General features: G+C 68.3%; 39 protein-coding genes. 21 read left to right on the forward strand and 18 right to left on the reverse strand.

All coding sequences use genetic code 11. From position 1 onward, the window contains the following. Positions 1–192: 192 nt before the first annotated feature. Entirely contained in the window at positions 193–963 is a 771-nt protein-coding gene (locus tag ACO6VK_RS06995) for an NAD kinase (protein ID WP_422506183.1), read from the forward strand. Between the two features lie 49 nt (positions 964–1,012). Beyond that, positions 1,013–1,957, forward strand: a complete 945-nt coding sequence (locus ACO6VK_RS07000) for a 5'-nucleotidase (protein ID WP_422506184.1) — start codon at positions 1,013–1,015, stop codon at positions 1,955–1,957. Positions 1,958–1,961: 4 nt separating this feature from the next. Here ACO6VK_RS07000 and ACO6VK_RS07005 read toward each other — a convergent pair whose 3' ends face one another. The 12 genes from ACO6VK_RS07005 to asnS form a co-directional block, all read right to left on the reverse strand. Continuing rightward, complete coding sequence (locus tag ACO6VK_RS07005) at positions 1,962–2,501, reverse strand: DUF2939 domain-containing protein (protein WP_422506185.1); 540 nt, start codon at positions 2,499–2,501, stop codon at positions 1,962–1,964. A gap of 64 nt (positions 2,502–2,565) precedes the next feature. Next, positions 2,566–3,558 (reverse strand): aldo/keto reductase, encoded by a 993-nt coding sequence (locus tag ACO6VK_RS07010; protein WP_422506186.1) that lies wholly within the window; start codon positions 3,556–3,558, stop codon positions 2,566–2,568. A gap of 5 nt (positions 3,559–3,563) precedes the next feature. Next, a complete protein-coding gene (locus tag ACO6VK_RS07015; protein ID WP_422506187.1) occupies positions 3,564–4,250 on the reverse strand; it encodes a DUF2461 domain-containing protein in 687 nt (228 codons plus the stop codon). Then, positions 4,247–5,689, reverse strand: coding sequence for an exodeoxyribonuclease I (sbcB, locus tag ACO6VK_RS07020; protein WP_422506188.1), 1,443 nt, complete (start codon positions 5,687–5,689; stop codon positions 4,247–4,249). Before sbcB ends, ACO6VK_RS07015 begins: the two co-directional genes overlap by 4 nt. Continuing rightward, a complete protein-coding gene (locus ACO6VK_RS07025; RefSeq protein ID WP_422506219.1) occupies positions 5,689–7,053 on the reverse strand; it encodes an FAD-dependent oxidoreductase in 1,365 nt (454 codons plus the stop codon). The genes sbcB and ACO6VK_RS07025 overlap by 1 nt, the downstream gene beginning before the upstream one ends. Before the next feature lie 13 nt (positions 7,054–7,066). After that, positions 7,067–8,344 (reverse strand): kynureninase, encoded by a 1,278-nt coding sequence (gene kynU, locus ACO6VK_RS07030; protein WP_422506189.1) that lies wholly within the window; start codon positions 8,342–8,344, stop codon positions 7,067–7,069. A gap of 676 nt (positions 8,345–9,020) precedes the next feature. Continuing rightward, positions 9,021–9,548 (reverse strand): 3-hydroxyanthranilate 3,4-dioxygenase, encoded by a 528-nt coding sequence (locus tag ACO6VK_RS07035; protein WP_422506190.1) that lies wholly within the window; start codon positions 9,546–9,548, stop codon positions 9,021–9,023. Positions 9,549–9,573: 25 nt separating this feature from the next. Beyond that, the gene (gene can, locus ACO6VK_RS07040; protein ID WP_422506191.1) at positions 9,574–10,236 is read right to left on the reverse strand and encodes a carbonate dehydratase; all 663 of its coding nucleotides are present in this window, start codon (positions 10,234–10,236) and stop codon (positions 9,574–9,576) included. A 74-nt stretch (positions 10,237–10,310) separates the two neighbouring features. Beyond that, a complete protein-coding gene (locus ACO6VK_RS07045) occupies positions 10,311–10,949 on the reverse strand; it encodes an FMN-binding negative transcriptional regulator (protein ID WP_422506192.1) in 639 nt (212 codons plus the stop codon). A gap of 6 nt (positions 10,950–10,955) precedes the next feature. Further along, positions 10,956–11,270 carry a hypothetical protein gene (locus tag ACO6VK_RS07050; protein ID WP_422506193.1) on the reverse strand — a complete coding sequence of 105 codons (315 nt, stop codon included), beginning with the start codon at positions 11,268–11,270 and terminating at the stop codon, positions 10,956–10,958. Next, positions 11,267–11,572, reverse strand: a complete 306-nt coding sequence (locus tag ACO6VK_RS07055; RefSeq protein ID WP_422506194.1) for a hypothetical protein — start codon at positions 11,570–11,572, stop codon at positions 11,267–11,269. Before ACO6VK_RS07055 ends, ACO6VK_RS07050 begins: the two co-directional genes overlap by 4 nt. Positions 11,573–11,596: 24 nt before the next feature. After that, positions 11,597–12,991, reverse strand: a complete 1,395-nt coding sequence (asnS, locus tag ACO6VK_RS07060; RefSeq protein WP_422506195.1) for an asparagine--tRNA ligase — start codon at positions 12,989–12,991, stop codon at positions 11,597–11,599. A 184-nt stretch (positions 12,992–13,175) separates the two neighbouring features. Here asnS and ACO6VK_RS07065 point away from each other — a divergent pair, with 184 nt between their 5' ends. The 6 genes from ACO6VK_RS07065 to zipA all read left to right on the forward strand — a co-directional run bounded on the left by ACO6VK_RS07065 (position 13,176) and on the right by zipA (position 19,504). After that, positions 13,176–13,514, forward strand: coding sequence for a HesB/IscA family protein (locus tag ACO6VK_RS07065; RefSeq protein ID WP_422506196.1), 339 nt, complete (start codon positions 13,176–13,178; stop codon positions 13,512–13,514). A gap of 167 nt (positions 13,515–13,681) precedes the next feature. Further along, positions 13,682–14,119 carry a 30S ribosomal protein S6 gene (gene rpsF / locus ACO6VK_RS07070; protein ID WP_017355346.1) on the forward strand — a complete coding sequence of 146 codons (438 nt, stop codon included), beginning with the start codon at positions 13,682–13,684 and terminating at the stop codon, positions 14,117–14,119. Between the two features lie 11 nt (positions 14,120–14,130). Then, complete coding sequence (rpsR, locus tag ACO6VK_RS07075) at positions 14,131–14,361, forward strand: 30S ribosomal protein S18 (protein WP_002804494.1); 231 nt, start codon at positions 14,131–14,133, stop codon at positions 14,359–14,361. Between the two features lie 151 nt (positions 14,362–14,512). Then, positions 14,513–14,965, forward strand: a complete 453-nt coding sequence (gene rplI / locus ACO6VK_RS07080) for a 50S ribosomal protein L9 (protein ID WP_422506197.1) — start codon at positions 14,513–14,515, stop codon at positions 14,963–14,965. Between the two features lie 253 nt (positions 14,966–15,218). Beyond that, a complete protein-coding gene (smc, locus tag ACO6VK_RS07085) occupies positions 15,219–18,722 on the forward strand; it encodes a chromosome segregation protein SMC (RefSeq protein ID WP_422506198.1) in 3,504 nt (1,167 codons plus the stop codon). A 47-nt stretch (positions 18,723–18,769) separates the two neighbouring features. Next, positions 18,770–19,504, forward strand: coding sequence for a cell division protein ZipA (gene zipA, locus ACO6VK_RS07090; RefSeq protein WP_422506199.1), 735 nt, complete (start codon positions 18,770–18,772; stop codon positions 19,502–19,504). A 42-nt stretch (positions 19,505–19,546) separates the two neighbouring features. On the opposite strand, the gene ACO6VK_RS07095 is transcribed toward zipA, so the two are convergent. After that, a complete protein-coding gene (locus ACO6VK_RS07095) occupies positions 19,547–20,674 on the reverse strand; it encodes a pyridoxal phosphate-dependent aminotransferase (protein WP_422506200.1) in 1,128 nt (375 codons plus the stop codon). Positions 20,675–20,783: 109 nt separating this feature from the next. On the opposite strand from ACO6VK_RS07095, the gene ligA reads away from it, so the two are divergent. The 8 genes from ligA (at position 20,784) to ACO6VK_RS07135 (ending at position 32,748) form a co-directional block, all read left to right on the forward strand. Next, positions 20,784–23,246, forward strand: coding sequence for an NAD-dependent DNA ligase LigA (gene ligA / locus ACO6VK_RS07100; RefSeq protein ID WP_422506201.1), 2,463 nt, complete (start codon positions 20,784–20,786; stop codon positions 23,244–23,246). 17 nt (positions 23,247–23,263) lie between these two features. After that, on the forward strand, positions 23,264–23,749 hold the full coding sequence (locus tag ACO6VK_RS07105; protein WP_422506202.1) for a GNAT family N-acetyltransferase: 486 nt from the start codon (positions 23,264–23,266) through the stop codon (positions 23,747–23,749). Next, complete coding sequence (epmA, locus tag ACO6VK_RS07110; protein ID WP_422506203.1) at positions 23,746–24,690, forward strand: EF-P lysine aminoacylase EpmA; 945 nt, start codon at positions 23,746–23,748, stop codon at positions 24,688–24,690. Before ACO6VK_RS07105 ends, epmA begins: the two co-directional genes overlap by 4 nt. Before the next feature lie 110 nt (positions 24,691–24,800). Further along, a complete protein-coding gene (locus ACO6VK_RS07115; protein ID WP_422506204.1) occupies positions 24,801–25,517 on the forward strand; it encodes a DUF3011 domain-containing protein in 717 nt (238 codons plus the stop codon). Positions 25,518–25,571: 54 nt separating this feature from the next. Continuing rightward, the gene (gene mtnA, locus ACO6VK_RS07120) at positions 25,572–26,654 is read left to right on the forward strand and encodes an S-methyl-5-thioribose-1-phosphate isomerase (protein ID WP_422506205.1); all 1,083 of its coding nucleotides are present in this window, start codon (positions 25,572–25,574) and stop codon (positions 26,652–26,654) included. Between the two features lie 149 nt (positions 26,655–26,803). Next, positions 26,804–29,512 (forward strand): DNA gyrase subunit A, encoded by a 2,709-nt coding sequence (gene gyrA, locus ACO6VK_RS07125; protein ID WP_422506206.1) that lies wholly within the window; start codon positions 26,804–26,806, stop codon positions 29,510–29,512. Positions 29,513–29,646: 134 nt separating this feature from the next. After that, positions 29,647–32,145 carry a membrane-bound PQQ-dependent dehydrogenase, glucose/quinate/shikimate family gene (locus tag ACO6VK_RS07130; protein WP_422506207.1) on the forward strand — a complete coding sequence of 833 codons (2,499 nt, stop codon included), beginning with the start codon at positions 29,647–29,649 and terminating at the stop codon, positions 32,143–32,145. A 150-nt stretch (positions 32,146–32,295) separates the two neighbouring features. Next, positions 32,296–32,748, forward strand: coding sequence for an REP-associated tyrosine transposase (locus ACO6VK_RS07135; RefSeq protein WP_422506208.1), 453 nt, complete (start codon positions 32,296–32,298; stop codon positions 32,746–32,748). 324 nt (positions 32,749–33,072) lie between these two features. Here the strand turns inward: ACO6VK_RS07135 and ACO6VK_RS07140 are convergent, their stop codons facing one another. Further along, a complete protein-coding gene (locus ACO6VK_RS07140) occupies positions 33,073–33,465 on the reverse strand; it encodes a DUF3037 domain-containing protein (protein WP_422506209.1) in 393 nt (130 codons plus the stop codon). After that, complete coding sequence (locus tag ACO6VK_RS07145; protein WP_422506210.1) at positions 33,443–34,219, reverse strand: HipA family kinase; 777 nt, start codon at positions 34,217–34,219, stop codon at positions 33,443–33,445. Before ACO6VK_RS07145 ends, ACO6VK_RS07140 begins: the two co-directional genes overlap by 23 nt. A gap of 225 nt (positions 34,220–34,444) precedes the next feature. On the opposite strand from ACO6VK_RS07145, the gene ACO6VK_RS07150 reads away from it, so the two are divergent. The 3 genes from ACO6VK_RS07150 to ACO6VK_RS07160 all read left to right on the forward strand — a co-directional run bounded on the left by ACO6VK_RS07150 (position 34,445) and on the right by ACO6VK_RS07160 (position 38,394). Next, positions 34,445–34,867 carry a DUF4279 domain-containing protein gene (locus tag ACO6VK_RS07150; protein WP_422506211.1) on the forward strand — a complete coding sequence of 141 codons (423 nt, stop codon included), beginning with the start codon at positions 34,445–34,447 and terminating at the stop codon, positions 34,865–34,867. A gap of 137 nt (positions 34,868–35,004) precedes the next feature. Further along, positions 35,005–37,473 (forward strand): S9 family peptidase, encoded by a 2,469-nt coding sequence (locus tag ACO6VK_RS07155; protein WP_422506212.1) that lies wholly within the window; start codon positions 35,005–35,007, stop codon positions 37,471–37,473. Between the two features lie 117 nt (positions 37,474–37,590). Continuing rightward, the gene (locus ACO6VK_RS07160; RefSeq protein ID WP_422506213.1) at positions 37,591–38,394 is read left to right on the forward strand and encodes an SGNH/GDSL hydrolase family protein; all 804 of its coding nucleotides are present in this window, start codon (positions 37,591–37,593) and stop codon (positions 38,392–38,394) included. Positions 38,395–38,404: 10 nt separating this feature from the next. On the opposite strand, the gene ACO6VK_RS07165 is transcribed toward ACO6VK_RS07160, so the two are convergent. Next, on the reverse strand, positions 38,405–39,271 hold the full coding sequence (locus ACO6VK_RS07165) for a LysR substrate-binding domain-containing protein (RefSeq protein ID WP_422506214.1): 867 nt from the start codon (positions 39,269–39,271) through the stop codon (positions 38,405–38,407). A gap of 135 nt (positions 39,272–39,406) precedes the next feature. On the opposite strand from ACO6VK_RS07165, the gene ACO6VK_RS07170 reads away from it, so the two are divergent. Then, positions 39,407–40,537, forward strand: coding sequence for an agmatine deiminase family protein (locus ACO6VK_RS07170; RefSeq protein WP_422506215.1), 1,131 nt, complete (start codon positions 39,407–39,409; stop codon positions 40,535–40,537). A gap of 9 nt (positions 40,538–40,546) precedes the next feature. On the opposite strand, the gene ACO6VK_RS07175 is transcribed toward ACO6VK_RS07170, so the two are convergent. Then, positions 40,547–41,548: a hypothetical protein gene (locus ACO6VK_RS07175; protein WP_422506216.1), complete on the reverse strand. Its 1,002-nt coding sequence runs from the start codon at positions 41,546–41,548 to the stop codon at positions 40,547–40,549. Positions 41,549–41,665: 117 nt separating this feature from the next. On the opposite strand from ACO6VK_RS07175, the gene ACO6VK_RS07180 reads away from it, so the two are divergent. Continuing rightward, entirely contained in the window at positions 41,666–42,049 is a 384-nt protein-coding gene (locus tag ACO6VK_RS07180; RefSeq protein WP_422506217.1) for a hypothetical protein, read from the forward strand. Between the two features lie 30 nt (positions 42,050–42,079). On the opposite strand, the gene ACO6VK_RS07185 is transcribed toward ACO6VK_RS07180, so the two are convergent. Continuing rightward, a complete protein-coding gene (locus tag ACO6VK_RS07185; protein WP_422506218.1) occupies positions 42,080–44,188 on the reverse strand; it encodes a TonB-dependent receptor family protein in 2,109 nt (702 codons plus the stop codon). Positions 44,189–44,535: the final 347 nt, after the last annotated feature.

Below are 44,535 nucleotides of genomic sequence, written 5' to 3' on the forward strand. Positions count from 1 at the left end.
GGGTACGGGACCGTAGAAAACATGGATGTTTTCTACGAGCCCCCAAGGATGGGTTTACGGCGTGTCCCGTACCCCCGCACCCGGCGGCCCTCAGACGGTGGGGCGGTGGCCTTGGGAGCAGCCTGCGACACGCCATACGTGTCTGTGCGTCGACCGGGTATGCTTCGGTCGTATGCCTTACCCGGACTTTCCATGAGCGACACCCCCCGCATCGCTTTTCTGGCCAGCAGCACCGAGCCCGCGCAGCAGGCCCTGGCGCTGATGCTGGCCCGCCACGGCGCATGCCCGCCCGAGGAGGCCGATGTCCTGTGCCCGCTGGGCGGTGACGGCTTCCTGCTGCAGACCCTGCATCGCCACGGCGCGCTGGGCAAGCCGGTGTTCGGCATGAAGCTGGGCACCGTGGGATTTCTGATGAACCAGTTCCGTGACGACGACCTGCCGGCGCGGCTGGCGGCCGCCGAGCCGGCCAACCTGCGGCCGCTGGAGATGCTGGCGTTGACCGAATCGGGAACGACCACCGGCTCGCTGGCCTATAACGACGTCTCCCTGCTGCGCCAGACCCGCCAGGCCGCGCATATCGGCATCGATCTCAATGGCCAGGAGCGGGTTGCCGAGCTGATCGGCGACGGGGTTCTGGTGGCCACGCCCGCTGGCAGCACCGCCTACAACTATTCCGCGCATGGCCCGATCCTGCCGCTGGGCTCGCATACCATCGCGCTGACGCCATTGGCGCCGTACCGCCCGCGCCGCTGGCGCGGGGCGATCCTCAAAGCCGATACCGAAGTCCGTTTCCGGGTGCTGGACCCCTACAAGCGCCCGGTCAGCGTCACCGCCGATTCGCATGAGACCCGCGACGTGGTCGAGGTGACCATCCGTGAGTCGCGCGAGCGCCGGGTGACGATGCTGTTTGACCCGGAACACAATCTGGAAGACCGGATCCTCAGCGAACAGTTCATGTTTTGACGGACAATAGCTGGCCGGCCGACCTGGCCGCATTGGATGGCTGACCGACATGGGCGACAACACCCCCCGCTTGCTGACCGTGGCCGTGACCTCGCGCGCCCTGTTCGACCTGGAAGAGGGTCACGCGCTGTTCGAGGCGGAAGGCGTGGATGCCTACGCCGAATACCAGCGCAAGCATGAGGACGATGTGCTGCGCCCCGGCGTGGCCTTCCCGGTGGTACGCAAGCTGCTGGCGCTCAATCAGGGCCAGTCGCCGGAGTCGCCGCGGGTGGAAGTGATCCTGCTGTCGCGCAACTCGGCCGATACCGGGCTGCGCATTTTCAATTCGATCCAGCACTACGGGCTGGGCATCATCCGGGCCACGTTCACCGCCGGCGAGCCGACATGGCCGTACGTGAAGCCGTTCGGCACCGACCTGTTCCTGTCGGCCAACCCCGAGTCGGTGCGGCGGGCGCTGCTGCACGGCATCGCCGCCGCCACGATCCTGCCCAAGCCACCGGGCGAGACCATCGCCGCCGCCGAGCAGCTCGATCTGGGCCGTCCTGCCGGGCAGCTGCGCATCGCCTTCGATGGCGATGCGGTGATCTTCGGCGATGAAAGCGAGCGCATTTCGCGCGAGCAGGGGGTGGAAGCCTTCGGCCGGCATGAGCGCGAGAATGCGCGCGAGCCGCTGAGCGGTGGCCCGTTCCGCAACTTCCTGTCGGCGCTGCACACCCTTCAGGCGGTGTTCCCGGCCGGCGAAGACGCGCCGATCCGCACCGCGCTGGTCACCGCGCGATCCGCGCCGGCGCATGAGCGGGTGATCCGCACCCTGCGCGAGTGGGGCGTGCGCCTGGACGAAGCGCTGTTCCTGGGCGGGCGGCACAAGGGCCCGTTCCTGGAAGCGTTCGGCGCGGATATCTTCTTCGATGATTCGCAGCACAACATCGACAGCGCCCGCCAGCACCAGAGCGTGGCCGCCGGCCATGTGCCGCATGGCGTCGCCAACGACTGAGCAGTCACTGCAGCGGCAGCACGATGTTGACCAGCTTCCAGCGCAGTCCCTGACGCTGCAGCACGAACACCACCGGCGCGCCGTCCGGCGTGCGCGTGGTGGCGGTGAAGCGCGACAGCGATTCAAAGTGGTGTTCGGCGTGCTGCAGCGGGCGCGCGGCGCGCGGCGCGGCGTAGGCGTCGTCGCGTTCCAGATCGTTGCTGGCGCGTTTCCACAGCGTGTGGCCCTCCAGCAGGGCGCCGATCCCGGTCGGGGTCACCATCGCATCCACGGCCGTGCCGGTGAGCGTCTGGCTGGCTGACAGCAGCAGCGCGCCGACCATGTTCGACTGTACGTCCGGCCCGGCGCGCCGCACGACATAGTCGTTGAGCTGTGCGCGCAGATTCGCGCGCAGCAGCGGGAAGTCCACGTAGCGGTCGAGCCGTGCGGTGTCGCGGGTTTCGATGGCCTGCGCCAGGCCACGCACGGCCAGGTAGGGACCACTGAACCAGGCGCCAGCCAGCAGCACCACGATGGCGAGCAGCAGCCAGGGAAGTTTCTTCATGCGGCGGGGTACCTCCAGGAAAACGGGAAAAGCTTGCCGCAGTCCGTGTCGGTTGACGTGAAGGCTACTGGCTCGGCGACGCGCCGGTCCGCTGGAAGGTGGTCACCAGCCGCTCGCGCTCCGGCGGCGTCAGTCCGTCCACGCGCGTGTCGAGCACCTGGTCCAGACTGGCGATCCGGGTGGTGCCGAGCACGCCGCTGGCGACGGCGGGGTTCTGCAGGACGTAGGCGAACGCGGTCTGCGCCGGTGCCTGCGAGTCAACGCCGGCGATCGTGCGCTGCATCGCCTTGGCGCTGCGCATCAACGCGCGACTGGAGGGCTTCAGCCAGGCCCGCGCCAGGTACCACGCATCGGCCAGCCGCGGCACGCGCGGCCGGGCCGGAAGCAGGTGACCCTGGGCCAGGACGGTGCCGGCGAGCACGCCGATGCCGGCGGCGTGCATGGCGGCGATGAGCGGTTCGCGGTCCTGCTGCAGGGCGTTGTAGTCGATCAGGGCAACGTCGAACGGACCGCGGCGCTCGGCCAGGTGCCGCATCACCGCGCCGGTGTGGGTATTGATGCCAAGCAGGCGGAACATGCCGCTGCGCCGCATGCGCTCCAGCGCGGTCAGCAGTTCATCGCTTATCTGCTCCAGGCCGATGCCGTGCAGCTGGAATATGTCGAGGTGGTCGCAGTGCAGGTTGCGCAGCGAGGCCGCGCAGCTGCGTTCGATGGCCGCGGGGGAGAAATCGCGCTGCTCGGCACCGCTGATGCCGGCCTGGCCGGTCAGGGTGCCGGCCTTGCTGGATATCACCAGGCCATCGCGCGGATGCGTGGCAAAGGCGCGCTGCAGGATCCGGCCCAGCCGCGGTTCGGCGTTGAAGGCCGCGTAGTTGTGGCCGGTGTCGAACAGGGTGACCCCGCGCTCCAGGGCGCGGCGCACGATGCGTTCGGCCTCGGCTTCGGGGAAGCGCCGGTTGCCCCAGAACCCCGAGCAGCCCAGGCCGATCTGCGAGACCTGCAGCCCGCTGCTGCCCAGCGCGCGGTAGGTCATCGGCGGTGCGGCCGGGTGGCCCATCGTGCTCAGAACTCCAGATCCAGTGCGGCGCAGAGGTAGTCCACGAACGGCCCCAGCGTGGCCAGGTCGGCGGCGATGGTCTGGCGCAGGCGCGGGCCGGTCATGGTGGCGTCGTCCAGCGCGCGCCAGAACACCCAGTTGCGGTGCTTGAGATCGTCGATGAACTCGAAGTCGGCGTCGAAGCCGCGCGGTGCGCGCACCAGCTTCTCGCTTTCCTCGAAATCGAATTTCTTCCGCAGCGCCGGCGCGTGCGCGGCGGCCTTCCAGCTGCCGGGGTTGTCGACGATGAAGTGCCGCACCTTGCGCTGCGTGGCCGGTTCGGGGTGCCACAGGCCCGCGCCGACGAAGCTCTCGCCGGGCTGCAGGTGGATGTAGAACGACGGTGCCGGCACCTGCTTGCGGCGCTCATGGAACAGGCGGGCACCCTGCCAGGTCTTGTACGGCGACTTGTCGTTGGAGAAGCGCGCGTCGCGGTAGATGCGGAACAGCGACCCGCCCACGCCGCGCGGATCGGCGCGGAAATGGTCGCTGACCGTGGCCAGGTCGGGCTGCAGGTCGGCAATCAGGCGCAGGAACGGCTGCCGCACATGCTCTTCGTACTGCGGCTTGTGTTCGTTGAACCAGCCCTTGTCGTTGTTGCGCGCCAGACCCCGCAGGAAGGTCATGCTTTTGGGACTGAAATAGCTGCTCACAGGCTCTGCTCCAGTTGGGTGCCCCAATCACCGAGCTGCGCCAGCAGGGCGAGCTTGGCAGGATCGGCGGCATGTTCGATGGCCAGGGCGTCCAGCTGCGCACGGAACTCGGGCAGGGTCTGTTCGCCCAGCGCGGCGTCGCCCAGCAGGCGCTGCCGCCGGTAGTCGTTCCAGCGCCCGCGCTCGGTGGCATCGAGCGTCTGCGGGTGGTTGCGCGCACGGTAGCGGAACAGCAGCTCGGGCATGCGCGGGTCTTTCAGCCGCTCGGCGAAACCGGCCAGCTCGGACGGTGGGCTGGTGCGCAGGCGGGTCATGAGGGCCTTGTCGCCGTCGGCGAGGAAACCGTCGTACAGCGAGGCATCCACATCGCTGACCGTGGCCGTGCGCTCGCCGCCGTACACCTGCCTGACCTTCTCGACCAGCGCCGGACCGGCCTCGCGGACCCGCGCGGCGTTGGCGTCCACCGCGGCCGCATCGATGCCCAGGCGGGCATGGTCGGCCGGGCGCAGGTGGTTCCATGCGACCAGGGCCGGCACCTTGTTCAGGTGCACTTCCTTGAGCGGCACGCGCTGCTCGCCCTCGGCCAGGTCCGCCGCCCGCGTATACAGGCGGGCGGCCAGGGTGTCGGCCGGCAGCGCGAGCAGGCCGTCGATGTCGCCTTCCAGATCCAGCGCGATGATCCGGTTGTTGATGTACGGATGCCGCGCGATGGGCAGCACCGGCGCGGCGCACATGCGCTGGGCGGGGTAGCGCATGGACACGTGCAGCACCGGCTGCAGCGCGTCCACGTCGAGGAGGCCGGCGACGAAGCGCTTGTCGCGCAGCTTCAGCGCGTACTCCCACAGCCGCGGCTGCGACTGCTTGAACAGCCGCGCCATGCCGATGGTGGCGTGCACGTCCGACAGCGCCTCGTGCGCATCGCCTTGGCGGACGTCATTGGCCAGCGCCAGGTGTTCGAGTTTGAACGAGGTGGCGCCGTCTTCGCGTTGCGGCCACACAATGCCGTCGGGGCGCAGCGCGTGCACCAGCCGCAGCATGTCCAGCAGGTCCCAGCGCGAGTTGCCGTTGCGCCACTCGCGCTCGTAAGGATCGTAGAAGTTGCGGAACAGGCCGTGGCGGACGAACTCGTCGTCGAAGCGCAGCGTGTTGTAGCCCAGCGTGCAGGTGCCGGGGCGCGCCATCAGGTCGTTGATCCGGGAGAACGCCTCGGCCTCGCTGACGCCTTCGGTCAGTGCGTGCTGCGGGGTGATGCCGGTGATCAGGGTGGCGACGGGCGAGGGCAGCAGGTCGTCGGCCGGCTTGACGTAGAAGCTCACCGGTTCGTCGATGATGCGCAGGTCGGGATCGGTGCGGATCGCGGCGAACTGTGCGATGCGCGTGCGACGCGGGTCCTGGCCAAAGGTTTCCAGGTCGTAGAACAGGAAGCTGTCGGCAGCCATCAGTGCGCGCCCTCCAGCACCGGCAGCTGCGCATGCACGACGCGCTCCAGTGCGTTCCAGTCGACGTGGGCCAGGCTGTCGTGGCCGGCGGTGGCATCCTCGAGGATGCGCCGTTGCAGGTCGGTGCGCGCCAGGGCGACCGCATAGGGCGTGTGCAGGAAGGTCACCATCGTGTAATGCGGCACGAAGCGCGTCGGCCAGCGGGCCTGCAGGGCCTGTTCGAGCTCGCGCTGCAGCAGGAACGCCGGGTCGGCGACGCGGTCACGCATTTCCAGGTAGTTCTCCAGCGCCATCTGCTGGATCGCCTCGGCGTTGGGCTTGCGGTCGCGCTCGAAGGCGGCGAACGCCTCGGCGAGGGTGTCCTGCTCGAGCAGGTGTCCGGCAAGGGCAACGCAGTCTTCGAAGGCGCAGTTCATGCCCTGGCCGTGGAAGGGCACCATCGCATGGGCGGCATCGCCGAGCAGCACGGCGCGGCCCTGCAGGTGCCAGTGCGTGAGGTGCAGCGTGCCGAGCAGGCCGGGAGGATGCTCTTCCCAGTCGCGGCGCAGGTTCGGAATCAGCGCCAGCGCGTCGGGGAAGTCGCGTGCGAACAGTGCTTCAGCCTGGGCACCGGTGGTGGTGGTGGCGAAACTGGGGTCGCCGGTGTTGGGCAGGAACAGGGTGACGGTGAAGGTGCCTTCGTCGTTGGGCAGGGCGATGCACATGTAGTGGCCGCGCGGCCAGATGTGCAGGGCGTTGGCCTCGATGCGGAAGCTGCCGTCCGGGCCCGGCGGAATCTCCAGTTCCTTGTAGGAGTGGTCGAGGAACTCGATGCGCTCGTCCAGCGGCTGCTTGCGGTTCATCGCCGCGCGCAGGGCCGAGCCGGCGCCGTCGGCACCGATCAGGGTGTCGAAGCGGATATCGTGCGGCTGGTCATCGCGATCGTCGATGAAGCGCGCGTAGCCGGCGTCGAAGTCCACGGTATGCAGGCGGCGGTGGAAGTGCACGCACGCACCGGCGTCTTCGGCCAGCTGCAGCAGGGTGGTGTTGAGGTCCTTGCGATGGATGGACCAGATCACTTCGCTGTCGTCGCGCCCGTAGCGCTGCAACTGCGGTGCGCCGTCGCGCGGATGGATCATGCGCCCGCGCATCATCACGGCCTTGGCCATCACCGCGTCCTCGACGCCGGCCTGGCGCAGGGCGTTGCGGCCGCGTTCGGCGAGGGCGAGGTTGATCGAGCGGCCGGACTCGTAGTCGCTGATGCGCGGGTCGCCGCGGCGCTCGTACAGGGTGATCCGCCAGCCTTGGCGCGACAGCAGGATGGCCAGCAGGGAACCAGCCAGGCCAGCGCCGATGATGCTCAGCGAGCGGGAGGGGGGTGCGATCAAGACGGTGTCCTTAGAGGCCGGCCCAGGCTTCCACTTCTTCGACGAAGTGGTGCAGGTCGAGGTAGCGGTTGTACAGCGGGGTGGGCGAGATGCGGATGACGTCGGGCTCGCGCCAGTCGCCGAGGACGCCGACGGTCTGCAGGTACTCGAACAGGCTGCGGCCACGCTCGCGGCCGCCGGCCACGCGCAGGGAAAGCTGGCAGCCGCGACGCTCGGGGTCGGCGGGTGTCAGTACCTGCAGCACGCTGGGCAAGCGCGCACGGACGAGGGCGTCGAGCATGCCGGTCAGGCGCAGCGATTTGGTGCGCATGGCGTCGATGCCGCCGGCCTTGTCGACGATGTCGAGGGAGGCGCGCAGGGGGGCGAGGCCGAGCACAGGGGGATTGCTGAGCTGCCAGCCCTCGGCGCCGACGGCCGGCACGAACTGGGGGGCCATTTTGAAGCGGGTGGCCTCTTCATGGCCCCACCAGCCGGCGAAGCGCGGCAGGGTGGTGTCGCGGTGGTGGCGTTCGTGGACGAAGCAGCCGGCCACGGCGCCCGGACCGGCGTTGAGGTACTTGTAGTGGCACCACACGGCAAAGTCGGGAGCGATGTCGTGCAGCTGCAGCGGGACGTTGCCGACCGAGTGGGCCAGGTCGAAGCCAACGCGCGCACCCTGCAGGCGTGCCATGCGGGTGATGGCATCGAGGTCGAAGACCTGGCCGCTGCGGTACTGCACGCCGGGCCAGAGGACGAGGGCGAGGCGGGGGCCGTGTTCGACGATGGCGCGCTCGATGGCCTGCATCGACAGGGTGCCGTTGGGTTCGTCGGGCTGCACTTCGACCAGGTCGGTGGCCGGATCGAAGCCGTGGAAGCGGATCTGCGATTCGACGGCGTGGCGGTCGGTGGGGAACGCGCCGGCTTCGATGAGGATGACGGGGCGCTCGGCAGTCGGCCGGTAGAAGCTGACCATCATCAGGTGCAGGTTCACGCTCAGGGTGTTCATGGCGACCACTTCGCTGGGCAGGGCGCCGACGACGCGGGCAAGCTGCTCGCTGACCAGACGGTGATAGCGCAGCCACTGGGTGTCGCCGGTGAAGTGGCCTTCGACGGCCAGGCTGGCCCACTTGTCCATGACCTCCTGGACGGCCGCACGGGCGCCACGCGGCTGCAGGCCGAGGGAGTTGCCCACGAAGTAGGTCTGGTCGCGATGGTTGTGCTGGGGAAAGACGAATTCACCGCGCAGCGCGCGCAGCGGATCGGCGGCGTCCAGGGCAACGGCGTGGGTGCGGCTGAGGATCTCGGACATGGTGCAACCGGCGGTGACAGTGACCGACAGTTTACCGGCTGCCGAGGCGCACAGGCTCAGCCACCCACCCTTCCACGGCCGCACCCCCGTAGAGCCGAGCTCTGCTCGGCTGCTCTCCGTTCCGCGCCCGCACCCCCGTAGAGCCGAGCTCTGCTCGGCTGCCCTCCGTTCCGCGCCCGCAGCGCATCGGTGCGCAACAGCAACAGCAACGTCGCCGTGAGCGCCGCCGGGTGGCGGGATGCGGCTGGGGTGCCGGGACACGCTGCAAGTACGTCCCTGTAAGCTCCATCGCCGCATCCATGCGGCGAAAGGTCCCATTCACCCAAACGCCCCACAACCAGGGCGTGCCTCTCCTCGCCGCCCCCTCCCCCCCCCCTCCTCCCCCCCCCTCCCCCCCCCCCCCCCCCCACCCCGCCCGGACACCGTGTCGGCGCGCACGGGGAAAGCGGAAGGCGCAGGCAACAGCAACAGCAACATCGCCGCCTGCGCCGCAGGGTGGCGGGATACGGCTGGGGTGCCGGGACACCGTCTCGACGCGCACGGGAAAAGCGGAAGGCGCAGGCAACCTGGCGGGGGAGGCTTCACCCCGTAGCGCCGAGCTCTGCTCGGCTGCTCTCCGTTCCGCGCCCGCAGTGCGTCCGCCGAAGAGCGCCCCTCACAGGCCGCAGACGCTGCGTCAGCCCTCGACCGCGACCTTGGCCGGCAGCGGGTCGATTTGCCCGCAGGCATCGCAGGTGCGAAGCTCGAGGGAGGCGTGGTAGCGGGCGAACACCTTCGGCAGATCCGTCTCGATGTTCTCGAGCGCGAAATACTCTTCGTACAGCTTGTGGTTGCACTGTTCGCAGAACCACATCAGGCCATCCTGCTCATGCGCCAGGCGCTTGCGCTCGACCACCAGGCCAACGCCGCCCGGCGGGCGACGCGGCGAATGCGGCACCTTGCCGGGCAGGAGGAAGATCTCGCCGGCGCGGATCGGGATGTCGCGTACCGCGCCGTCTTCCTGCACTTTCAGCACCATCTCGCCCTCGAGCTGGTAGAACCACTCCGGGCCTTCGTCGTAGTGGTAGTCGGTGCGGCTGTTCGGCCCACCGACGACCATCACGATGAAGTCGCCGTTCTCGATCATCTTGTTCCCCACCGGCGGTTTGAGCAGGTGGCGGTGTTCCTCGATCCAGGCCAGCAGATTGATGGGGGAGGCGAGCATGGGGGCGGTTCCGTAAGAGCGGCGGTCAGTCGCGGCGGCCGTGGCGCGGGACGTAGGACAAGGCCTTTTCGTAGGCCGGCTGCAGGTCTTCGGGCGCGCCGACATCGATGCCCATTTCACGCACGCGGCCGTCCTTGAGGCTGTAGACCCAGCCGTGCACCATCAGCTTCTGGCCACGCGCCCAGGCATCCTGCACGATCGTCGAGCGGCAGGCGTTGACCACCTGCTCGATCACGTTCAGCTCGCACAGTCGCGCGTGCTTCAGGTCCGGCTCTTCGATGGCATCCATGATCGCGGCGTGCTTCTGCGCCACATCACCGACGTGCCGCAGCCAGTTGTCGGCCAGGCCGACGCGGGTGTTGTTGAGGCTGGCATGCACGCCGCCGCAGCCGTAGTGGCCGACGATCAGGATGTGCTTGACCTTGAGCTGGTCCACGGCGTACTGGATCACGCTCAGGCAGTTGAGGTCGGTGTGCACCACCACGTTGGCGACGTTGCGGTGCACGAACACTTCACCCGGCGCCATGCCGATGATCTGGTTGGCCGGCACGCGCGAATCGGAGCAGCCGATCCACAGGTACTCGGGGTGCTGCTGCTTGGCGAGCTGGTGGAAGAACTCGGGATCTTCCTTCTCGATCCGGTCGGCCCATTCGCGGTTGTTCTGCAGCAGCTTGTGGATGTCTTTCATGGTGCGGTGTCCCTGACGTCGGGTGGGGGCAAGGCGCGGCCGGGATGGTCGCGTCGTCGCGGGAATCGGGAAGGTCAGTCGTCGGCAGTGCCGTCGTCGCGGCGCCAGCGCATCCACTGCGCCAGTTCGCGCGAGGCGGGCGCCTGCAGCGCCGACAGCGCGTCGATCACGCTGCGCTGGTTGGCCTCGGGATGATTCTGGCTGAGCTTGAGTTTGATCTGCACCTGGTCGGGCCGGAAACGGAACCCGACGATGCCCGACAGCATGCGACGCTGGCGCGGGTCGATCGGCTGCAGATCCCAGTCGCCGCCAACGCCGGCTTCGTAGTGCGCGCTCAGGCCGTCGAGCATGGCGATCAGCGCATCCGGATCGTTCACCGGCTCGAGCACGCCGCGCAGTTCGGCGGCCGCATAGTTCCAGGTGGGCACGCGGGCCTGGGCGTCCTTGTCCGGATACCACCCCGGCGAGACGTAGGCGTGCGGGCCGTGCACCAGCAGCAGCGCCGGTCCGGCATGGCCGGCCTGCGGGTTGGGACGCGCCCAGTGGCCCTCGATCAGCATGCCGTCGCCGTCGCGCCGGTACAGCACCGGCAGCCGCGTGGCCTGGGGCAGGCCATCGGCACCGGTGGTGAGCAGGGTCACGAAAGCATCGCGCGCCAGCAGCCGGTCCAGCCAGATCAGGTCGGTCTCAGCGAAGGCGGACGGGATGAACATGGTGGGTCAGGCGCGGGCGCCGAGACTCTGCACCATGCGGCAGTGCAGGTCGGCATCGCTGGCGGCCTGCGGCGGTGCCACCTCGTGCAGCGAGAAGCCGCGGATCAGTGCGTCTTCTTCGTCCAGGCCGTCGTAGGCAACGAAGTCGGCGTCGAACAGCTGCGAACGTGCGGTGTCCTCGCTGTCATAGCTCAGGGTATTGCCGTCGCTGTCCAGCACTTCGGCGGTGCCGGCCGGCCGGATGCGCAGGCGGGCCCAGATCAGGGTGTTGCCGAGGCTGGCAAGGAACCACTCGTCGCGGTGGGAAGTGTCGTCGTTCATGTCGTTACCATCGAAAGCAGCCAGAGCAGGGCGGCCATGCCCAGCCCGGCCAACAGGGTCAGCAGGGAAACCCACGCCGGGGCGGCCAACCCGGACAGCGAGCGGTCCGGGCTGAGCCGGTAGTCGCGGCCCAGCAGCCAGCGCAGCGCATCCGGGCGCAGGAAGGCACCGCTGCCGAAGCGTTCGGCGAGCGCCGGGTGGCGGTCGCGGATGTGCACCAGGGTCAGCGGCCAGAAGATCACGAAGGCACTGAACCCGGCGATCGCCACGCCGACGAAACACAGCGCGAAGAACAGGGTCATGGGCTCGGTGCCTCCGTGGTGGGATCAGAACTCGGCCGTACCCGGTGCGCGCGGGTAGGGGATGGCGTCGCGGATGTTGCCCAGCCCGCACACGTAGACCACCAGGCGCTCGAAGCCGAGGCCGAAACCGGCGTGCGGCACCGAACCATAGCGGCGGAAGTCGCGGTACCAGCCGTAGTGCGCCGGGTCCAGGCCGAACTGCGCCATGCGCGCGTCGAGCACGTCCAGGCGCTCTTCACGCTGGCTGCCGCCGATGATCTCGCCGATGCCCGGCGCCAGCACGTCCATCGCCGCGACGGTCTTGCCGTCGTCGTTGAGGCGCATGTAGAACGCCTTGATGTGCTCGGGGTAGTTGGTGACCACCACCGGGCGACCGATGTGTTCCTCGGTCAGCCAGCGCTCGTGTTCGGTCTGCAGGTCCAGGCCCCATTCGACCGGGAAGTCGAAATTTTTGCCCGAGTTCTGCAGCAGCTTCACCGCCTCGGTGTAGTCGATCTGTTCGAACGGGGCGTTGATGAACGCCTCCAGCTTGGTGATCGCGTTCTTGTCCACGCGCTCGGCCAGGAACGCCAGGTCATCGCCGCGTTCGTCCAGCACCGCACGGAACAGGTACTTCAGGAACTGCTCGGCCAGGCGCGCGTCTTCGGCCAGGTCGGCGAAGGCGATTTCCGGCTCGATCATCCAGAACTCCGCCAGGTGGCGGGTGGTGTTGGAGTTCTCGGCGCGGAAGGTCGGGCCGAACGTGTACACCTTGCTCAGTGCCAGGCAGTAGGCCTCGACGTTGAGCTGGCCGGACACGGTCAGGAAGGTTTCCTTGCCGAAGAAATCGCGGCTGAAATCCACCTCGCCCTTTTCGTTGCGGGGCAGGTTGGCCATGTCCAGGGTCGAGACCCGGAACATCTGGCCGGCGCCCTCGGCGTCGGAGGTGGTGATGATCGGGGTGCTGATCCAGTTGAACCCGTTCTGGTGGAAGAACCGGTGCACGGCCTGGGACAGGCAGTTGCGGATGCGCGTGACGGCGCCGAACAGGTTGGTGCGCGGGCGCAGATGCGCCACTTCGCGCAGGAACTCCGCGCTCATCGGCTTGGGCTGGATCGGGTAGGTCAGCGGGTCCTCGACCAGGCCGACGATCTCGATGTCGCTGGCCTGGATCTCGAAGGACTGGCCCTTGCCCTGGGATTTGACCAGGGTGCCGCGGGCGATCACCGAACAGCCCGGGGTCAGGCTCTTGATGTCGTCGAAATTGGCCAGCGTGTCATTGGCCACCACCTGGATGGGGGCGAAGCAGGAGCCATCGGTGACATTGACGAAGGCAAGCGCCGCAGAGCCGCGCACCGTCCGTACCCAACCGCGTACGGTTGCCTCGCCGCCTTCCGGGATCTTCCCGGCAAGCGCATGTTCAACGCTGACCACCGTCATGACTTGAATCCTCTGTTGATCGACTCGATCTGTGAACATGCAGTTTAACGGGAGCGGTGTTCGGCGTGCGAGGCATTTTTCGCGGTGCCGGAGGGCCGCTCGCCGCATGAACCGCAGGGATCGCATGGCATGTCCCCTGCGGGAACACGCTCTATAATGACCCCCTCCGTCGGAGTTGCTCCTCATGGCCGTCAGCCTTACCCCCATTGCATTTGCCCGTGTGCAGAAGTTCGTCGCCCAGACCCCCGGCGCGCTGGGTCTGCGTTTCGGCGTGACCCGCACCGGCTGTTCGGGCTGGGGCCACGTCACCGATCTGGCCCGCGACCAGCGCGACGGCGATACGGTGTTCGAGCAGGACGGCGTGCGCATCTACGTGGATGCCGACAGCCTGGCGCTGGTCGACGGCACCGAGATCGACTACGGCAAGCAGGGCCTGAGCGAGACGTTCTCGTTCAGGAACCCGAACGCCACCGCTGAATGCGGGTGCGGCGAGAGCTTTACCACCGAGGCCGACAAGGCCTGAGTCCAGGCGCCGGCTGCCGTCAGGCCCCGCCCGGCTTGCCCGGAACCCCTTTTGCCGCCATAATGCGCGGCTCCCTGCCTGTTTCCGGGCGGGGTCCTTGCCCCACCGCATTCATCCGCGGGGGGCTGTCCGGCCCCTCGGGGGCCACATCCGAAAGGTAGAAAAACATGAGTCGTCATTACGAAATCGTGTTCCTGGTCCATCCGGACCAGAGCGAACAGGTCCCGGCCATGATCGAGCGCTACAAGTCGCTGGTCGAGAACGGCAACGGCACCATCCACCGTCTGGAAGACTGGGGCCGTCGTCAGCTGGCCTACCCGATCCAGAACCTGGTGAAGGCCCACTACGTCATGCTCAACATCGAAGCCGACCAGGCCGTGCTGAGCGAGCTGGTGGAGAGCTTCCGCTTCAACGACGCCGTGCTGCGCAACCTCGTCATCAAGCGTGACGAAGCCGACACCGAGCAGTCGCTGATCATGAAGAGCAAGGACGAGAAGGGCGACAAGCCCGAGCGTGGCGAGCGTCGTCGTCGTGACGACGAAGAAGGTGAAACCACCCCCGCCGCTGACAACGAAGCCGGCGAAGACGCCGCTTCGGCCGCTTAAGGAGCACTGACATGTCCAAGTTCTTCCGTCGCCGCAAGTTCTGCAAGTTCACGGCCGAAGGTGTCAAGGAGATCGACTACAAGGATCTCAACACCCTGCGCCAGTACCTGACCGAGAACGGCAAGATCGTGCCGAGCCGCGTCACCGGTACCAAGTCGAAGTACCAGCGCCAGCTGGCAACGGCCGTCAAGCGCGCCCGTTTCCTGGCCCTGATCCCGTACACCGACAACCACGACGTCTGATGAAGGCGGGCGGCCCCCGGGTCGCCGCTTTCGTGGACCTGCCGCCCGCGCCGCAAGGCCGCGGGCGGTGTCCGGTCCACCGTTCGGATATTCGGACAGCCATCGCTGCGGGGCCACGCCTCGCTAACGAATACATATTTGGAGCTACACCATGAAGCTGATTCTTCTCCAGAAGGTCACCAACCTCGGCGGTCTGGGCGATCTGGTCGACGTGAAGCCGGGCTACGGCCGCAACTTCCTCGTCCCGACCGGCAAGGCCGTTCCGGCCACCCCGACCAACGTCGCCGAGTTCGAAGCCAAGCGCGCTGACTACGAAGCCAAGGCCCAGTCGATCCACGCCGACGCCGAAGCCCGCAAGGCCAAGCTGGAAGGCGCGAGCGTCACCATCGCCGCCAACGCATCGACCGAAGGCAAGCTGTACGGCTCGGTCGGCCCGCGCGACATCGCCGAAGCCTTCACCAAGAACGGCCTGGCGCTGGAAAAGAGCGAAGTCATCCTGGGCGAAGGCGCCTTCCGCAACGTGGGCGAGTACGAGGTGACCGTTCACCTGCACGCCGACGTCGAAACCACCGTCAAGGTGGTGGTGGAAGCCGAAAAGGCCTGATCCCTGCCGCAAGGCTGGAATCGCTGAAACGGGTGCCCGCGAGGGCGCCCGTTTTTGTTTGGGGGGTCTGGACGTCAACGGGGTGAGGGGAGCCCCACCGCCCGTGGAACACCCGCCCCGTTATACTCAGGCTATCGCGTCGCCCTCGGGGCCATTGAATCCCTGAAACATCAATGGCTTGAGGGTGGATTCTGCTCCGACATCCACCACGGCGGGGGTTGCATCCGACCTCTGCCCGGAAACCAACCACGCCATGCGTCTGTCCACGATCAAGCTCTCCGGCTTCAAGTCCTTCGTCGATCCGACCACGCTGCACCTGCCGACCAACATGACCGGCGTGGTGGGGCCCAATGGCTGTGGCAAGTCCAACATCATCGATGCGGTGCGCTGGGTCATGGGCGAAAGCTCGGCCAGCCGACTGCGTGGCGACTCGCTGACCGACGTGATCTTCTCCGGGTCGTCGGCGCGCAAGCCCGTCTCGCAGGCCACCGTCGAGCTGATCTTCGACAACACCGACCACACCATTTCCGGTGAGTACGCGTCGTTCAACGAGATCTCGGTCAAACGCACCGTCAGCCGCGACGGCAGCAGCAACTACTACCTCAACGGCACCAAGTGCCGTCGTCGTGACATCACCGACCTGTTCCTCGGCACCGGCCTGGGCCCGCGCAGCTACTCGATCATCGAGCAGGGCATGATCAGCCAGATCATCGAAGCCCGGCCTGAAGACCTGCGCGTGTACCTGGAAGAAGCCGCCGGCATCTCCAAGTACAAAGAGCGCCGCAAGGAAACCGAAACCCGCATCCGCCACACCCGCGAGAATCTCGACCGCCTCAGCGATCTGCGCGAGGAAATCGGCAAGCAGCTCGAACACCTCAAGCGCCAGGCCCGCCAGGCCGAGCAGTACCAGGCGCTGCAGGAAGAGCGCAAGGTCAAGGATGCCGAGTGGAAGGCACTGGAGTACCGCGGCCTGGAGAGTCGCCTTGGCAGCCTGCGCGATGCGCTGTCCAAGGAAGAAACGCGGCTGCAGCAGTTCATTGCCGAGCAGCGCGATGCCGAAGCCCGCATCGAAACCAGCCGCGTGCGCCGGGAAGAGGCGGCTGACGCCCTCAGCACCGCGCAGGCAGAGGTCTACCAGGTGGGCAGCACGCTGGCCCGCCTGGAGCAGCAGATCCAGCACCAGCGCGAAATGTCGCAGCGACTGAACAAGGCGCGCGACGAAGCGCAGCAGGCACTGGCCGAACTGGGCCAGCACATCAGCGGCGACGAAGCCAAGCTGTTCGTGCTGCGCGAGGCCGTGGACGAGGCCGAGCCGCGCCTGGACCACCTGCGCGAAGAAAACGAGATCAAGCAGGAAGCCCTGCGCGAGGCCGAGGCCCGCCTGGCGGACTGGCAGCAGCGGTGGGAAGCGCACACCCGCAGTACGTCCGAGGCGTCCCGTGCCGGTGAGGTTGAACGCACCCGTGTGGACTACCTGGACCGCCAGGTGCTCGAAACGGACCGCCGCCGCGAAGCGCTTACCAGCGAGCGCGGCACCCTTGATCTGGACGCGCTGGCCGAGGTCTTCGACGACCTGCAGCTCAGGCATGAAACCCAGAAGGCCGCGCTCGACGGCCTGACCGAGCAGGTCGAGGAACGCAAACAGGCCGTTGCCGGGCTGCAGGACCGCCAGCGCAGCGGGCAGACCGAACTGGCCGAGATCCGCAAGCAGGCGCAGGCCGCACGTGGCCGCCTGTCATCGCTGGAAACCCTGCAGCAGGCCGCGCTAGGCCAGGAGCAGGGCGCCGCCGTTGCCTGGCTCACCGCGCAGCGGCTGGATTCGGCCGCGCGCGTGGGCGAACGCCTCACCGTGGAAAGCGGCTGGGAAAACGCGGTGGAGAGCGCGCTCGGCCAACTGATCGAGGGTGTGCTGGTCGACAACCCCGAAGCGCTGGTCGATGCCCTGGGCGAACTCGGCGATGGCCGTCTTGCGCTGGTGTCGGCGTCGCAGGAGGCGCTGCAGGTTGCGCCGACCTCGCTGGCGGCCAAGGTCCAGGGACCCACCGCGATCCGCCGCCTGCTCGCCCGCCTGCACGCGGCCGAGGATCTGTCCGAGGCACGTGCCCTGCAGGCAGGGCTGGGCGAGGGCGATTCGGTGATCACCCGCGGTGGCGAACGGCTCGGCGAAGGCTGGGTGCGCGTTTCGCGCTCCGGTGCCGCCAAGCAGGGCGCGCTGCTGCGCGAACGCGAGATCGTGACCCTGCGCGAGCAGATCGACACCCTGCAGGCGCGCGAAGCCGAGCTTGAGCAGCGCCTGGCCGGCTTCCGCGACCAGTTGCTGGCTGGCGAGCAGCACCGCGAGGAGGCGCAGCGCCAGTTGTACCAGGCGCACCGCAGCGTGTCCGAGCTGGGCGGCCAGCTGCAGAGCCAGCAGGGCAAAGTGGAGGCGGCACGTACCCGTATCGACCGCATCGAAGGTGAACTGTCGCAGCTGCTTGAGACCCTGGATGCGAGCCGCGAACAGGTGCGCGACGCGCGCGCCCGGCTCGACGATGCGGTCACCAGCATGGGCGATCTGGAATCCGTACGCGCGGCGCTGGAAGGCGAGCGCCGCCAGCTGACCGACGCCCGCGACCATGCCCGCGATGCCGCGCGCAACGTCCGCGAGAGTTCGCATTCGCTGGCCCTGACACTGGAATCCCAGCGCGCCCAGATCACCTCGCTGAGCCAGGCGCTGGAGCGCATGAGCAGCCAGCGCGGCCAGCTGGACACGCGCCTGGGTGAACTGCATTCGCAGCTCGATGACGGCGACTCCCCGGTGCAGGCGCTGGAGGCCGAGCACCAGAATGCGCTGGGCGAGCGCGTGCGCGCCGATCGCGTGTTGGGCGAGGCACGCACGATGCTGGAAGGCATCGATGCGGAGCTGCGCAATTTCGAGCAGACCCGTCACCAGCGCGATGAGCAGGCGCTGGCGCAGCGCGAACGCATCTCCCAGCGCAAGCTCGACCAGCAGGCGCTGGTGCTGAGCGCCGAGCAGTTGTCGGCCTCGGTCGAAAAGGCCGGCTTCGTGCTGCAGGACGTCATCAACAGCCTGCCCGAGGAAGCGCGCACCAGCGACTGGGAGCAGTCCGTGCACCAGATCGATGGCCGGATGCGCCGGTTGGAGCCGGTCAATCTCGCCGCGATCCAGGAGTACGGCGAGGCCTCGCAGCGCTCGGAGTATCTGGATGCGCAGAACACCGATCTGACCACCGCGCTGGAAACCCTGGAAGAGGCGATCCGCAAGATCGACCGCGAAACCCGCGGCCGCTTCAAGGACACCTTCGACCGGGTCAATGCCGGCGTGCAGCAGCTGTACCCGCGCCTGTTCGGCGGCGGGCATGCCTACCTCGAGCTGACCGGTGAAGACCTTCTCGACACGGGCGTGACGATCATGGCCCGTCCGCCGGGCAAGCGCGTGTCCAGCATCTCGCTGCTGTCCGGCGGCGAGAAGGCCATGACCGCGGTGGCGCTGGTGTTTGCGATCTTCCAGCTCAATCCGGCCCCGTTCTGCCTGCTGGACGAGGTCGATGCGCCGCTGGATGAAGCCAACGTCGGTCGCCTGGCCAACATGGTCAAGGAGATGAGCGAAAAGGTGCAGTTCCTGTTCGTCAGCCACAACAAGGCCACGATGGAGGCGGCGCACCAGTTGTCCGGCGTCACCATGCGCGAGCCGGGCGTCAGCCGCCTGGTCAGCGTGGACCTCGAGGAAGCGGCCCGATTGGCGGGCGCGGCCTGACGTGCCATCCTTGCCTACCTGAACGATTTAGCCGGAGACCCCCTCGAATGTCCGACATGGCAATGCTCCGCATCGGCATCCTGGCCGCCGGCCTGCTGTTGATCGCCGCGATCTTCCTGTTTGGCCGTCCGAAGAAGAAAGTCCAGGGCCGCCGCATCGAAGGCGCCGACACTGCCGCTGGCGCGCGGCGTGAGCCGGTGCTGGGCGAAGGCGACCCCGCAGGCGCTGACGCCGGTGTGCCCGGCGATGACGGCGTGACCCAGCCGGAACTGGGCCTGCCCGAGGTCGATGCCCCGGCCGCCAGCGACGTGGGCAAGCGCGCCACCCAGGACTTCGACAAGATCGTGTCGCTGTTCGTGGCCGCGCGTGCCGGTGAGCAGCTGCGTGGCGAGGACATCGTCGTTGCGGCGGAGAAGACCGGCCTGGTGTTCGGCCACATGAACGTGTTCCATCGCCTGGTCGAAGGCCACCCCGAGCGCGGCCCGATCTTCTCGATGGCCAGCATCATGAAGCCGGGCAGCTTCGACATGGCCAACATCCGGGACATGGAAACCCCGGCCATCGCCTTCTTCCTGACCCTGCCGGCGCCGCTGACCGCGCTGGATGCCTGGGAAAAGATGCTGCCGACCGTGCAGCGCATGGGCGAGCTGCTGGACGGCGTGGTGCTCGACGACAGCCGTGCCACGCTCGGCCGCCAGCGTGTCGCCCACATCCGTGACGAACTGCGCGCCTACGACCGCCAGCACCAGGCCCCGCCGCTGACCAAGCCGCCGCGCTGGTAACGGCTGGCCTGACGCTGTTGAACAGCCGGGCAGAGCCCGGCTCTACGGGGTTGGATGGGTTGCTGCGGCGAAGGCCGCCTGGAACCGTGCCATCTCCGCGGCCGTGCCCACGGTGACCCGCACCCGCTGCGGCCAGATCGACCAGCTGCGGCCGATCACGACGCCGCGGTCGGCCATCGCCGTCGCGAATGCGGCGCCATCACGCTGCACATCGACCACGAAACAGTTCGCTTCGGACGGCACGCAGGAAAAGCCACGCTTGCCCAGCCAGGCGATCGTGGCCTGGCGTACCTGGGCGTTCTCCGCCTTGCGCCGCGCGATCAGGTCCGGGTCGCGCAGGCTGGCCAGGCCGGCCGCCAGTGCGGTCACCGGCAACGGGTTGTCGCCGAGGCTGGCCAGCTCGCGCAGGCGGTCCGGATGCGCCGCCGCCACGCCCAGGCGCAGCCCGGCCATGCCATACAGCTTGGAGAACGTGCGCAGCACGATCAGGTCGTCGCGCTGCATCACCTGGCCGATCACCGACCGCTGGTCGCTGTACTGCAGATAGGCTTCATCGACCAGCACGCGGGTACGCGCCGGTTTGTGCGCCAGCAGCCAGGCGATGTCGGCGGCCGGCGTGATCGAGCCGGTGGGATTGTTGGGATTGCACAGATACAGCAGGCCCGCATCGATGCGCGCCGCAGCCGCGACCATCGCCCGCACGTCGTGCGCGCCGTCCGCGCGCAGCGGCACGCGGACCACCGGCGCGCCGCGCGCGGCTGCCAGGTCGCCGAGTGCCTCGAAGGTCGGATCGGCGACGACCAGCCCGGCACCGGGTGCGGTCCACAGCACGGCCGCCCGGTTCAGCGGTTCGCTGGAGCCCGGGAACAGCCGCACCTGCGCCTTGCCCAGCCCTTCCTGCGTGGCGAACAGGTCGCGCAGCTCGCCGGCCATTGCGAACAGATACCGCCCGCTCTGGCCCACCACGTCGCGGGCGGCCGCCTGCGCAGCCGGGGCAGGGCCATACGGGCACTCGTTGAAGTTGAGCAGGACCGGTCCCGTCGCGTTGACCGCCGCATTGGAGCGGGGCAGGGCCGCCTGTGCAGGGGCAAGGCCCAGGCTCGACAGGGCCAGGCCGGTGCCGGCCAGGTGCAGGAAGGAACGACGGGAGGGCACGCTGGGATGTGTCACGGGGCACCGCGGGCAGAGGGCAAGCCGGCACGCTAGCGCTGCTGGCGTGCGGCGGCAAGCGTTGCTCATCCGCGATAAAATCGGCAGCCCCTTCAGGATTGCCGACCGCATGAGCCCCAGCCCCGCCGAACGTGCCGACGTCCTGCGCCGCCAGATCGAGGAAGCCGGCAAGGCGTACCACGAGCGCGACGAGCTGCTGATTCCCGACGCGGAGTACGACGCGCTGGTGCGCGAGCTGGAGGCGCTGGAGCAGGCACACCCCGCGCTGGCCCGCGCCGATTCGCCGACCCAGCGCGTGGGCGGCAAGGCCTCCTCGCGCTTTGCCGAAGTCCGCCATGCGGTGCCGATGCTGTCGCTCGGCAATGCGTTCAGCGACGAGGAAGTACAGGATTTCGTGCGCCGCATCGCTGAGCGCCTGCGCCGCGATGCGCTGTACTTCTCGGCCGAGCCGAAACTGGATGGCCTGGCGATCAGCCTGCGCTACGAAGACGGCCAGTTCGTGCAGGGCGCCACCCGCGGCGATGGCGCCACCGGCGAGGACGTCACTGCCAACCTGCGCCAGATCAGCGTGATTCCGCACCGCCTGCAGGGCGAGGGCTGGCCCGACGTGCTGGAGGTGCGCGGCGAGGTGTACATGGCGCGCGCCGATTTCGAGGCGTACAACGCCGACGCCCGCCTGCACGACGGCAAGGTGCTGGCCAACCCGCGCAATGCCGCGGCCGGTTCGCTGCGCCAGCTCGACCCGAAGATGAGCGCCCGGCGCAAGCTGAGCTTCTATGCCTACGGCACCGGCGAAGTGCAGGGCGGCGAGCTGCCCGCCACGCACTCGGCCACGCTGGCGCAGCTGCGCACGTGGGGCTTCCCGGTCAGCGACCTGTGCCAGGTGGTGGAGGACAGTGACGGTCTGCTGGCGTATTACCGTGACATCGGCGAGCGCCGCGATGGCCTGGCGTTCGACATCGACGGCGTGGTCTACAAGCTGGACGACCGCGCCGGCCAGGAACAGATGGGTTTCGTCTCGCGCGCCCCGCGCTGGGCGATCGCACACAAGTTCCCGGCACAGGAACAGACCACGACCGTGGAAGCCATCGAAATCCAGATCGGCCGCACGGGCGCGGCCACCCCGGTGGCACGCCTGGCGCCGGTGGCGGTGGCGGGGGTGATCGTGTCCAACGCCACCCTGCACAACGCCGACCAGATCGCGCGGCTGGACGTGCGCGTCGGCGACACCGTGATCGTGCGCCGCGCCGGCGACGTCATTCCGGAAGTGGTGAGCGTGATCGCCGAGCGCCGGCCCGCCGGCACCGCGCCGTGGCAGATGCCCACGCACTGCCCGGTGTGCGGCGCAGAGATCGTCCGCGAGGAAGGCGAGGCTGCCTGGCGCTGCTCGGGCGAGTTGAGCTGCCCGGCGCAGCGCAAGGAAGCCATTGCGCACTTCGCCTCGCGCCGTGCGATGGACATCGACGGCCTGGGCAACAAATACATCGAGATCCTGGTCGACGCCGGCATCGTGCGCAGCGTGGCCGATCTGTACCGTCTGCAGCGCGATCAGCTGCTGCAGTTGAAGCTGGTGCTGGACGCCGAGTCGCCCGAAGCACTGGCCGGCCAGATCGGCGCACATCTGCCGCCGGAGGGCAGTGGCGATTACCTGCGCGCACTCCTGCAGCTGGATGGCCGCGACGAGGCCTGGCGCGCGCAGGCGCTGGCGATGCCGGCCGCGTTCGTCTGGAACACGAAAAAGATCGCCACCCGCTGGGCGGACAACCTGATCGCGGCCATCGACGCCAGCCGCGACACCACGCTTGAGCGCCTGCTGTTCGCGCTGGGCATCGAACACGTGGGTGAAAGCACCGCCAAGGCGCTGGCCGCCTGGTTCGGCGACCTGGCATTGATCCGCCGGCTGCCGTGGCCGCTGTTCAAGCGCGTGCCGGACATCGGTGGCGAAGTGGCGCGGTCGCTCGGGCACTTCTTTGAGCAGGACGGCAACCAGAAGGCCATCGATGCCCTGATCACGATCGGCAAGGTGCGCATCACCGACACGCACAAGCCGTCAGCCAAGCTGCGCGACGGCCTGGATTTCGCCCAGGTGCTGGTGGAGGCCGAAATCCCGGGCATCACCCGCCTGCGCGCCGAGAAGCTGGTCGCCGCATTGCCTGACGCTGACACGCTGCTGGATGCCGAGCCGGTGCGCTTCGTCGCCGCCGGGCTGCCCAATGAGGTCGCGCTGGGTCTGGCCGACTGGCTCGACCGCGACGGTCATGGCCACATGCTGGTCAAGGCCGAGGCCTGCCGGCAGGAACTGCTGGCCCTGGCGCCGGACCAGGCCGAGCAGGTTGCCGGGCCGCTGGACGGGCAGACCGTGGTGCTGACCGGCACGCTGGCGCAGATGACCCGCGACGAGGCCAAGGCGCGGCTGGAAGCGCTGGGCGCCAAGGTGTCCGGCAGCGTGTCGAAGAAGACGGCGTTCGTCGTTGCCGGCACCGAGGCGGGGTCCAAACTGACCAAGGCGCAGGAACTGGGCGTGGAGGTCTGGGACGAAGACCGCCTGCTGGCCTACCTGGCCGCACACTGATCCTGACGAGACTTCGCATGCATACCGTTCCCCTCGATTTCCGCCTGGCCACCGTGGCCGACGCCGATCTGCTGATTGGCCTGATGCGCGACTTCTACGCCGAAGACAAGCTCGACTTCGACCCCGCCCGCGTGCGTCCCGCACTGACGGCACTGCTCGAAGAGCCGCGCAACGGCGAGGTGCTGCTGTGGCTGTCCGAGACCGGCGAGGTGGTGGGCTACGCGGCGCTGGCGATGGGCTTCAGCCTGGAGCAGGGCGGGCACTTCGCGCTGCTTGATGAGCTGTACCTTCAGCACGCCGCGCGCGGCCGTGGGCGCGGCAAGCAGGCGCTGGCAATCCTGGAGCAGCGCGCCAACGCGCGCGGCGTCGCGCGGATGCGCCTGGAGGTGAACCATCACAACGAACTGGCGCGCCGCCTGTACCTGGCCACCGGCTATGTCGATGACACGCGTGACCTGTTGACCCTGCCGCTGGCCGAACGCCTGCGCGACGCACGCGCATGATCGCCGCCCTGCGCCAGCGCGCCGCGCTCAACGCGTGCATCCGCGAGTTCTTCGCCACGCGTGGCGTGCTCGAAGTGGAAACGCCGATCCTGTCGGTGGCCGGCAATACCGAACCCAACATCGACAGTTTCCACACCCGTTTCAGCGGCCACGTCGATGCCGGCCCCGCACAACGCTGGCTGCGCACCTCGCCGGAATATCCGCTCAAGCGCCTGCTCGCCGCCGGCGTGGGCGACTGCTACGAGCTGGGCCGGGTGTTCCGCAACGGCGAAGCCGGCGGCCGCCACAACCCCGAGTTCACCATGCTCGAGTGGTACCGGGTGGGCTGGGACCATCATCGCCTGATCGATGAAACCGCCGCACTGGTACGCGCGGCACTGTCGCTGGTGCAGCGCGAAGCGCGCCTGGAGATCATCGACTACCGCAGCCTGTACCAGCGCCGGCTCGGCGTGGACCCGTTCGACGCGGACATCGAGGCGCTGCGCGCGCCGCTGTCGGACATCCACATCGATCCGCAGGGGCTGACCCGCGACGACTGGCTGGACCTGTTGATGACCCACTGCATCCAGCCTGCGTTCGGTGACGATACGATGACGGTGGTGCACGACTGGCCCGCCAGCCAGGCCGCGCTGGCGCGGGTGCGCCCGGGTACGCCGGCACTGGCGGAGCGTTTCGAGCTGTACCTGGGCGCGGTGGAACTGGCCAACGGCTATCACGAGCTGAACGATGCCGCCGAGCAGCGGGCGCGTTTCGAACGCGATCATGCGCTCCGCCGCCTCCGCGGCGCGGTGCTGCCGCCCCTGGACGAGGCGTTGCTGGCCGCGTTGCCGCAGCTTCCCGACTGTGCGGGCGTGGCGGTGGGTGCGGACCGGCTGTTGATGGCGATGAACCGCACCACCGCCATCGCCGATGTCCTGGCCATCGATTTTGCCCGGGCCTGAACGGGTTTCAGACAATCGCGTCTTGCGCGCCGTGGATGATGATGCTCTGATCACACCCGATGTCAGAAGGTGTAACGCGTGATCGTTCAGTTGCGGCGGGGACCGTGTCGATGAAGGTGTTGGCCAGCGCAGGCATGCCGCTATGTTCGCTGTTGCTGTGGCTCGGGCTGGCACCGCCGGCCGTGGCGCAGCCGTCCGGCTATGCCGGGCAGGTGGTGCGCTGCGAATCGCGCGACATGGAATGGGTGCATTGCGACATGCCCGTGGACGGTGGCGTGGACATGGTCCGCCAGTTGTCCGAGAACACCTGCGTGCGCGGTTCCGAGTGGGGCACCGATCGTTCCGGTGTGTGGGTGACGCTGGGCTGCCGTGCCGAGTTCCGTGCGCGTACGTCGGCCACCGCCAAGCGCGAAGGCGAGCGTTTGACGCGGCGCGTGGTGCGCTGCGAATCCAACGGCCGCCCGCAGAACTGCCCGGTGGTGCTGCAGGGCGCGCCGGTGCGCCTGCTGCGCCAGTTGTCCGCACTGCCGTGCCGCGAGAACCACAGTTGGGGCGCACGCCGCAACGAGATCTGGGTGACGCGTGGATGCCAGGGCGATTTCGAGGTGGGGGCCGCCGACGGCTCCGGTTTCCTGATGGTGCCGCGACTGCTCACCTGCGAATCCAAGTCGCGCCAGCGTCGCTTCTGCGGGGCCAGCATCAACCACGGCGCCACGCTGTCCAAACAGTTGTCCGGCAGCCCGTGCGAGCAGGGCCGGACCTGGGGCTGGGATGCACGCGGGGTGTGGGTGGACGACGGCTGTCGCGCCGAGTTCTCGGTCAATTGAACCGGCCGCGCGTCCGGGCCTGACCCGACGGCGGCGCGCCGCTACAATGGCGCGATGAACGCATCCACCGACATCGACTACGCCCGCTACGACCACATCCGCCCCATCCTGTGGACCGGCGAATCCCTGCAACTGCTGGACCAGCGCAAGCTGCCGTTCGTGGTCGAGCACGTGGAGTGCCGTGACAGCGATGCGGTTGCCGAGGCCATCCACGCATTGACCGTGCGCGGCGCACCCGCCATCGGCATTGCCGCGGCGTGGGGCGCGGTACTGGCCGCCAACGGGCTGCAGGCCGACGACGGCGCACAGGCGCTGCTGAAGCTGGAACCGGCGCTGCAGCGGCTCAACGCTGCGCGACCGACCGCGGTCAACCTGGCGTGGGCCCTGGCGCGCATGCGCCGCGCCCTGGCCCCGGCCGGCAGCGACTGGCGCGACGTGCTGGCAGCCGAAGCGCAGGCCATCGCCGATGAAGACCTGGCCGCCAACCGCCACATGGGCGCCCTGGGCGCCGGGCTGATCGAGGCCGGCAGCGGCGTGCTGACCCACTGCAACACCGGCTCGCTGGCCACCGCCGGTTTCGGTACCGCACTCGGCGTGATCCGCGCCGGCATGGCCCAGCACCGCATCGCCCGCGTGTTTGCCGGCGAGACCCGGCCGTGGCTGCAGGGCGCCCGCCTGACCGTGTGGGAGCTGCAGCAGGACGGCATCGACGCGACCCTGATCGCCGATTCAGCCGCCTCGCACCTGATGAAGACCGGCGCGGTGCAGTGGGTGATCGTCGGGGCGGACCGGATCTGCGCCAATGGCGATACGGCCAACAAGATCGGCACCTACCAGCTGGCCATCGCCGCCCGCCACCACGGGGTGAAGGTCATGGTGGTGGCGCCGTCCTCAACGGTGGACATGGACACCGCCGACGGCGACCAGATCGAGATCGAGCAGCGTGATCCCGGCGAGCTGTACGGGGTGGGCGGGGTCCGTACGGTGGCCGAGGGCATCGCGGCCTGGAACCCGGTGTTCGACGTCACCCCGGGCGAGCTGATCGATGCCATCGTGACCGAGCGCGGGGTGATCCTGAACCCGACCACGGCCAATATGCGGGCCGCCTTCGGGGAAGCCCCCGCAACGGCCCCGTAAGTTCCTGATTCTTGCCGGTAAAACCCCGGTAAATCGAGGCGGGAAACGGCCCGTTGTGGTAGACTCCAACGGTTAATCGAGATTCCGTCGCGGCCGCCCCGAAAGGGCTGGCGCGACGGACTGGACCGCTACCAGACAACGGAACCCGAATGGCAGAAACCGCCAAGGAAATCATCCAGGTCAACCTGGAAGACGAGATGCGCAAGAGCTACCTCGATTACGCGATGAGCGTGATCGTGGGCCGCGCCCTCCCGGATGCGCGCGATGGCCTCAAGCCGGTGCATCGCCGCGTGCTGTTCGCGATGAGTGAACTGAACGCGCACAGCAACAAGCCTTACTTCAAGTCGGCCCGTATCGTCGGTGACGTCATCGGTAAGTACCACCCGCATGGCGACCAGTCGGTGTACGACACCCTGGTGCGCCTGGCGCAGCCGTTCTCGCTGCGCTACATGCTGGTCGATGGCCAGGGTAACTTCGGTTCGGTCGACGGCGACTCCGCTGCGGCGATGCGTTACACCGAAGCGCGCATGTCCAAGCTCACCCATGAGCTGATGGCGGACATCGACAAGGAAACCGTCGATTTCCAGCCCAACTACGACGAGAAGGAACTGGAGCCGACGGTCATGCCGACCCGGTTCCCGAACCTGCTGGTCAATGGTTCGGCCGGTATCGCGGTGGGCATGGCGACCAACATCCCGCCGCACAACCTGACCGAGTCGATCAATGCGTGCATCGCGCTGATCGACAATCCGGCGATCGACGTCGACGGCCTGATGGAGTACATCCCGGGCCCGGACTTCCCGACCGCGGGCATCATCAACGGCACCGCCGGCATCGTTGCCGGCTACCGGACCGGTCGTGGCCGTGTGCGCATCCGCGCCAAGGCCGATATCGAAGTGGCCGACAACGGCCGCGAATCGATCATCGTCACCGAGATTCCGTACCAGGTGAACAAGGCCCGGTTGATCGAGAAGATCGCCGAGCTGGTCAAGGAAAAGAAGCTCGAAGGCATCAGCGAGCTGCGCGATGAGTCCGACAAGGACGGCATGCGCATCTACATCGAAATCAAGCGCGGCGAGTCGGCGGAAGTTGTTCTGAACAACCTCTACCAGCAGACCCAGATGGAGTCGGTGTTCGGCATCAACATGGTGGCGCTGGTCGATGGCCGTCCGCAGTTGATGAACCTCAAGCAGCTGCTCGAGGCCTTCGTGCGTCACCGCCGCGAAGTGGTCACCCGCCGCACCGTGTTCGAGCTGCGCAAGGCGCGCGCCCGTGCGCACGTGCTGGAAGGCCTGACCGTCGCGCTGGCCAACATCGACGAGATGATCGAACTGATCAAGACCTCGCCCAATCCCAACGAAGCGCGCGAACGCATGCTCGCCCGTCTGTGGGAACCCGGCCTGGTGGGTTCGATGCTTGGTGCCGCCGGTGCCGAGACCTCGCGTCCGGACGACCTGCCCAAGGGCGTGGGCCTGATCGAGGGCGGCTACCAGCTGACCGAGATCCAGGCCACCCAGATCCTGGAAATGCGCCTGCACCGCCTGACCGGGCTGGAGCAGGACCGCCTGACCGAGGAATACAAGCAGCTGCTGGAAACGATCGCCGGGCTGATCCACATCCTGGAAGATCCGGACCGCCTGCTGCAGGTGATCCGCGAAGAGCTGATCAACGTGCGCACCGAGTTCGGCGACGAGCGCCGCACCGAGATCCGCCACAGCGAAGAAGACCTGGACATCCTCGACCTGATCGCGCCGGAAGACGTGGTGGTCACCCTGTCGCACGCCGGCTACGTCAAGCGCCAGCCGGTCAGCGCCTACCGGGCCCAGCGCCGCGGTGGCCGTGGCCGCAGCGCGGCGTCGACCAAGGAAGAGGATTTCATCGAGCAGCTCTGGCTGGTCAACACGCACGACACGCTGCTGACCTTCACCAGCTCGGGCAAGGTGTTCTGGCTGCCGGTGCATCAGCTGCCGGAAGCCGGTTCCAATGCACGCGGCCGCCCGATCATCAACTGGATTCCGCTGGAATCCGGCGAGAAGGTGCAGGCCGTGCTGCCGGTGCGCGAGTACGCCGATGGCCAGTTCGTGTTCTTTGCTACCCGCAACGGTACCGTCAAGAAGACCCCGCTGAGCGAGTTCGCGTTCCGTCTGGCCCGCGGCAAGATCGCCATCAATCTCGATGACGGCGACGCGCTGGTGGGTGTCGGCCTGACCGACGGCGAGCGCGACATCCTGCTGTTCGCTTCCAACGGCAAGACCGTGCGCTTCGGTGAAGACAAGGTCCGCTCGATGGGCCGCACCGCCACCGGTGTGCGCGGCATCAAGATGCCCAAGGGCGAGGAAGTGGTCAGCCTGATCGTGGCCGAGAGTGCCGGCGGCAACGAGGACGAGAACGAGGACGACACCGTCATCGACGATGCCGTGGTCGAGAGCGGCGATGCCGTGATCGAGAACGGGGCCGACGACGACAACGCGCTGTACATCCTCACCGCCACCGAGAACGGCTACGGCAAGCGCACCCCGCTGCCGGACTACCCGCGCAAGGGGCGTGGCACCCAGGGCGTGATCGGCATCCAGACCACCGAGCGCAACGGCAAGCTGGTCAGTGCGGTGCTGATGGGGCCGCGCGACGAGGTGCTGCTGATCTCCGATGGTGGCACCCTGGTGCGCACCCGCAGTTCGGAAATCTCGCGCGTGGGCCGCAACACCCAGGGCGTCACCCTGATCCGCCTGTCCAAGGACGAGAAGCTGCAGGCGGTCGAGCGCATGGATGCCTCGCTGGATGACGGTGCCGACGAAGAGGGCGCCGACGAGGCGGCCGCGATCGCCGCCGCACCGGTGGTAGCACCGCCGGACGCGTAACGCGGTTGCGTTGCGGTACCACGGAAAACGCCGGCGCATGCCGGCGTTTTTCGTTGTTGCCCGGGCGCGGGTGGAAAGAACGCGCCGCGTTCACGAGCCCGGTGGGATAAGGGCCGGGGAATCAGGAGCGCGCAATGTCCACCACGACGCAGGCCCGCTATACCCGCCACTGGCTGCTCGGCGTGCTGGCCATGATCCTGCTGGTCCTGGGCGCGGTGCTGGCGCTGGGCGGCGGCTGGTTGGCTCGACTCGGTGGTTCCTGGTACTACCTGCTGGCAGGGCTCGGCCTGCTGGTTGCCGGCGTGCAGCTGTGGCGCGGGCGGGCCAGTGGTGCGGCGTGCTTCGCGCTGGTGTTCGTGGGCACCGTGCTGTGGACCTGGTGGGAATCGGGCAGCGACTACTGGCGCTGGGTGCCGCGCCTCGGTCTGATGGTGGCGCTGGCGTTCGTGCTCTGCCTGCTGCTGCCGCGCCTGCAACGGCCGGTATCGCGCGCCGTGTCGCGCAGTCTGGCCGGTGTGCTGGCGCTGGTGTTCGTGGCGGCCTTCAGCCTGGCGTTCGTTCCGCATGGGGTGACCGCTGCCGAGGGCGACTTCCCGGAGCCGATGGTCGCCGCCGGGCTGGCGCCGACCGCCGAGGCGGCGCTGCAACCGGCCGACCGGCCGGCCGACGGCGACTGGGCCGCTTACGGCCGCAACAACGCGGCCACCCGGTTCTCGCCGCTGCAGCAGATCACGCCGGACAATGTGGGTGGCCTGCAGCAGGCCTGGATGTTCCGCACCGGCGACCTGCCGGACAAACGCTGGGGCGCGGAAACCACCCCGCTGAAGATCGGCGACAGCCTCTACCTGTGCACCGCGCGCAACCAGCTGATCGCCCTTGATGCCACCGATGGGCGCGAGCGCTGGCGCTTCGATCCCAAGGTCAGGAACGCCTCGATTCCGTATACCGCCGCCTGCCGGGGCGTGGCCTATTACGAGGTGCCGGCCACCGCGCAGGACGCTGCGTTGGCCGACGTTGCCGCCGATCTGGCCGTGCCGCAGGTGGGCGTGCCGCTGCTCACCCAGGTGCCGCGCGGCGCCTGCGCGGCGCGCATCATCGAGGGCACGCTGGATGGCCGGTTGATCGCGGTCGATGCGGCCACCGGCAAACCGTGCGCGGGTTTCGGCAACAACGGTCAGGTCGACATCACCCTTGGCATGGGCGACGCCCCGCCGGGCTACGTCTCCATCACCTCGCCGCCGGCCATCGTGCAGGGCGTGATCGTGACCGGCCACCAGGTGCTGGATGGCCAGCGACGCGATGCGCCCTCCGGCGTGATCCAGGCCTACGACGCGGTCACCGGCAAGCTGCGCTGGGCCTGGGACATGGACCAGCCGCAGCGCAGCGGGGCGCCGCCGCAGGGCCAGACCTACACCCGCGGCACGCCGAACATGTGGACCACCGCCACCGGCGATGACGCACTGGGGCTGGTGTACCTGCCGATGGGCAATGCGGCGGGTGACTACTGGAGCGGATCGCGCACCGAGGCCCAGAACCGGTATGCGACCTCGCTGGTGGCCGTCGACGTGAACACCGGCAAGCCGGTGTGGCATTTCCAGGCGGTGCGCAAGGACGTGTGGGACTACGACATGGGCTCGCAGGCGACGCTGGTGGACTATCCCACCGCGGCCGGCAAGGTGCCGGCGATCCTGCTGCCGACCAAGCAGGGCGACATGTACGTGCTGGATCGGCGCACCGGGCAGCTGCTCACCCCCGCCGAGGAGCGCCCGGTACCAGGCGGCGGCGTGGAGCCGGAACAGCGCTCGCCGACCCAGCTGTTCTCGCTGTATCACACGCTGCGCAAGCCGGACCTGACCGAGCGCGACATGTGGGGCATGACCCCGATCGATCAGCTGGTCTGCCGCATCCAGTTCCGCAGGGCGAGCTACCAGGGCTTCTACACCCCACCGACCGCCGACCGGCATTCCATCGAGTACCCGGGCTACAACGGCGGCTCGGACTGGGGCAGCGTCGCGGTGGAGCCGCGGCGCGGGGTGATCGTGGCCAACTACAACGACATGCCCAACTACAACCTGCTGGTGCCGCGCGCCACGGCGGACAGGCTGGGCTGGCTGCCGCGCGAGGACGTGCGCGCCGACAAGGGCGGTGCCGAAGGGGCAGGGGATCCGCAGGTGGGCACGCCGTATGCCATCGACGTCAACGCCGGCTGGCGCCTGCCGTTCACCAAGCTGCTGTGCAAGCAACCGCCCTACGGCGGCATCCGCGCGGTTGACCTGCGCAGCGGCAGAACGCTGTGGGACCGTCCGTTCGGCAGCGCCCGCGGCAACGGTCCGTTCGGGATCCGCTCGGGACTGCCGATCGAGATCGGCACGCCCAACAACGGCGGTTCGGTCGTGACCGCCAGCGGCCTGGTCTTCATCGCCGCCGCCACCGACGACCTGCTGCGCGCCATCGACCTCAAGACCGGCAAGGAACTGTGGCACGTCGCGCTGCCCGCCGGCGGCCAGGCCAACCCGATGATCTACGAGCAGGGCGGGCGGCAGTACGTCGTCATCATGGCCGGCGGCCACCATTTCATGGAAACCCCCGCAGGCGATTACGTGATCGCCTACGCGCTGCCACACCACCCGTAGAGCCGGGTTCTACCCGGCTGCTTTTCCGTCGGCGTCATGCGCATCCGACACAAGCCGGGTAAAACCCGGCTCTATCGTGCGGAATGCGCTGACGAACCACCACAGCGTCTTCCGCTGCCATCCCTACGTGCCATCGCCCACGATGCCGGCATGGCCAGTCCCTCCCTACAGCGTGGGCGCATCTCCAGCGCCGGCAGCTGCTACGTCGTCACCACGGTCACGGCACAGCGTGTTCGCCTGTTCGTCGACACCGCCAACGCGCAGGAGGTCTGCCATTGGCTGCGCGCCTCGGATGACCAGGGGCGCACCGAATCCCTGGCATGGGTGGTCATGCCGGACCATGTCCACTGGATGTTCCGCCTGTGCGACACGCCACTGTCGATCGTGATGCGAACCTTCAAGTCGCGGTCGGCGAAAGGCCTCAACCAGGCGAACCGAACCCAAGGCGCCGTCTGGCAACCGGGCTACTACGACCAGCTGCAGCGCGACGATCGCCACCTCCTGGCCGAGGCCACCTACATCCTCGCCAACCCCCTGCGCGCCGGCTTGGCCGCCGGCATGAACGATTACCCCTTCGCCTGGTGCCGATGGCCAGTCCCCTGACGGCGGGGGGCTGCCCGGCGTGCGTCAGGCGTACAGGCACCCAAACGAAAGGCAGCCGGGTAAAACCCGGCTCTACGAGGCGATGCAGGTGCCCGGCACTGTGACGAAAGGCAGCCGGGTAGAACCCGGCTCTACGAGATCATGTGCGTACCCGGCCCCGTAGAGCCGGGCTCTGCCCGGCTTGCGTCAGGCGTGCAGTCACCCGAACGAAAGGCAGCCGAGTAGAACCCGGCTCTACGAGGCGATGCAGGTGCCCGGCACCCAAACGAAAAGCAGCCGGGTAGAACCCGGCTCTACGGGGCGACGCAGGTAACGCCGCAGGGGCTACCGGGGTACCCGCACCATCCGGGTCATCAGGTGTTCCACCACGTTTTCCGGGTGCGCGGTTCGGCCCACGTGGGTGCTCGACATCTGCACCACCGAGCTACGCTTGGCAGTCAGGAAATGGAAGCGCGCGCGTGCCGGCAGCCGGGCGATGGGACCGGCGTCGGCGTCGCCGCGGCAGATCGCCACGATGGCATCCAGCCACGGCTGCAGCGCGTCCATGTCCAGGCTGGGCGCGAACGCCTGCATCCGCGGCGCATCGATCTCGATGGCCGCTTCCAGATGCTTCGCACCAGGACACGACACGATCACCCCGACGTTGATGAACTCCTCGCGCTCCACCCGCGGTACCACGCGGATGACCGCGTAGTCATACGTGTGCAGTGTGGGCACGGACGGCCTCCTGGACGAAGGCGGCACGCATGCGCAGGCGATGGGTGAGGTAATCGATGTACGCCTGGCGATACGCCGCCGGGCTGTCGAATGCCGGTTCGTCGACCAGCCAGCTGTCCGGCACCAGGCCGACGATGCGTTCGATCTCCGCGTCGGGCAGCAGCCCGGCCATCGCGGCGTCGACCGCGTTGATCTGCGTGGCAGACGGCAGCAGCACATGGTCGCGGATCAGCACGAAAGGCTTCACGCAGGCGTCGCCCGCCGTGGCCCAGTCGTGGTGGAAGTACATCGCCGCACCGTGGTCGATCAGGTACAGCTTGCGGTGCCAGACCATCAGATTCGGATTGCGGGCAGTACGGTCCACGTTGCTGGTGAACGCGTCGAACCACACGATGCGCGAGGCCAGGTCGGCATCCACCGCCATTGCAGCCGGGTCGTAGTTGATCGCGCCGGGCAGATAGTCGCTACCCAGATTCAGGCCTTCGCTGGCGCGGATCAGGTCCTGGATCTCCGGATCCGGCTCGGTGCGGGCGAACTCGCGGTCCAGCTCCACGAACACGATTTCCGGAATCGGCAGCGCCAGGCTGCGTGCGATCTCGCCGGCGATCAGCTCGGCAATCAGCGCCTTCGGGCCTTGCCCGGCGCCGCGAAATTTGAGCACCACCATGCCATCGTCGTCGGTCTCGACCACGGCAGGCAGCGAGCCACCCTCGCGAAGGGGGGTGATGTAGCGAAGCGCGTGGACAGTACGCACGGGGCACCATTGACGGAACAAGCAACGCCATCTTACCGTGGCGCGGCGTCGGCCCACAGGGGGCGGACCGGCAGCGCGTTCGAAGGAACAGCATATGGGCAAGGGATGGGCGTTCACCCATCCCATGACCCGGGAAGTGGTGTTTGCGGTCGAGGGCAACCTGCTGAAGAACGCATCCACGTCCGCGCGGTTGCTGGAATTCGCGTCGTACTGAAGGGGACTGTCATGCAGATGTATACCTACGTCGTGAGCCTCCGGATCACGCACCCCTCCATCGATCCTGAGCAGATCAGTCAGATGCTTGGCAAACCTGCAGACTGGTGCTGGAAGGCAGGGGAGCCGCGCCGCACGCCGACGGGGACGTTGCTGCAGGGGACGCGGCCGGAATCGTACTGGACCTGCGACCCCTTCCATGAGCGTTGGCGGGAGTCCACCGAAGAGGGCTTCGAGGACGCGCTGGAGCAAACGCTGGGCTGGCTTGAGCCGCACGCGGCGTTCCTGTTGGAGATCGCCGAACAGGGCACGATCCGCATCTGGTTCAGTTCGCACAGCAACCGGAATTTCGCCATCGAGCTGCCACCCCGGTTGCTCGGCCGCATGGCAGCGTTGGGCATTTCGCTTGTCCACGACGTCTACCAAGGCGCGTGACTGAAGGCAGCCGCAGGGCAAGGCTGGCAGCGCAGCTAGTGCTTTCGGCCCATTCCGGCACGTTTGCGCGGTGCTAGATTCCACGGGATGCCGGCGACATGTGTGCTGCCGGAGCCCACACCTGCAAGGGGATCTGGATGTTCATCCGTCGTACCTGCCTGGCTTCGGCCATTGCCTTGGCAACGCTCAGTGTCGCCACACCGGCCTTCGCCGACTATGCCAAGCCGCCGGAAGCGCTGCTCAAGGTGCTCAAGGCGCCGCCGCCGCCGATGCCCAGCGTGGACCCGACCGGCCAGCGTCTGCTGTTGACCACCGCGCAGACCTACCCGTCGATCCGCCGTGTCGCGCAGCCGTACCTGAAGCTGGCGGGTGTGCGCCTGGAGCCGAAGAACCGCAGCCGCCACGACACCCAGGGCGGTTACGGCATCCCGGCCTGCGTGGCCGATTTCACCCTGGTCGACATCGACAGCCGAAAGCACACGCCGGTAACGCTGCCGCAAGGCTGTGCGGGCAACGCGCAGTGGTCGGCCGACGGCCAGCGCTTCGTGTTCCAGAACGCGGTGGACACCTCGGTGCAGCTGTGGGTGGGCGATGCCGCCTCCGGCCAGGTCAGGCAGATCCCGGGTGTACAGCTCAATCCGATCTTCGGCTACACGGTGCAGTGGCTCGGCGGCAGCCAGAACCTGCTGGTCAAGCTGGTGCCCGCCAACCAGGGCGCGGCGCCGTCCAATGAAGATGGCGCGGCCGGCCCGGACATCCAGGAATCGCTCGGCGCCAAGGGCGAGAGCAGCACCTACGAATCGCGCGACACGCTGACCAGCGTGCATGACGAAAAGCTGTTCGCCTACTACGGCCAGTCGCAACTGGCGGTGGTGGATGCCAATGCCGGCAGCGTGCGCCCGATCGGCGCGCCGGCGCTGTACAACGACATCTCGCCGGCACCCGATGGCGTGCACGTGCTCACCGAGACGCTGAAGGCGCCGTTCTCGCATGCGGTCACCTACCAGCGCTTCGCCAACGACGTGGCCGTGCTGGACCTGGGCAGCGGCCGCAGCACGCCGGTGGCCAGCCTGCCGCTGGCCGACCGCGTGCCGGTGCACGGCGTGCCCGAAGGCCCGCGCGACTTCGACTGGCGCTCCACCGATCCGGCCACGCTGGTGTACGCCGAAGCCCTGGACAAGGGCGACTGGAAGGTCAGCGTGGCCCACCGTGACCGCGTGCTGATGCTCAAGGCGCCGTTCACCGGCACGCCGGTGGAGATCGCGCGTACCGCGCAGCGCTTCGAAGGCATCGCCTGGAGCGCGGACCCGGCCGTGTCGTTCCTGTACGAAAACGACGAGAACCGCCATTGGCGCCAGACCCGCATTGTCGATGTGGACCGTCCCAAGCAGGCCGGGCGCCTGCTCTGGGATCTGTCCAGCGATGAGCTGTACGGCGACCCGGGCAACCTGGTGTTCAAGCGCCTGCCCAACGGCGCCAGCGTGGTGCGCCAGGAGGGCAACAACGTGTTCCTGCGCGGGCAGGGCGCCTCGCCGCAGGGCGATCGTCCGTTCCTGGACCGCCTGGACCTGGGCTCGCTGAAGAGCGAGCGCCTGTTCCGCAGCGATGCCGATGCCTACGAGCAGGTGCTCGGCTTCACCGGCACCGCCGGCCGCGTGCTGACCTGGCACCAGTCGGTGACCGAGGCACCCAATGCGTTTGTGCGCACGCTGGGCGAGCGCACTGCGCCTGCCGCCAAGGGCGAGGCGGAGTTCGCGTCCACCCCGGCCGCGCTGACCCAGCTGACCGATCCGACGCCGGAAGTGCGCCAGATCCAGAAGCGCCTGGTGACCTACAAGCGCGCCGATGGCGTGGACCTGTCGTTCACCCTGTACACGCCGCCGGGCTACAAGGAAGGCCAGCGCGTGCCGGCGATCCTGTACGCGTATCCGGCCGATTTCGCCAACGCCGCGCAGGCCGGCCAAGTGTCCGGTTCGCAGCAGACCTTCACCCGTCTGGCACCGTACCGGCTGATGCTGCTGGCCGGCTACGCGATCATCGACAACGCCTCGTTCCCGATCGTCGGCGATCCGAAGACCGCCTATGACACCTACCTGGAACAGCTGGAAGCCGATGCCAAGGCCGCAGTGGACAAGGCCGTGGACATGGGCGTGGTGGACCGCAACCGGATCGGCGTCACCGGGCACAGCCACGGTGGCCTGATGACCGCCAACCTGATCGCGCACACCAACCTGTTCAAGGCCGGCGTGGCGACCAGTGGCTCGTACAACAAGACGTTCACGCCGTTCGGCTTCCAGAACGAGCGCCGTTCGGTGTGGCAGGCGCAGGATGTGTATCTGAAGGCATCGCCGTTCTTCTACGCCGACAGGATCAAGCTGCCGCTGCTGCTGGTCCACGGTGAGGACGATGCCAATCCGGGTACCGAGCCGTTCCAGTCGCGCAAGCTCTTCCAGGCGATCCGCGGCAACGGCGGCACCACCCGTCTGGTGATGCTGCCGCATGAGCCGCACTGGTACACCGCGCTGGAATCCAACGAACAGCTGGTGTCGGAAATGCTCAACTGGTTCGACACGTACGTGAAGAACGCGCCGGCCAGCACGCACTGACCGGTCGGTAGCGAACGCGACGGCCGCGCCCCACGGGGTGCGGCCGTCTGCGTCTGGGCGCGATGCACCGGCAACCGGCGGTAGACTTGCCGTTCGCCTCGAACCGGAGCAATCGCCATGCCGCAGTCGGCACACACCGTGGCCCTGAGCGCCGCCTTTGCCCTGCTCGGGGCGCCGCTGTCCGGCGGTGCTGCCGCGGACGCGCCGTCGGTCGGCGCGCCGGCGGTCAATCCGCTGTACGTGACGCCTGCCGATTCGCTCACACCGGACCAGGTCCGCTACCTGCAGCAGCAACTGCGCGACTGGCCGCAACTGGAGCGCTACCGCGCGGAAAACGCGGCGTTGCCGATGGCGCAGGCGGGGCAACCCCGCGTGGTGTTCTTCGGTGACTCCATCACCGAAGGCTGGGGGCCCACCGGCAGCGGCACGTTCTTCCCCGGCAAGGGCTACGTCAACCGCGGCATTTCCGGGCAGACCACCGCGCAGATGCTGCTGCGGTTCCGCCAGGATGTGATCGCCCTGCAGCCGGCCGTGGTGGTGATCCTGGCCGGCACCAACGACATCGCCGGCAACACCGGCCCGGCCACCCAGGCGATGATCGAAGACAACCTGCATGCGATGCGCGAGCTGGCGCAGGCGCACGGCATCCGTGTCGTGCTGGCCTCGGTGCTGCCCGTGAGCGAGTACCCCTGGCAGCGCGGCATCCAGCCGGCACCGAAGGTGCGAGCGCTCAACGCGGCCCTACAGAGCTATGCGCGCGACCAGGGCGTGGTGTATCTGGACTACCACCGCGCGCTGGCCAATGCCGACGGTGGGCTCGATCCCGCCGTGGCCACCGATGGCGTGCATCCCACGCCAGCCGGGTATGCGCGCATGGCGCCGCTGGCCGAGAAGGCCATCGCCGAGGCGCTGGCCCGCTAGCGGCAACGGCTCAGGCGGTTGCGGGCGGCAGCTGCTCCAGCAGCCACTCGCAGAAGGTGGCCACCGCGGGGTCGGGCTCGCTGTCGCGATGCACCAGCCAGGACCAGCGCGGTCCTGCCACCTGCATGTCCACCAGGGGTTCCAGCAGGCCGGTCGCGCGGGCGGGCGCAGACAGGAGTTCGCTGACCAGCGCGATTCCCAGGCCGTGGCAGGCAGCATCCAGCAGTTGCCCTGGCTCGGAGAAGTTCATGCCCTGGTCGCGCTGGCCCACATCCACACCGCCCTGTGCGCGCCAGTGGTTCCAGTCCATCTCGCGCTCGCCATGCAGCGTGGTGCGTTCGCTGGCTGGCTGGGCCACTACATCGGGGTGGGCGACCACGCACAGGCGATCCTCCACGAGCGCGCGCAGGCGACAGTCCGGCTGCGCGTCGATGTCATCGCGCAGGGCGATGTCGATGGTCTGCGTGGCCATGTCTGGGGCGTCTTCGCTGGTCAGCAGCCACAGCTCGACGTGCGGATGCTGCTGACGGAAGGCGGCGAGGCGGGGCACCAGCCAGTGGCGTGCGAAGGCCGGCGTCGTGTTGACGATCAGCTGGTTCGGCTTGCGGTACTGGTCCAGTCGGCGGATGCCCGCCGCCAGATTGCGCAGCAGGCCCTGTGTGGTGCCCAGCAGATCCTGGCCGGCATCGGTGAGGCTCACGCTGCGGCCCTGCCGGAAGAACAGGGGTTGGTCGAGGAAGGATTCCAGGCCGCGGATCTGCTGGCTGATCGCCGACTGGGTCAGGTGCAGCTCCTCGGCCGCCTTGTGAAAACTGCCCAGGCGGGCGGCGGCTTCGAAGCCCCGCAGGGCGTTGAGCGGCGGCCAGTGTTTCAGCATGGCTGATAAGTCCGGCTAATCATTTGGTTGGCAAATTTATCGTTTGTCCGGCCTGCAGGGCAAGCCTAGGATGGCAACCCGTAGCCCGTGATGCATTAGGCGGGCTTCACATTCCCTTCTGTTCCGGAGTCCTGCATGTCCAGCCGCCGCCATTTCATCCGCCAGTTGGGCCTCGCCGCCGGTGCGGCCGGCTTGGCGGCCGTCGGCCTCGGCAGCCCCGCCGCACAGGCCCGGCCGGGTGTGGCCCGGCGCTGGGCCATGCCCGACGAACATGCCCCGCAGGCGCGCGTGTTCGTGGCCTTCGCCGCCGCGCCGCAGGTATGGGGGCGCGAGGCCGATGCCGTGAACGACACCGTGGCGCGACTGGCCCGGACCATCGCGCGTTACCAGCCGGTGACCGTGCTGTGCCGTCCGGCGCAGTTGGCGCAGGCGCGCAGCCGCTGCGGCAGCGACAACATCACGTTTCTCGATCTGCCGCTCGACGATGTCTGGGTGCGCGACTACGGCGGATGCTTCGTGCTTGATGAGGCAGGCGAGCTGGGCCTGGTCGATTTCAATTTCAACGGCTGGGGCGACAAACAGGATGCCGGCAACGACACCCGGGTGGCCGCGCTGCTTGCCGAGTCGATGGAGGCCACGCTGCTGACCAGCGCAGTGGTGGGCGAGGGCGGTGGCATCGAAGTGGATGGCCACGGCACCGCGATCCTGACCGAAAGCTGCTGGGTCAACCGCAACCGCAATCCCGGGGTGAGCCGCGCCCTGATCGAACGCGAGCTGTCGGCACGGTTGGGGCTGCGGAAGACGATCTGGCTGCCGGGCATCAAGGGCCAGGACATCACCGATGCGCACGTCGACTTCTATGCGCGCTTCGTGCAGCCGGGCGTGGTCGTGGCCAATCTCGACAACGACCCGGCGTCCTACGACTACGCGCTGACCCGCAGGCATCTGGACATCCTGCGCACCGCCACCGATGCCGACGGTCGCGCGCTGGAGGTGCACACGCTGCCGCCGCCGCGCAACGGCCGCCGCAATCGCCATACCCGCGACACTCCGGATCTCGCGCAGGGCTACATCAACTATCTGCCGGTGAACGGTGCGGTGATCGCGCCGCAGTTCGGCGATGCGCGCGCCGACGGCTACTGCCGCGATCTGCTGGCCGACCTGTATCCGGACCGGATCATCGAACAGGTCGACATCGACCCGATCGCAGCCGGCGGTGGCGGCATCCACTGCGTGACCAAGAACATGCCGCAGGTGCGGGTCTGACGTAGCCGCTCAGGCCAGCGGCAGCGTCGTCTCGGCGCGGGTGAGGCGGTCGTGCAGTTCACGCACCGCCTCGGCCCGGGCATCGGTGCGGTTGGTTTCGCCGAGCGTGCGCAGGTAGCGGCATGCCGCGAACGTGGCCGCACGACGCTCGTACTCGGCGATCCAGGCCAACCGGTCAGGCAGCTGTGCCTGCGCCGGCGTCCACGCCGCCGACGACGGACGCACATGGCGGGCGATGCCGATCCGCCACGGTTTGGGCGTCAGGCGCGCGCGGAAGCAGCGTTGCAGCGCGCACATCCGCGTATACAGCGGATCGCCGCGCAGCGCGCCGAAGAACGTGCCAACGGCCGGGTCGTCCGGCAGGAAAGTGGCGTGCATCGCCAGCACGCGCAGCCCGGCCGGCGTGCGGTACACGCGCAGGTGCCAGTCCGGGTGCTGTCGGGCGAAGGCCTCCACCCGCGCCATCGCCCGCGCCTCCACGCCGCCCTCGTTGGCGAACGCGCGGCGCTTGAGGGCCCCCGCCACCACGTTGGCGACGATCACCACCAGCGTCGCCAGCACCACCGCGGGAATGGCGCGCCCAAGGCCGGGCACTCCCTGCCAGGCGGCGCCAACGGCCGCCGCCACGCCTGCCCAGAGCAGCACGGCAGCCTTGAGGTTCAGTGCGAACCCACCGGGGGGCGACTCAAAGTCCACATCCCCGAACAGCACGTCCGGGGTGTTCAGGCACAGCGCGCCATAGCTGTTGCGCGTCACCACCACATCGCTGTGGCGCGACACGATCTGCTCGCGGATCGGCACGCCTTCCAGCCCGTAAGGGGTGCGTCGTTCCTGGCGGGGCAGATCGTTGCCGGCCAGAATCGCCCCGAGCGCGTCGCGCGTGCGGAGCTCGGCATGCGCCTGCGCGGCGGCCTCGCTGTCGTCGGACCAGCCCATGCGGGTCACGGTGATGCTGCGGCGCTGCTGTTTGAGCTGCAGGCGGGCTTCGGCCCAGTACTCGGGAACGATCACGTGCGTCCTTGCCGGCAATGTCGATCGGAGCGGCGAGTGTCGCATGCCGTGCACGCGATACGCAGCGTGCCGGGGCGCGCTTGTTGCGGGGCAGCCGGTCTTCTACCATCCGCATCCATGCGCCCAGAACCGCCCGACATTCCGCTGTTTCGCCCCACCAACGCGTTGGCCGGCATGGTCTGGGCCCTGCTGGGAACCGCCAGTGCGGGCGTGACGGCCGTGGCCGTTACCGTCATCCGTTTCTGGGTCTATCCATCCTTCTCCGAGGCCTTCCAGGCCATCGGGGTGGTTCCGCCGCTGATCACGCGGGTGTTCGCCAGCGGTGCACCGCTGGTGTGGCTGGCGCCGCTGGTGCTGGGCGCGATGTGGGCCTTCGGTCCACGCCAGCCCGGCTGGTACCGGCTGATCGGCCTGGTCGGGATCGGCACGGCGTTCATCGCCGCGCCGATCACCATCTTCGCGCTGTACCTGCCGATCTTCGCGGTCAACGCGGCCCTCTGACTCAGCGGTCGAGCGCAGCCCGCGTCACGCTCAGTCGAACCGCCAGCGCAGCCCTGCATACACGCTGCGGCCTTCGCCGGGTGTGGAGCGCGCCACGTCCTTGCCGGCATCGTTGTAGCCGGGCGTCACCGTGGCGGCGTAGTGGCGGTCGGCCATGTTGCGCAGTTCGGCCCAGGCCTGCCAGCGGCCACTGGGCGCATCGAAGCCCACGCGGCTGCCGAAGATGACGCGGCTGTCGGCGCTGAACGTGTTGGCATAGTCCACGAACATCCGCGAGACATAGTCCGTGTTCAACGCGGCATAGAAGCCGGTGGGGTGCGCATAGCGCAGCTCGGCCTGGTAGGCATGGCGCGGCAGCCCGGGCAGGCGGTTGTCGCCGAAGCGGGCATCGTGACGGTAGCGGAAGTCGCTGAAGGTGTACGCCTGGCGCAGCTGCAGGCTGCCGGCAGCGCCCTGCCACAGCGTGCTGTCCAGGCCGGCTTCGATGCCGCGGTGTACGGTGGGGCTGGCGTTGTTCTCGGCCACGAACAGGTTCGGCACCGGCAGCACTTCCACGCTCAGCAGTTCGTGCAGCACGTGCGCGTAATACGCCGTCAGCTCCCAGCGTCCCAGGCTGCTTTCGCCGCGCGCGCCGAGTTCGAGTGTGGTTGCGGTCTGGTTGTCCAGCGGCACCGGTGCGCGCTGGCGTCCGCTCGAGGCGCCGTTGCCCGGCGCGAAGTACTGGTTGGAGCCCCAGATCATCGACCACGGGTGCGCCGGTTCCACCGACCGGCTCAGGTTGCCGAACCACTGTGTGGCAGGCGTCTGCTGCCAGGTGAAGCCCAGTCGCGGGGCGTAGTCCCAGTCGCTGCCCGACAGCCGTTCCGGCGTGCTGGGCCAGGTGACCTGCACATCGTGGCGCGTGTTGATCACGGCCAGCCCGGTCTGCACGCGCAGCGTGTCGCTCAGCGCCGTGTCGTTGCCCACGTACAGCGTGCTGTGGGTGCCGTGATGGGAGAAGTCGCGGGTGTGGGTGCCGGCGGGGTAGCCGTTGTTGGCAAAACGCAGGGTCTCGCGCACGTCGGCATCCAGGTCGTGGGTCACGCGCAGGCCGAGCGTGGTCACGCTGTCATGCCCGAGCAGCGTGTGCTGCCGCCGGTAGTCGAGCGTGGCATTGAGGTTGGTGTAGTCCAGTTGCTGGCGGTACAGACTTTCGTTCAAGTCCATCGGGTAATGGTGGTATGCCAGCCCGGCCTGCAGCGAGGAGACCGCGTCGATCTGCCAAGTGGTCATGTTGCCGATCCAGGTGCTGCCCGGTTGCGGGCGGCGCGCATCGATGGCCAGGTTGGCCGGGTTGGCCGCGCGCGGATCGTTGCGGATCTGGTCGCGGGTGAGGCGCCCCGGCGTTTCGTGATTGGTCTCGCGGTAGCGCACGAAGAAGCGCGTTTCCAGCGTCGGGGTGATCTGCCAGCCGAGGTTGGCCATCGCGCCCTTGCCGTCGCCACTGGCGTGGCGCTGGTAGCCGTCGAATTCGGTATCGGTGTAGGCCAGGTAGTAATCGACTGCGGCGCTGACTCCGCCGTATCCCACGCTGCGCTTCTGATACCCGCGGCTGCCGGCGTCGTACTGCAGCTCCAGCCCGGCCGAATCCCGGCCGCTGCGGCTCACGTAGTTGATCGCGCCGCCCAGCGCCAGCGCGCCGCGTTCGATGCCGTTGGCGCCGCGCAGCACGTCCACGCGGCTCACCCACTGCGGTTCCAGCAGTTCGTACGGGGTGCCGCCCGGGCCGGTCAGCGGCAGGCCATCCAGCGACACCGAAATGCCCGACGCATGCGCGCCCGGGCCGCGGTTGATGCCCGAGCCGCGGATGGACACTTTGGTGCCTTCATTGCCCGGCGACTGCGCGCTGATGCCGGGCTGGTAGGCCAGCACATCGGCGCTGCTCGCGAGGCGGCGGTCGGCGTTGGCCACGTCGATGACGTTGCCGGCGCCGGGAACGCGCTTGAGCGCGGCACGGGCCTGGTCGGTCTCGCTCGCGGCGGTGACGTTGACCGCGTCCAGCGTGGTGGCCTGCGGGGCGGCGTGGGCGGCACCGGCAGCAAGGCCAGCCAGCAGGGCGGTGGCCAGCAGGGAGGGAGTGGGGCGGGGGAGAACAGTCATGCGTGCGCGATCTGGTGGTAGCGACCGGCCGCGCGCGAGCGCGCAACCCTGTCAACTGCGAATGGGGTGCGCAAGTTAACAGGGTCGACGGAAAACGTCATCTCCCCAGGCGGGTATGGACCGCTGGCCCGCACGGCCAATTCTGCCCGGTAGGTGCGGACCGTTGGCCCGCACGGACGCTTCCCCGGTAGGTGCGGACCGCTGGTCCGCACGCGCGATCACCCAGGCGGGTACGGACCGCTGGCCCGCACGGCCAATTCTGCCCGGTAGGTGCGGACCGTTGGTCCGCACACCCGATTCCACCCCTTCAGTGCATAACGCCAGTCCACCAACCCCACCCCCCCACC

Origin of the sequence: Stenotrophomonas sp. GZD-301 (assembly GCF_049310345.1) — a bacterium.
In the GTDB taxonomy this organism is placed as follows: Bacteria; Pseudomonadota; Gammaproteobacteria; order Xanthomonadales; family Xanthomonadaceae; genus Stenotrophomonas.

Bases quoted from the DNA above. Each gene is read 5' to 3' on its own strand.
- ACO6VK_RS07160 (WP_422506213.1), top strand. From the start codon at position 37,591: ATGCCGCAGTCGGCACACACCGTGGCCCTGAGCGCCGCCTTTGCCCTG.
- ACO6VK_RS07115 (WP_422506204.1), top strand. From the start codon at position 24,801: ATGAAGGTGTTGGCCAGCGCAGGCATGCCGCTATGTTCGCTGTTGCTG.
- ACO6VK_RS07045 (WP_422506192.1), bottom strand. From the start codon at position 10,949: ATGTTCATCCCGTCCGCCTTCGCTGAGACCGACCTGATCTGGCTGGAC.
- ligA (WP_422506201.1), top strand. From the start codon at position 20,784: ATGAGCCCCAGCCCCGCCGAACGTGCCGACGTCCTGCGCCGCCAGATC.
- ACO6VK_RS07105 (WP_422506202.1), top strand. From the start codon at position 23,264: ATGCATACCGTTCCCCTCGATTTCCGCCTGGCCACCGTGGCCGACGCC.
- ACO6VK_RS07170 (WP_422506215.1), top strand. From the start codon at position 39,407: ATGTCCAGCCGCCGCCATTTCATCCGCCAGTTGGGCCTCGCCGCCGGT.
- sbcB (WP_422506188.1), bottom strand. From the start codon at position 5,689: ATGGCTGCCGACAGCTTCCTGTTCTACGACCTGGAAACCTTTGGCCAG.
- ACO6VK_RS07055 (WP_422506194.1), bottom strand. From the start codon at position 11,572: ATGACCCTGTTCTTCGCGCTGTGTTTCGTCGGCGTGGCGATCGCCGGG.
- smc (WP_422506198.1), top strand. From the start codon at position 15,219: ATGCGTCTGTCCACGATCAAGCTCTCCGGCTTCAAGTCCTTCGTCGAT.
- ACO6VK_RS07000 (WP_422506184.1), top strand. From the start codon at position 1,013: ATGGGCGACAACACCCCCCGCTTGCTGACCGTGGCCGTGACCTCGCGC.
- rpsF (WP_017355346.1), top strand. From the start codon at position 13,682: ATGAGTCGTCATTACGAAATCGTGTTCCTGGTCCATCCGGACCAGAGC.
- ACO6VK_RS07010 (WP_422506186.1), bottom strand. From the start codon at position 3,558: ATGGGCCACCCGGCCGCACCGCCGATGACCTACCGCGCGCTGGGCAGC.
- ACO6VK_RS07150 (WP_422506211.1), top strand. From the start codon at position 34,445: ATGCAGATGTATACCTACGTCGTGAGCCTCCGGATCACGCACCCCTCC.
- ACO6VK_RS07050 (WP_422506193.1), bottom strand. From the start codon at position 11,270: ATGAACGACGACACTTCCCACCGCGACGAGTGGTTCCTTGCCAGCCTC.
- ACO6VK_RS07155 (WP_422506212.1), top strand. From the start codon at position 35,005: ATGTTCATCCGTCGTACCTGCCTGGCTTCGGCCATTGCCTTGGCAACG.
- mtnA (WP_422506205.1), top strand. From the start codon at position 25,572: ATGAACGCATCCACCGACATCGACTACGCCCGCTACGACCACATCCGC.
- ACO6VK_RS07035 (WP_422506190.1), bottom strand. From the start codon at position 9,548: ATGCTCGCCTCCCCCATCAATCTGCTGGCCTGGATCGAGGAACACCGC.
- ACO6VK_RS07180 (WP_422506217.1), top strand. From the start codon at position 41,666: ATGCGCCCAGAACCGCCCGACATTCCGCTGTTTCGCCCCACCAACGCG.
- ACO6VK_RS07135 (WP_422506208.1), top strand. From the start codon at position 32,296: ATGGCCAGTCCCTCCCTACAGCGTGGGCGCATCTCCAGCGCCGGCAGC.
- gyrA (WP_422506206.1), top strand. From the start codon at position 26,804: ATGGCAGAAACCGCCAAGGAAATCATCCAGGTCAACCTGGAAGACGAG.
- ACO6VK_RS07065 (WP_422506196.1), top strand. From the start codon at position 13,176: ATGGCCGTCAGCCTTACCCCCATTGCATTTGCCCGTGTGCAGAAGTTC.
- rplI (WP_422506197.1), top strand. From the start codon at position 14,513: ATGAAGCTGATTCTTCTCCAGAAGGTCACCAACCTCGGCGGTCTGGGC.
- epmA (WP_422506203.1), top strand. From the start codon at position 23,746: ATGATCGCCGCCCTGCGCCAGCGCGCCGCGCTCAACGCGTGCATCCGC.
- ACO6VK_RS07130 (WP_422506207.1), top strand. From the start codon at position 29,647: ATGTCCACCACGACGCAGGCCCGCTATACCCGCCACTGGCTGCTCGGC.
- asnS (WP_422506195.1), bottom strand. From the start codon at position 12,991: ATGACGGTGGTCAGCGTTGAACATGCGCTTGCCGGGAAGATCCCGGAA.
- ACO6VK_RS07165 (WP_422506214.1), bottom strand. From the start codon at position 39,271: ATGCTGAAACACTGGCCGCCGCTCAACGCCCTGCGGGGCTTCGAAGCC.
- kynU (WP_422506189.1), bottom strand. From the start codon at position 8,344: ATGTCCGAGATCCTCAGCCGCACCCACGCCGTTGCCCTGGACGCCGCC.
- rpsR (WP_002804494.1), top strand. From the start codon at position 14,131: ATGTCCAAGTTCTTCCGTCGCCGCAAGTTCTGCAAGTTCACGGCCGAA.
- zipA (WP_422506199.1), top strand. From the start codon at position 18,770: ATGTCCGACATGGCAATGCTCCGCATCGGCATCCTGGCCGCCGGCCTG.
- ACO6VK_RS06995 (WP_422506183.1), top strand. From the start codon at position 193: ATGAGCGACACCCCCCGCATCGCTTTTCTGGCCAGCAGCACCGAGCCC.
- can (WP_422506191.1), bottom strand. From the start codon at position 10,236: ATGAAAGACATCCACAAGCTGCTGCAGAACAACCGCGAATGGGCCGAC.
- ACO6VK_RS07005 (WP_422506185.1), bottom strand. From the start codon at position 2,501: ATGAAGAAACTTCCCTGGCTGCTGCTCGCCATCGTGGTGCTGCTGGCT.
- ACO6VK_RS07185 (WP_422506218.1), bottom strand. From the start codon at position 44,188: ATGACTGTTCTCCCCCGCCCCACTCCCTCCCTGCTGGCCACCGCCCTG.